Origin of the sequence: Streptomyces sp. AJS327, from assembly GCF_013450295.1 — a bacterium.
GTDB lineage: Bacteria > Actinomycetota > Actinomycetes > Streptomycetales > Streptomycetaceae > Streptomyces.
Genome location: NZ_SKBR01000003.1, coordinates 403,701 through 461,371 on the forward strand (window position 1 = coordinate 403,701; position 57,671 = coordinate 461,371).

Genomic DNA, 57,671 nt, shown 5'->3' on the forward strand with positions numbered 1-57,671 from the left:
TCCCATCTTCTCCCAGTAAACCCCCAGGAGCCCCATGATTTCCGTGGACGGTATCTCCGCCGACGATTTCGACGCCGCGCTGCCCGGCCCGCTCCCGGCACTTCCCGAGCACGACCTGCTCACCCTCGCCGGAGACTGGCTCGGCGAGCTGGCGCCCTGGCGGAACACCGCCGCCCTCGACACCATCGCCGCGTCCCTCGCCGCGCCCACCCCGGTCGGTGCGGCGGCCCCGCCCGCGCCGGAACCGGGCGCCGCCACCCCGGGCGAGCCCTCCCCGGCGGCGCTCTCGACGCTCGCCGCGCTGTTCGTGCTGGGGCGCGCCGTCCCCGAGGAGGCCGCCCGCGAGCAGGTGCCGGAAGCGCTCCTGAACCTGCTGCTGCGCGCCAAGGTGCTCTCCCGCGAGTCCGGCGCGCTCACCGCCGAGTACTGCCTGGTGCGCGGGGACGGCCTGGCGCTGCTCGCCGCCTGGCGGGCCGCCGGACGCGACTACGGCTCCTACGCTCCCTGGGTCGGCACCGACTCCGTGACGCTCTCCCGCCTCATCTCCTCGCGCGGACACCCGCGTTCGGCGCTGGACCTGGGCTGCGGCACCGGCGTCCTGGGGCTGTCCGCCGCCCGGAACGGCGCGCGCACGCTGGCGGTGGACGTCAACCCCGAGTGCACCGCGGCGGCCACCGTCAACGCCCGGCTCAACGGGCTCGGTGACCGGCTGCGCACCGCTGAGGGCGACATCATGTCGCTCGACCTGGACGAGCGCTTCGACCTGGTGGTCTCCAACCCGCCCTGTCTGCCCCTGCGTCGGGGCGCCCTGGGCTGGCTGGCGGGTGAGGCGGGCCTGGACGGACTGGAGTTCTTCTGGGAGCTGCTGGACCGAGTGCCCGGCCTGCTCACCGACCGTGGGGAGGCGCTGCTCCAGGCGGCCGCCTACGGGGACGAGAACGGACCGTTCTTCGTCACCGAACTCGTAGACCGTGTACGTCAGTTGGGGGTGTCGGGCACCCTGTTGCTGCGCCCGTCGACCCCACCGAGGTGGCCCGCCTTCGCTCCGCGCGACGCACGAGGCCAGCTCCTCGGGCCTCTCGGGGACGAGGTGAGCGCCTACGTGCGCAGCATCGGCGCCACCCACTACTACGGCTTCGTGCTCTCGCTGCGGACCACCGGACCGGCCGGCGCGCTCCGCGTCGGCCGATTCCAGTAGCCCCGTCGCACGGATCAACAACCGTGCGAACAGCAGATGTTGGTGCCTGACGTGCACGACGAGGGCCCGTTCCGTCCACCGGGACGGAACGGGCCCTCCGGGCTGTCCGGGCGCTCACCCCACCCGGGGCGCGGTCACCCCGGGCCCGCCGCCCGCCCGGCGTCCTCCGCCGCCCCGGATGGGGCGGGCACCGTGGCGCCGGGCGTCGCCGCCCCGCCGGGGGCGGGGGCCTCCGCCCGGGCCGTCGCGCCGTCCGGCAGCACCCAACCGGGCCCCAACTGGCCCCGCTCCGCGGCCACCACGGCGTCCGCGACCTCCGTCGCGGACAGCGCCGAGGTGTCGATCTCGCGCACGCCCGGCACTCCGGGGACCTCCGCGTCCAGGAACGACTCGGCGAGCCGCCCCTCCACGTAGTGCTCGCTGCCCGCGTCCCGCCGGATCCGCGCGGCCAGCGCGTCCGGGGTGGCGCGCAGCCCGTAGCAGACCCAGTCGGCGCCGAGTTCCTCGAAGACCGCGCGCAGTGGCTCCAACGCCCGCCCCGCCAGCACCACTCCGCTGATCACGATGACGCGGGAGCCCCAGTCCCGGTAGACCGGTATCGAGGCTCTGAGCGTGTCGGCCATCAGCGCGTACAGACTCTCGGTGCTCTGCCAGGGGTAGACGACCGGATCGCAGTCGATCGCCGCGGCCGGAACCGCGTACCGCGCCACCAACTGGTGCGCCAGCCGCGTCTTGCCCACCCCGGGGGCTCCGGTCACCACCACCACGCGTAAGCCCGCGGGCGGGCTGGTGCGGTCCGTGCTCTCTGTCTCCATGCGCGTCCCTCGCTCGTCCTCGCCTCGCCACTCGCACACCGGTGGGCGCCACGCCCCACCGGAGACCCACGGCCCTCTCCCCCCGCGCCCCGCCCCGCACGGCGGTACCGGGGCAGTCGCGTGGGCCCGCCCTCACCAACTCCCCGGCGCCGCCGTGGTGCTCCCCCGGAGCCGCCCGAACATCCATCGGTGGGGCAACCGTTGACGACCTCGGAGCACCGGAACGGACGAGCGTGAGAAGCCCGAACGCCGGTGTGAGCGCGGGGCGTCGGGGGCGGGAGGGTACCGGCTCCCGGCGGCCGCCGGGGCCGGACCGGCGGATCAGCCGCCGCCGGTACCGCCCGTGGCGCCGGTACCGTCCGTGGCGGCGTCCGTACCGGCGTCCGCCTCCCGCACGGTGCCGACCAGCCGGAAGCCCAGGTGCGGAACCTTGAGGATCTTCGCGCCGGAGTCGATGTCCTCCAGCTTCTGCTTCAGCACCGACGACACCCTGTTGATGTTGTCCTCACCGGTGGCTCGCTCCAACTCCCCGCGCGCCACGATCTGTCCGGGCCGGTCCGCGAGGGTCCGCAGCATCTGCGCCTCCCCGTGGCTGACCTCGGCGTCCCGGGGACCGGAGCTGAGCCGTAACCGGCCCTCCACGGGGGGCCCGAGGAGGGTGAGCACCTGCGTGGACTCGGGCGGGGTGACGCTCTTCAGATAGCCCAGCGTCTCCACCACCCGCTCCCGGCGCAGCGGGCTGGCCAGCGTGAAGCTGAACCCGTCGGTGACGGCGCGCAGGACGTCGGTCGCCGCCACCTCGTCCAGCACCGCGATGGGGTAGCCGCCGCGCCCCTTCACCTGGGCGGGGGTGAGCCCGTCGGCGGCCGAGACGCGGTGGAAGGAGGCGAGGAGCACGTCCGGGAAGTCCCGCTCCTCCTCCGGGTCCGCGTCGTGCAGCGCGAGTCCGGTCTCGGAGCACGCCTCCCCGAGGACGTGCAGATCGGCGGGCGCGACGGACTGGGCCAGTACGTACATGGGCGAATCCCTTCACGAAGTGGAGCCCTGAGCCTCAACCGAGGGGTGTTCTCACCGTTTCCGTTTGCCGGGACCGATCCGGGAACCGGGTCCACAGCCTTTCCGCCGCCACCGCGCCCGACGCTCCCCCGGCCCCGTCAGCCCGGCGCGGACGCCCCAACTCCGGGGCATACAGGGGCTGTTCGGTGTCCGGCGATGTGGTTCCGCGCCGTGCGGCCGGTACCACCGGCCCGGTGGCGTCGCTCAACTCCCGGGCCAGCGCCCGGTCGTGGCGTCCGATGCGGCGGACGATGCCCTGCCGCACCTGGATGCGGTACGCCCGCAGCGCCTCCTGCTTGGCGAACCTCGCCCGCTCGTCCATCGGCTGCGACTCGGCCCGCAACCCCCCGAGCCCCAGCCGCCGCAGCCGGTCCGAGAGCCCGGCGGCCACCTCTCCGGCGCCGGCGAAGAGCGCGTACGGCTGGTCCTCGTAGAAGGAGACCCGGGCGGCGTCCAGGGTGCCGCGCTCCAGCAGCGCGATGACCGCCTCCCGGCAGGCCACATGGTCGATATGGCCACCGACCGCCAGCGGGGCGCAGACCCAGCGGGCCCCCGCCAGTTCCTCGGCCAGCCGTACCGTCATCTCGCGGAAGAGCGCGGGCTCCTCGGCGGCGAAGGAGTCGCTGAGCGGGTCGTCGGCGAAGAACCGGTCGCGCTGGGCCTCGCGGTCGGCCGCGTCGACGAAGCCCAGCCCCGTGGACTCCGCGCCCAGCACCCGGGCCGCCGCCCCCTCCTCCTCCAGCAGCAACCGCGAGGTCAGCCAGGGGCGTTCGGCGTAGTACGGCTCCTTCGTCCAGGTCTCCTCGCTGAAGACGTTCAGCACCCGGCCGGAGTGCCGGAAGACGGTCCCACCGAGGGCGAGACTCGCGTCGTCCGGATGGGGCGAGACGACGTACGGCCGCCGGGCCGGTGGCTCCGGATCGCAGCCCGGCGCCGCCCCGTTGACCCCGGAACCCCGCGACGGACGGCGGGACGCACCGGCCGCCGCATCCGAACGGCGGGGCGGTGCAGGGTCGTTGGGGCCGGACGTGGCGGCGCCGGCCGAGCCGACGGTCCGGGGGTCAGCCGCCTCCAGCGGGCGGGCGAGCAGCACCACGCCCAGCTCGCGCAGCGCCAGCGCCGCGGCGCGCTCCCGTGCGGACAGTGCCCCGAGCGGGCGGCTGCCGTCCCAACGAGGCAGCGCGCACCGGGGGTTGGGGACGGGCGTCGCCTCCCCGCCCTCCCCTCCCGGCTCGCCGCGCTCCGGCGGGTCCGGCGGAATCGGCTGTACACCGCCGTCCGGCGGCTCGGTCCGGCCAGCCGGTGCGCCGCCGTCGTCCAGCGGCGTCCCGTAACCGGGGTGGGTGAGGGGAGGGAGCGGGCTGAGGTCGAGGGGACGGCCCAGGAAACGGTGGCTACCGTCGGCGGCCGTCTCCAGATGCGGAAGGGTGAGCGGGCACCAGTGGTCGGGAATCTCCGGCAGGCTGGACTCCACCGCTCGGACTATACAGAGCACGGCGCTGTTGCCACAGGGTGCCAACTTCGCGCTCCGCACGCCCTGTTGAAGCCCCCGACCGCCCCCGCCCCCGCTGTTTCGGCCCCCGGCCCAACCCGACGCGGAGCCGTTCACGAGCCTCGTCGTCCACGCCACCGTGGCCGCTCCCGGCGACCCGGCGGCTCCCGGCACCCCGGCCGGATCCGGCGCCCGGCCCGACGCCGGTGGCTGGTCCGGTGCCGGTGCCGGTGCCAGTCAGTGCCATTGCCGTCGCCTCCGCCGCTGCTGGGGCGCTGGGCGCGTACGGCCGTTCCGGGCAGGGGGCGCCGCTCCGGCGAGGAGGTCTGCCGCTCCGGAGGGGCGCCGCGCGCGGGGCGGGCGGCGCCGCGCCGGGCGGGTGGGCGCGCCGCCCGACGTCCGGGCGAGCACGGCACGCACCGTCGACGACCGACCAACCACCCTGGGAATGAGCGGAGTTGGGTTCAGGTCGCGACGGAGCGGACGTTCTCGGCGACGAGTTCGCGAGTGCGGTCCGGGCTGAGGTACGCGTCCGTGTACTCGAAGTCGTCCAGTCCGGTGCGCCGCATCAGGAAGCCGGTGCGCAGGAAGTCGTCACCGGTGGCCGCGTTCAGCAGCCAGTTGGCGACGGTGCGGAACTTGGCGGTGCCGGACCGGAGTTCCATCAGGTGGTACCCGCGCGCCACCGCCTGTGCCGGGAGGCCCGACAGCTCCACCCCCAGCGGGTTGGCGACCGCGTCCGTGCCACCCAGGTCCACCACCAGCCCCAGGTCCCGGTGCCGGTAGGGCACCGTGGGCCCCCCGCGCAGCGTGGCCACGATGTTCCGCGCCGCGTGCCTCCCCTGCCGGGCGGCGTGCTGCGCGGTCGGCGGGCACACCGCGTCGCTGCCGGAGGACAGGTCCGGGACGGCGGCGGCGTCGCCCAGCCCGAACACGCCGGGCAGCCCGGGCACCGTCAGGTCCGCGTTGACCGCCAGCCGCCCCCGTACGGTCTCCGCCTCCAGGGTGGACACCAGCGGGCTCGCGGCCACCCCGGCCGTCCAGATCAGCGTGTGGCTGTTCAGCACCGTGCCGTTGGTGAGCCGGATGTACCCGTCACCGACCTCCGCGACGGACACCCCGAGGGTGACGTCCGTGCCGCGCCGGGTCAGGATCTCCAGCGCCTTCTGCCCCAGCCGCTCGCCCAGCTCCGGCATCAACCGGGGCGCCACGTCCAGCAGATGCCAGGTGATCAGTGACGGGTCGAGCCCCGGGTAGCGCGAGGCGGCGCTGTTGGTGAGGCGCTGGAGGCAGGCGACCGTCTCGGTGCCCGCGTAGCCGCCGCCCACCACCACGAACTGGAGACGCGCGGCCCGTTCCGCTGGATCGGTCGTGGCCGCCGCGAGGTCGAGCTGCGCGATCACGTGATCGCGGATGTACGCCGCCTCCGCGAGGGTCTTCACCCCGCTCGCGTGCCGGGTCAGCCCGGGGATGTCGAACCGCCGGGTCACGCTGCCCGGGGTGAACACCAGGTAGTCGTAGTGCCGCAGCACCACCTCGTCGGTGATCAGCCGGACCACACAGGCCCGTTCGGCGGTGTCCACCCCGATCACCCCGCCGGGCACGATCGTCGTCCGCCGCAGCACCCGGCGCAGCGGCGAGGCCACCGACTGCGGGGTCAGCACGCCCGAGGTGACCTGCGGCAGCAGCGGCAGGTACAGCTGGTAGCTGAACGGGGTGATCAGCGTCAGCTCCGCCTCCCGCACGCCGAGCCGGTGCTCCAGGACCCGCGCGCACTCCACCCCGGCGAATCCGCCGCCCACGATGAGGATCCTCGGTCGTTCCATGGTGGTCACTCGCCTCGCTGGTACGCGGTCTGCCGCACACCACAGTCAGGGGACACATCGTGCGAAAACCCACGAAAAGGCTCGCATGGTGTACCGGCCCCCGCCACTCCGCCCGCACCACTCCCCCCGATGACGCCCGGTGGGGGCGTTCGGCGGCTGGCCCCGCCGGTGACGCGAGCCGGTGAGGTGGGCCGGTCTCGTGGGCCCGGTGAGGTGGCCGGTGGTGCGGGCCGCTGGTGTGCGGCGGCCGCGGGCCCCGACGTACGCGCCCGGGCGGACGGCGTCGATCCGTGGCGCGGGCCGGGCGGACGGGGCCGGACTACGGGGTGGCGGACGAGGGCACGTCCAGCGCCCGGACCCACAGGTCGATCACCGCGTCGAGCGAGGGCGGGGGGATCGTCGACGCGGCGCTCGCCGTCTCGGCGGCGGGCCGCTCGGCGGCGGACGTCGCGGTGCGCCCGTCGGGTGCGGCGCGTCCGTCCGCCGCGTCCCCGTCCCCGGCGGCCGGATCCCGTGGGGGTGGGTCGAGGACGGCGCCGTGCAGTTGGGCCTCGATGCCCTGGACGGCGAGCAGCGCCAGGCCCTCGGGGTCGGAGCCGCCGAGGCCCAGACGGCGCAGGTGACCGCCGAGCGCGACGGCGATCTCGCGCTCGAAGGCGCGTAGTTCGGCGACGAGGGCGGGCACCCGCGGGGTCTGGTCGAACAGCAGCCGGTGCGCGCCGGGCCGCTCGCCGTGCGGGGCGGCGGCGGTGGCGACCAGCCCCGCGACGAGGGGGCGCAGGCCGAGCCGCCGTTCGGCCGCGACGTCGAGGAACCGCCGCAGCTCCTCCCCGGCGGCCCGCAGATGCCGCTGCGCCAGTGCCGTCAGCAGGGCGTCCTTGTTCGGGACGTACTGGTACAGCGAGCCGATGGACACCCCGGCCCGCTCGGCGACCTTGTTGGTGGTGGTGGCCGCGTAGCCGTGCCGCTGGAAAAGCTGAGCCGCCGCCTCCAGGATCGCCTCCCAGGTCTCCCGGGACCGCTGCTGACGTGGGGATTTACGGGGGACTGCCATCGGGCTCCCATGCGAGTACCAAAAGCCGAAGATTACTCGCATTATGGCGGGGGCGCCGTTCGGCGTCTTCCACCCAGTCCTTTTCCTCGCGGAGGCCGTGTGCCCGCCGTCCAGCTCGTCTCGCCCATCTCCCCCGTCTCGTCGGTCTCCCCCGTCTCGTCCGGGGATCCCCTCGCGTCCGTCGCGCCTGATCTGCCGCTGCTGCTGGACTACGCCGCCCGGGTCCTGCCCGGGCTGGTCCTCGTCGCCGGATGCTTCCTGCTCGCCGGGCCGTTACGCGACCCGCTCGCCCGGATCGCGCTGCTGATCGGCGGCTTCGTGCTGGTGCGGGACGCGATGACGCCGGTGGGGCTCTGGCGCGTCGGCACCACGGAATCCGTGCCCTGGCTGCGGATGCTCGCCGACCCCGCGCTGCTTCTGGCGCTGGGCGGCGGAACGCTCGCCGCCACCTGGGCCGTGCTGCGCGCGGACCGGAGACTGTCCGCGCTGGTCGTCTGGGGCCGGGCGGACCTGCCCACCGTCGCCTGCGGACTGGGCGGCGGACTGCTGGCCGCCGCACCGGTGCTGGCCCTGTCCGCCACGGTTCCCCAGGGGGAGCGGGGCGGCGCGGTGGCCGCGAGCATCCTCCCCGTCCTGGCGTTCTTCACACTGACCGGCAACCTCGCGGAGGAGGTGCTCTTCCGTGGACTCTTGCAGGGCCGCCTGGCGACGGAGATGAGCGGCGCCCAGGCCGCCGTCTGCTCGGCGCTGGCCTTCGCGGCCTGCCACGCCTTCTTGGCGTCCACCGTCACCGACGCGGGCTGGCCGCTGCTGGTCTTCACCCTCTACGAGGGGCTGATCTGCGCGTTCCTGCGTCTTCGACGGGGAGTGCTCGCCGCCGCCCTGGCCCATGGCTCCGCCATCTTCCTGCTGGCCGCGGCGCTGTTCTGAGCCCCCTCCCGCGCGCGCCCCGTCCAGCCTGGGTCCAGCGTGGGCCAGCCTGGGTCCGGATGGGTCCGGATGGGTCCGGGCGGGTCCGGGCGGTCAGTGGGGTCAGTGGGCGGACGTGGGCGGGTGCGTGGGGGTGGCGGTTCTGCGGGCCAGCACCCGGTACGCGTTGCTCCCCCGGGTACGCCGCACCACGGGGCGCAGCGCCGCGTCCAGCCCGGAGGCCACCGCCAGCGCGGGCGCGCCCAGCAGCCAGACCGCGGAGCGCCGCAGCCGCCGCCAGCGGGTGGGTTCGACGGAGAGCCACGGCAGCCGCGGGTCGGGCCCGAGCGAACTCAAGGCGAGGGCGAGCCCGTACAGCAGGTCCCAGCCCTGGTGGGCCGCGCCGCGCTGGACGGCGACCGGTTCGAAGCCGCGCTCGGTCAGGGCGTCGAGCAGGTTGCGCGGCGGGATGAGGTGCTGGTGCTGCGGTTGCAGCCACGGAACCCACCAGCGGCCGAGGAGACGGCCGAAGAACGACTCCGGGTCGGGCAGTTCGATGAGCAGGTGACCGTCGGTCGGGACGACCGCCGCGGCGGTGTCGAGTTCGCGGAAGGGATCCCGGGTGTGCTCCAGGTAGTGGTGCATGCTGACCACGTCGTACCGGCCCGCCAGGCCGGGCGCCAGCTCGGTGAACTCGCCCCGGTGGCAGCCGTCGAGCCAGCCGCGCCGGTGCCCCTCCTCGACGCTGACGCCCTGGTCGAGACCGTCGAAGACGGTGTCCGGCCAGAGGCGTCGCGCGCTGCGGCAGAAGTGGCCGTACCCGGTGCCGACGTCCAGCCAGGAGCGGGGTGTGGTGTACGGGCGGACGAGTTCGGCCCGGCCCCGGTAGGACTGCTCCCGCCGGTCGAAGAGCCGCTGGGCGAGGCCCTCGCCCAGGCCGTCGTAGAAGTCGCGGTAGTAGAAGTCCAGCCCGGCGGGCGTCAGTCGGGGGTTCTGGAAGATGTGCCGGCAGTCGCCGCAGCGCTCCAGGACGAAGTGGCCCGGCTTGTGCTGGATGAGGTCGGGCGTCCGCAGCCGCACGGACAGCCGGGCCGAGCCGCACCAGGGACAGGTGTCCCGCCGGGGTTCGAGGAACCGCTCGACGCCGTGGGCCAACTCGGCCTGGTACGCGGCACGGTGGGCGCTGAGATCGCCGGTGATGTCGCCGGTGATGTCGCCGGTGATGTCGGTGGTGATGTCGGTGGGGGGATCGGTGGAGGGGACGGCGGACGGGGCGGTGGAGGGGTCAGTGGAGGGGTCGGTGTTCATAGGAGTCGCTCCAGGTGCTGCGCGGCGGCGGAGGCCCCGCCCGCGCTGTGGAAGGCCTGCTGGATACCGCTCGCCGCCTGGCGGAACGAGGGATCGTCGAGTACCGCGCTGACGGCGGTGGCCACCGCGTCCGGGGTGGCGCGGGCGAAGGGGACCCGCAGGGCCGCCCCCGCGGCGACGACCTGCTCGGCCACGACCGGCTGGTCGTCCCGGATGGGCGCGACCACCAACGGCAGCCCGGCCGCGAGGGTTTCGCACACCGTGTTGTGCCCGGCGTGGCAGAGGACGGCGTCCACCCGCTCCAGCAGCTCCAACTGCGGGAGGAACGGGGCTGTCAGGAGACCGCGCGGAGGGCCGGGCAGCGCTCCCGCCGGATCGGCCACGATGAACTGGACGCGCTCCGCGAGCAGTTCGGACACCCGGGCGATGGTGCGCAGGAAACGGGTCCCGGCGCTTCCGGAGAGGGTGCCCAGCGAGACCAGCACCCGGGAGCGGTGCGCGTCGAGCCGGTGCCACGGGAAGTCGCTGACCGGCGGGCGGGGGGTGATCGCCGGGCCGACGAGGGCGTAGTGCGGGGGAAAGTCACCCCGGCCGACCAGCTCCGGCACGCTGTAGACGAGCGTGAGGTGCTCGGAGAACCGCAGGTCGGAGCGGTGGGTGTCGGCGTCCGCGATCCCGCCGCGCTGTTGCAGCTCCGTCAGCAGCCCCCTGATCCAGCCGTCGACCCTGGGTAACTGGTGGACGGAGTTGGTGAGTTCGGCGGAGCTGGACGCGGAGGTCGCCCAGGTCAGGCCGCGCCTGCGACCGACCACCGCCCCGGCCAGCGCCTGCTGGTCGGCGACGAGGACCGTGGGCCGGAACCGTTCCACGGCCTCCTCCACGGTGGGCACCATGGTCTCGGCCAGCGGGATCAGCGCGTCCTGCCAGAGCGACCGCAGGGCGGCGAACCCGCGCTGGGTACCGGGCCGTTGGGGCGGTACCGCGTGCGGCTCGGACCGCTGGACGGGGAAGAGGGTGGCCCCGGGCGGCAGCATCCCCCGCAGCGGATCCGGGAAGCCGACCCAGGCCGTCTCGTGGTCCCGCTGGCCGAGGGCCCGGGCCACGGCCACGGCCGGGTTGATGTGTCCGACGAACGGTGGCATCACGAAGAGGAACCGGCTCATGGGGTCCCCCCGGAACGCCGGGCGCCCACCGTCGTGCCAGCGGGACCAGCGGGACCAGCGGGACCAGCGGGACCAGCCGGATCAGCCGGACCGGCGGGACCAGTGGGAACTGCCGGGCCGGTGGGAACTGCCGGGCCAGTGGGAACTGCCGGGCTGGTTGGTTCAGTTGGGGCCGCCCCCACCCCTGTTCCCACTCCGGCGGGCGCGGACACGGGCCCGGGCGCGGGGCCGGGGGCCGATGGGGGTGCCGATCCCGACGCGGACGGGGACGCCGAGACGGGTGCGGACGCTGGGCCGGGCACCGGGCCGGGCGGGGGCGCCTGCCGAGGAGTCGCCCAAGCGCGGTCCGCCGCCGGTGGTTGGGGGCGGGGCGACGGTTCGGGGCGCGGGGGCGAGGGGCTGCCGGACGGCGCCGGGGGGTTCGCCCGTGGTGGCTGGGCGGAGCATGCGGGTGGGAGGTGCCGGGTCGGGGGCGGGGGCCGCCGGGCCAGCCAGGCCACGAGCTGGGCGGCGAGCCGGGGTCCGCCCTCGGCCACCACGAAGTGCCCGTGGTGCGGGAGCACCACCACCTCGCCGTCGGGGACCAGCCGTTCGAGGTGCGCGGCGCGGTCCACGAGGTCGGAGTCGCCGCCGTACACCGCGAGGATCGGGCAGCGGAGTCCGCTCAGCCGTTCGGGACCGCCTCGGGGGGCCGGAGGGTTCCGGTGTTCGGCGCCGAGCGTGGTCTCCCGCAGCAGCGCCTCGATCTGCCGTTCCGGCAGTCGCCCGTCCGGCCGGGTGCGCTCCCGGCCGAGCATCGCCTCCGGACCGGCCGTCCGCGCCAAGTCCAGGTCAGACACGGGGAGTTCGGCGTCGAGCAGAGCCAGTCCCGCCACGCGTCCGGGGTGCCGCAGCGCGAACTCCAGGGCGATGGTGCCGCCGAAGCTGTGGCCCACCAGCTGGACGGGGTAGGCGAGCCCCAGCGCGTCGAGCAGCGCGCGCAGGTCGGTGACCATGTCGTCGAGGGCGTACCCGGTGGGGGGACGGGAGCTGCGGCCGTGGCCCCGCAGGTCGTACAGGACCGCCTCGTGTCCGGCGCGGGCCACCGGATCGGCCAGGCTGAAGTAGAGGCTCGCCAGGTTGTCGACCAGCAGTCCATGCAGGAACACCACGGTGTGCGAGGAGCGTTGGGCGCCCGGCGCGGGCGGCAGCCGCCGGACGTGGAAGTCGACCCCGTTGGCCGTGACCCGTGCCATCTCAGGCGTCCTCGTCCACCGTGCGGACGACGACGCCCACCAGGTCGCCGACGGTCAGTTCGATGAGCTGGTCGAGGTCGAGCGCCGCGAAGTACCCGGCGAAGTCCACCCGTTGCCCGTACCGCTCACGGAGGCTGGCGACGAGCGCCACCACGTCGACGCTCTCCAGCGCCAGGTCCTCGCTGACCGAGGTGTCCATACCGATGTCCAGGAGGGCCGACTGCTCCGGCCCGAGCAGGGCGGTCAACTCCTCGACCACCACGGCGAGTACCCCGGCGGATCGCTCGTCCACGACCGATCGCTGTGTCACGGTGCCTTCCCTTCCTCGTGCTCCGTCCACGCCACCGCGTAGTCCCCGCCGTCGTGGGTGAGGAGCGTCGTCCACACCCGGTGGACGAGGCCGCTGGCGGTGGCGCGTACCAGCAGCAGCCCGTCCTCCTCGGTCGCCACGACGGTGAACTGCCGTGGGGCGCCGCGCAGTCCGGTGCCCTGGGCCTTCGCGACGGCCTCCTTGGCGGCCCAGAAACGGGTGAACGCGGTGCGCCGATCCGTGTCGAGCCGGTCGAGCAGCGCCCGTTCGGGCGGGGTGGTGGCCGTGCCCTCCAGGCCCCGGGGGCGTTCGGTGACCCGCTCCACGTCGATGCCGACCGCGGTACCCGGTGGGCGGGCGGCGGCCACCGCCAGCGTCCCGGTGTGCGCGAGGGACACCGTGGGGGCTTCGCCGTGTGGCACGGTCACCCACGGCCGTCCCGACCGGTCGTTGCCGACCCGGATCTCGGCGGGGAACACCGGCCCGTGCCCGCGGTCCCACAGCCAGCGCCGCACGGCGTCCTTCACCGCGACCCGGCCCAGGAACCGCGCCCGGCGTGCCCGTGCCGGACCGGCGAGCAGGGCGTCTCGTTCGCCCGCCGGCAGGTAGCGGCGGGTGGCCATGTCGGTGGAGAGGGTGTCCCGCCAGCGCTCGCGAGCCAGGAACCAGTCGCCGGGCTGCTGTTCGGCCAGCGGCTCCCGTTCGGGGAACAGGCCGTTCCGCCAGAGGACTTCGTCGTCCGGGAGGCGCTGGTTGCCCCAGCCGGTGATCCGGCACCACAACCGCCCGTCCGGACCGGTGAGTTCGAGGTCGGCGAGGAGGGAACGGGCGCCGATCTCCCGGACCCGCACGACACAGGAGAGGCGCGTCCCGGGCCGGGGGTGCGGGCCGAAGTAGGCCACCTCCCGGACGCGCGCGGGCACCGACACCCGGTCGCGCGGCTGGGTGGCCATCGCCCAGTAGCCCAGGAGCTGACCGGCGCCGTCCAGCAGGCTGCCCGGGGCGGGCAGCGCCTCCAGCACGCCGGTGACGCCGTCGTCCGCGAGGTCCTCCAGGCGGCGCACGCCACGGTACGCCGGGCCGTGGAACATCAGGCGCTCGGCGTAGAGCCCGGCGGCCGAGACGGGCGAGGGACGCCGGGCGGTGAGGGCTTCACCGGACGGTGGCGGCGGTGCCGGGTGGCCGTCGGCGAGCAGCACGGTGCCCCGGGCGTAGCCGTCCAGCACCACCCTCACCCGGCCGTCGGGCAGCGGCGTCGCCGTGACGGTGACCTGGCTCGGCGGGGCGACGGTGAGGAAGCGGGTCGCCCGGACGTCCTCAAGTCCGGTGACGACGCGGCCCGGTGCCACCGCACGGGCGGCGTCCGCCATCACCTCGAACAGGGCGGTCATGGGGACGACGGGGAAGCGGTCGGACGCGTCCGGCCAGTCCGCGGACTGGCGCACCCAGCAGTGGTCGAGCAGTTCGGGCATGAGCCGGAGGGAGAACTCCCGGCGGGTGCGGTGGGACGGCGCCGGAACCGTGGACCGCCGCTCCCCGGCGGGCGGTTCGCCTCCGGTGGCCGGTGGGCGGGCGCGCCAGGCGGTGACGACGTCCTCGGCTCCGGCGGTCGCTTCGGCCAGTACGGCGGAGAAGGCGCGGAGTACCGGATGGCCTTCATCCGGGGTGCCGTCCGCCCCGGTGTCGCCCTCCGCCCCGACGTCGTACTCCGTCGCGTTGTCGTACTCCGTCGCGGGGGAGGTGCGCCGCACGGGCCCGGGTCGGTCGGCCTGGCCGCGCCGCTCGGACCAGGACGGCCCCCGCCGGGCCCGTCCGAACTCGGAGTCCCCGCCCGGGGGTTGGCCGGGCGGGTGGCCGGTTCCGGCGTGCGCGGTTCCTTGGTGCGCGACGTCGGGGTGCTCGATGCCGGGAGGCGCGATGCCGGGATGCGGGGTTTCGGCTCGCGCGGACCGGGGCTGCCCGGAGTTGGACCGTGCCGTCCCGGGCCGCCCAGGTTCGGTGGGGTCGATGTGCCGGATGTGCTCGGTGAGTCCGGCCGGTCCAGTGAGTCCGGTGGGGGCGGCGAGGGGGCGCCCGGGTTCGGAGGACCCGGTGGTCGGGTGGGGGCGGGACCGGGGCTGGCCGGGTTCCGGAGATCCGGTGAACTCGATTGGCGGGCCCGGGGGTTGGGCGGACGTGACGGACCCGGCTGCCCCGTGCGGGGTGGTCGCCCGCCCGCCGGTCCCGGGCCCGGACGGTCCGTCTCCGGCGGACCCGTGCCCGGCGGTTTCGTGTCCCGCGGTTTCGTGTCCGGGGGAACGACGCTTGACGGTTCCGTCTCCGGCGGACCCGGAACCGCCGCCGGTCGCCGGGCCGGGGGGCGCGGACGGCGAGGGTGGGGCGGGCGGCACGGACAGTGTGGCGAGGGAGGGCGGAGGGGACGGCGGTGTGGACGGCGGGGGCGGGAAGGGCGGGAGCGGGGGCGCCGTGGGGGCGGCGGTGCTGGGCGACGGATCGGTGGACGGAGGGGTGGAGGAGCCGGTCGCGGGGGTGGTGGACGTGGTGGTGGCCTGAGCCGGTGAGGGGAGGGCACCGGTGTCGGGGGCGGGCAGCAGGTCGAAGCGCGGAGTGTGCCCTTCCACCCAGAGCGCGGCGGCCACCCGCAGGAGTTGCCCGAGCCCGGTCCTGCGCGGGCTGTTGGCGGTCACGGCGAGGTGGTCCCGTTCGCGCAGCGTGTCTCCGATGAAGCCCGACAGGCTGCCCGGCCCCGCCTCCACGAAGCTCCTGATCCCCGAGGCGTACATACGGTCGACCAGTTGCCGGAAGCGCACCGGCTCGATCAGGTGCCGCACCATCAACTCCCGGACGCGCGACAGGGATTCGGGATACGGCTCGACGGTGGTGGCCGACCACACCGGGACTTCGGGGCGCCGCAGGGGCAGTTCCCGCACCAGCTTCCGGAACGGCGCCAGCAGCGGCGCGAGCATGGGGGTGTGGTACCCCGAGCGGAAAGGCATCGTCCGGCACGGCACGCCCGTCCGCTCCAGGCGGTGCCCGGCCACCGCCACGCTCTCCGCACGGCCGCAGAGGACCGCCTGGTGTGGACAGTTGTCGTGGGAGATGACGATCTCGTCGAGCCCGGACAGCGCCGCCGCGGCCTGTTCGGCGCCGCAGCCGACGGCCAGGAACTGGGTGTCGGCGAAGCGGAAGACGTCCGGGCCGAACAGCTCGGGACGCTGGGTGACCCGCTCGGGATACATTCCGGCGGCGACCATCGCCGTCCACTCCCCGACGCTGTGCCCGGCGAGCGCGTCCGGCACGACGTCCAGCTGCCGCAGTGCCGTGTGCAGCAGCCGCCCGACCGTGAGGGCGGTCAGCGCGCGGTCGAAGAGCTGGTCGCCATCCGGAAGTTGGGGCGGGGCGAGGCGGAAGTGCGCCGCGATGTCCGTCACCTGGGGCGTGAAGTCCGGTTCCAGACCGGGGAAGACGACCGCCACCGGACCACCCGGCGGCGCGGGGTGGAACCAGACGTCGTGCCGACCGCGCCAGGCGCGCCCCGCCTCGACCACGCGGCGGGCCAGCGCGAACTTTCTCGGGGAGGCGGCGACCACGGCGAGCCGGAACGGACCGGAGCTGGGCAGCGGGCCCGGGGGAAGGCCCTCCACCACCCGGTCGAGCTGGCTGAGGAGTTCGGCCGGGCCGTCGCCGGTCAGCAGCAGGACGCCCTCGGCCGGTGGCGTCACGGTCACCGTCGGCGTGGGCGGAGCCGGGTGCTCGGCGGTGGGGACGCCGCTCATGACCGGGTCTCCGGCTCGCCGGTGAACGCCTCGGCCGCGCCGCACAGGTACATCACCTGGGCGCCCGAGCCGTACGCCAACTCCCCCAGCAGACAGCGCACTCCGTCGTCGGGCTGGATGAGTCCGACCCCACCGGCCGCGTAGCGCTGTTCGAGGGCCGGGGTGACCATGCCGCCTGAACGGGCGGCCCAGGGACCCCAGTCCACCGTGACCACGCGGCCTGGGAGGTGGCCGCTCCACAGGTGGGCCAGGGCGTCCAGCGCGTCGTTCGCGGCGGCGTAGTCGACCTGCCCGGGGTTGCCGAACACCCCGGAGACCGAGCCGAACATGGCGAGGAAGCGGGGACGGTGCGGCGCCACCGCCTCGGCGAGCGCCCGTGCCCCGTCGACCTTGGCGGAGTAGACCCGCGCGAAGGACTCCGGCGCCTTGTCGCGGATCAGCCGGTCCTCCACGGCTCCGGCGCCGTGCACCACCCCGTCGATCCGGCCGTGGTGGCGGTGGACGTCCCGGACCAGCTCCGTGACCTCGTCCGCGCGGCGGACGTCGACCGCGTGGTAGCGCACCCCGGCGGAGAGGGTGGACAGCTCCCGCAGGACCGCGCGGACCTCCCGTTCGGCGAGCAACCGCCGTACCTCCGCGTCGAGTTCGACGGGGGTGCGGCCGCCGTCCGCGGCCAGCAGCCGACGGAGGGCGACCTCGTCGGGGGCGTCCGTGGTGCGGGGGTCCTCGGCCGCCGCCGGCGGGGGTGTCCGCCCGGCCAGCTCCAGGTGGCAGCCGGAGGCCCGGGCCAGCTCGACGGCGACCCGGCCGGTGATCCCGCGCGCCCCGCCGGTCAGCAGCACCACGGACTCCGGCGACAGCCCCAGCGCCGCGGCCGCCTCGGTCGGCTCCACCGTCTCGTGTACCGGCTCCACCGCCACCGGGGACCAGGCGGTGCGTGTGCCGTCCGGGTAGCCGACGACCGGTGGGCCGTCCGGCGCGCCGAGTTCGGCGAGCAGCCAGCGGGCGAGCGTGCCGGGGGCCGTCTTCGGGTCGACGTCCACCAACCGGACGGCGGTGTCGGGGTATTCGCGGGCCATGGTGCGGACGGCTCCGGCGAGGCCGACGCCGGAGAGGAGTTCGGCGCCGCCGGTGGTCCGGCCGTGTCGTCCACCGAGGCCGGTGACCACCAGGACCCGGCGGTATCCGGCCAGCAGCGCGGAGCGGAGCGGGGCGTACGCCCTGGGGAGCGCGGGTTCGCCCGGGGTGAGCGCGGCCAGGTAGACCAGGGTGTCCGCGCCGCCGCCCGTCCAGGCGTCCAGGGAGGTGGCGGGGGCGATCCGGACGGCGGAGGCGCCCAGGGCCTCCAGCCCGTCGGCCAGCGCCCGGCCGACCTCCAGGGAGTCGTCCACGACCACACACCGGGCGCCGTGCAGCGCCGCCTGGTCAGGCGCCGTGGCGGGCGGGTCCAGCGGGGTCTCCTGAAGCAGGAACCGCCGTGGTGGGACGCTGACCGACGGCCTCGGACCGGAGTCCGCGCGGTGGTCGGAGTCCGCCGGGTGGTCGGGGCTGCTGGAGGGGACGGGGCCGGTGACGTGGTCCGGTGGCGTGCGGTGTGGGGGTGTCGTGGGGTCGTGTTCGGGGAGGGAGCCCGCCGGCGGGCCGGACGTGGGGCCGAAGCCGGAGGCGGGCGCGGCCGGGTGGCCGGAACGGGGGCCCGGGGCGCCGCCGGGCGCCGGGACCGGTACGGGGGCGGGGTCGGCGGTGGGAGGGGCGGCACCGGTCGCCGCGGCGCACCACTCCGCGATCGACCGCACCGTCTTGAGGCGGGACAGCTCCTCCAGATCGGTGTCGTCTCCCGACAGCCGCAGCCGCTGGGCGAGTTCCCCGACGATCTCGGTGCGCTTGATGGAGTCGATGGAGAGGTCGGCCTCCAGGTCGATGTCGGAGCCGAGCAACTCCCGGGGATAGCCCGTGCGTTCGCTCACGATGCCCAGCACCCGCTCCGCGGCCTCCTCGGCGGAGAGCGCGGCGCCCTGGCTTTCCATGGGGGCGGGCCGCGGGGAGCCGCCGACGCCGGACGGGGGCCCCTCGGGCGGTCCCGCCTGCTCGGGCAGCGTGGCCCGGACGGTGGTCGCCACGACGGGCGGGTGTGCCGTCGGCTCCGGCGGCCCGGCGGGCGAACCGGCCGCCGGGGAAGGCGCCGCACCCAGGTAGGACATGAGCACGTCCCGTTGGGCGGTGACGAGTTCCCTGGTGCCCCGGAGGTACTCGACGAGCGCGGCCTCCCGGGGCCCTGGCTGTCCTCCCTCCGCCGCCGGGTGGCCGCCGAGCGTCACGGCGTGCTCGGTGGCGGGGAGCAGCCCGCCGGGGACCGGCCTGCCGCTCGCGTCGCGCACCAGCTGTCCGTCGACGGTCCACCGGACGGGCGGCGGCGCCGCCCCCGCGGTGACCGTGACCGCGTCGCGGCCCTCGAACAGCGCCGCACAGTCGAGCGGGACCCCGGCCACGGCGAGCCGGGCGAGGCTGTGCAGCACGGTGTTCAGACCGGGCTCGCCCGGAACGTCGCAACTGACCGCGGTGTGTGGCCGATCGCCCAGCACCGCGCCGACCAGCCCGGTGAGGGTCCGGCCGGGGCCCGCCTCCACGAAGATCCGCGCCCCGTCGCGGTACATCGCCTCGATCTGCTCGGCGAACCGGACGGGCCGGGCGACCTGTTCGGTGAGCGTGGCCCGGATGCCACCGGGGTCGTGGGGATAGGGGCGGGCGTCGGTGTTCGACCAGACGGGGACCCGGGGCGGGGCGATCTCGGTCGCCTCCAGGGCCGACGCCAGGGGCGCGCGCGCCCCGGCCACCGTGGGGCTGTGGAAGGCGCAGGCCACCGGCACCTCGGCGACCGGGAGTCCGGCTCGCCGCAGGGGCTCGGCCGCTGAGGCCAGGGCCCCGGCCGGTCCGGCGAGGACCGTCTGCCGGGGGGCGTTGTGGTTGGCCAGCACGACATCCGGATGCGCCGCGCCGAGGAGCGCGGTGACCTCCTCCGGCGTGGCCGTGACCGCGAGCATGGCGCCCGGTTCCGCGCCCGCCGCCTCCAGCACCGCCTCGGCCCGGACCTGGGAGAGGCGCAGCAGCTCCTCCGCCCCGAACGCGCCCGCGGCCGACAGCGCCACCAGCTCGCCGTAGCTGTGCCCGCCCACGAGGTCGGGGACGACGCCGAGCCGCCCCAGCAGGCGGTGGACCGCCAGTCCGGCCACCCCCAGCACCGGCTGAGCCACCCGGGTGTCGGTGATCGCGGCCCGCTGGGCCGACCGCCGCTCCTGGTCGAACGTGGCCGGGGGGAACAGGAACTCGGCCCAGGGGGAGCCGGGGGGCAGCAGCTCCCGCAGCGCGGGGAAGGTGACGAAGAGGTCGGTCAGCATGCCCGGCCGCTGGCTCCCCTGCCCGGGGAAGAGGAACGCCACCTTCCCCGGAGCGTCCGGTGCTCCCGGAGTGTTCGGGGTATTCGGGGCGTGCGGCGTGCTCGGGGTATCCGGCGTGTTCGTGGCCCCCGGAGCGTCCGGGGCCGTGGGGTCGGCCGGTGTGGCGGGCTCCTCCGGTGGCCCGGCGGCGTACACGCCGCCTGCCGGGTCGTCCGGCAGCGTGCGGGCGCTGTGCAGCCGGTCACCGAGTTCGTCGAGATCGGAGGCGACCAGCGCCAGCCGGACGGGGAGTTCGGGGGCCCACGCGGTGCTGACCGTCCGGGCGAGGTCGCGGAGCCGCCAGGGGCGCCCGGCCCGGTCGTTCTCCTCCAGCAGCGCGGCCAGTTCCCCGGCACGCCGCAGCGCCTCCGCCCGGTCGGCGCCGCGCAGGCAGAACAGCTCGGCCGGCCACTGGTCGGCGGCGGCCGTGGGTTCCGGCGCGCCGTCGTAACCGGAGACCACCACATGGAAGTTGGTGCCGCCGAAGCCGAACGCGCTGACGCCCGCGTGTCGTTCGGCGGGACGCTCCAGCCACGGACGGGGACGGGTGTCGAAGCGGAACGGGCTGGTATCGGCGGACCACGCCGGGTTGGGGCGCCTCAGCTGCGCCGTCGGAGGCAGCACCCCGGAGTAGATCGCGCGGGTCGCCTTGATCAACCCGGCCATACCGGCCGCGCACTTGGTGTGCCCGATCATCGACTTGACCGAACCGAGCGTGACCGAGCCAGCCGCCGCGCCCTCCTCGTCGCACAGCTCGGTGAGGACGTCGAGTTCGGTACGGTCGCCGACCACGGTGCCCGTGCCGTGCGCCTCGATCAGGCCGAGCCGGGAGATGGGCAGACCGGCCTGTTCGTAGGCGCGGCGCAGCGCCCGCCGCTGGCCCTCGGGGCGCGGCGCGGTCAGGCCCAGGGAGCGGCCGTCGCTCGACCCGCCGACGCCCCGCACCACGGCGTAGATCCGGTCGCCGTCCCGTTCGGCGTCGGCGAGGCGTTTGAGGGCCAGGCAGGCCACCCCCTCGCCCAGCGCGATGCCGTCCGCCCCGGCGTCGAAGGAGCGGCAGCGGCCGGTGGGCGAGAGCGCGCCGACGGAGGAGAACAGCAGGTAGTCCTTGGCGCCGTTGTGCAGGTCGACAGCGCCGCACAGCACCAGGTCGCTGGTGTGCGAGAGGAGTTCCTTACGGGCCGCGTCGAGCGCGGCGAAGGAGGAGGCGCAGGCCGCCTCGACGGTGAAGTTCACCCCGCCGAAGTCGAGCCGGTTGGCGATCCGCCCGGCGATCACGTTGGACAGCACCCCGGCGAAGGAGTCCCCGGTGAGCCCCGGGAGCACGGACGCCAGCTCGGGCGGGAGTTCACCGAGGTACGAGGGGAGCGTCATACGCAGTGCCTGGGCCCCGGCCAGATCGCTGCCGTGCTCGGCGCCGAAGATCACCGAGGTGCGTTCGCGGGAGAACGGGCGGTGTGTGTAGCCCGCGTCGGCCAGGGTCTCCTCGGCGCAGCGCAGCGCGAGGAGCTGGGCGGGGTCGATCTGGCCCAGCGCGGCGGGCGGCAGGCCGTACCGCAGGGGGTCGAAGGGCACCGGGGGGAGGAAGCCGCCCCATTTGGAGACGGTGGTCTCCGCCCCGGACTCGCCGTCCGCGTGCGGCCGGTGGTAGATCCGCGGGTCCCAGCGGCCCGGGTCGACCTCCCGCACGGCGTCGGTTCCCGCCAGGATGTTGGCCCAGAAGCCCGCGGCGTCCGGCGCGTCGGGGTAGACGCAGGACATGCCCACGATGGCGATGTCCGTGTCGGCGCGTTCGGCGCGTTCGCCGCGTGGCTGGGCCGTCTCGGTGGGAGTGGCCGGGCGGCGCAGCTCCGCCGCCCGGGCCGCCAGCAGCCGGGCGCCGCCCTCGCTGACCGACTCGTGCAACTCCCGGACGGTGGTGGGTTCGTGGCGCAGCGCGGCCACCTCGCCCACCATGAACATGCCTTCCTCGGCCTGGGTGTGCTCGTCCACCTCGCGGAGTACGGCTCCCTCGCGGCGCCGGCCCTTGGCGGCCAGGCGCAGCCTGCCGAGGTTGAGACGCTCCAGCTCGGCCCACATCGCCTCACGGGGGGTGCCCGCGGTCCGGTGGGCGTGGGCGGCGGCCGCGTGTTCCCGGACGTACGGCGTCTCCACGCAGCGGGTGGCGTGTCCGGGGGCGGTCTCCAGCAGGGTGGTGCGGTCGCAGTCGAGGACGGTGCGCTGGTAGCCGGGCCGGATCGCGCCGTGCCGCACCGCCTCCTCGGTGAGGAGATAGCCGGTCCCCATCAACACCCCGACCGCCGCGCCGCGTTCGGCCAGGGGCGCGGCCAGCGTCGCCACCATCGCGGCGCTCCGCGCGTCGTGTACGCCGCCGGCGAAGCAGATCCGCAGCTCGGTGGCGGCGTTGCCCGGCTGGTCGGTGAAGTCGAGCAGCCGGGTCAGCTGCGCCTCCCAGAGCGGGAAGCTGCCCAGCGGGCCCACGTGGCCCCCGCACTCCCGGCCCTCGAACACGAAGGAGCGCGCTCCGGCGCGCAGGAACTGGTCCAGCAGGCCGGGGGTGGGGACGTGCAGGAAGGTGCGGGTGCCGGACCGCTCCAGGGCCGCGGCCTGGTCCGGGCGGCCCCCGGCGAGCAGCGCGAACGGTGGCCGGACCTCCCGGATCGCGGTGAGTTGGGCCTCGCGGACCTCCCGGGGCGCGAAGCCCAGGATGCCGGCTCCCCAGGGGCGGTCGCCGAGGGCGGCGGAGGTCTCGCTCAGCAGTGTGTGGGTCTCCTCGCCGCCCAGCAGCGCCAGCGCCAGGAAGGGGAGCCCGCCCTCCTCCGCGACGGACCGGGCGAACGCCGCCCGGTCGGAGACTCGGGTCATCGGGCCCTGGAGCAGGGGCCGTTCGAGGCCCGTGGCGTGGGCGAAGGCCGAGCCGGGTGCCAGCGGGGCGGTGCTGACGGCCGACTCCACCTGGGTGGTGATCGCCGCCTGGAACGCCTGGACCACGCCGCCCGCCGTGCGGTGGCGGTCGGCCAGCGGGGCGGCGAAGGCGCCGTCCTGGCCGACGGGCAGCAGGGCGTCACGGAGACGGCAGGCCAGGGCGGCGGTGACGGTCTCGTACGGGGCGTCGGTGAACGGGCCGAGATCGAGACCGGGGCGGGTGTAGACGCGGTGCCCGGCGAGGACGGTGGTCTCGGTGCCGTCCATCGCGCGGACCGCCGCCGCGACCTCCTCCGGCAGCCGGGGCGCGGACTCGGCCACCAGCGCCAGCTGGCTGTCCAGCACGACGCCGTCGGCGCCCCCGGCGACGGCCGCCGCCGCGGTGTGCGGGCCCAGGCCCCCGGCCGCGAGGACCGGCACCCCCAGGTCGGCGGCGAGCACCTGTTGCAGCAGGACGAAGCCGCCGACGGTGCCGATCCGGCCGCCGGACTCGCAGCCCCTGACCACCAGGGTGTCCGCGCCGAGCCGCACCGCCTCCCGGGCCTCGTCGAGGGAGACGACCTCGACGAGGGTGCGCCGCCCGTGGGTCGCGGGGTCGGTCCACTTGGGGTCGGGTCGGCCGAGGAGCACGGTGCGCACCTGTTCCGGCAGCCGCTCGGGGGACCACGGGGCGCCGGGTGGCACGCGCACTCCGAACGGCGCGCGGACCCGGCGGCACACCTCGGCCAGCTCCGCTTCGGCGCGGGCCGGGTCGCGGCCGAGGTCCAGCACGCCCAGGCCACCCGCGCGGGTCACCCCGCACACCAGTCGCGCGTTGGGCTCCGCGAACGGCGTGACGCCGACGATCTCGATGCGGAAACGGGGTGTGTTCTCCACGACTCTCCATAAGCGGGCTGTTCCGACGCGGAGCGACGGCGAGCGACAGCGTTTCGGCGCGTATCGCGCCGGTCCGTTGGGATAACGGACTCGCTGGATCGCCAGCGTCCTTGTCGACGACCACCGAGTCAAAGTCCACGGACCGTCCCGGTACCGAGATCCAGAACGCGTTGACGCCCGGACTCCCGGTGTTCTCCGGTGGTGTGCCGACTCCGGGTCGCGCTCCGGTCATCCCGCGTTCACCTGCGGCGATGCGGGGCGGGGCGAGGCGGGCGAGGCGCCGCTCCGGGAGAGCGGAACGGCTTCTCCTGGGCCGTGGTGACGGCCGGGCCGATCACCGGATCGAGGGAACGAGAATCGAACAGACGCGAGACGTGGAGCGCGTTTCCCGCCCTTCCCATTCCCGGCCCATTTCCCAGCCGCTTCCCTCGGCGTCTTCTCCGGGATTCGCGGGCTTTCCCGTGTCATTCCCGTGGGTTGTCAACCAGGGGCCGTCCGGGTTCTCCGGTCGCTCACCTCTCTTCCCGTTGATCGCTTTCCCGTGGTGCGCGGGATATCGCCGCCGGGCGGCACGGTGGGGGGGGTGGGGAGGAGGGCGAGCGGGAGGGCGGGGAGGGGATCGGGGAGGGAGCGGCGGGTTCCGGCACGAGTCCGAGAGGCCCGAGGGGTCCGAGGGGGCCGGGGCGGGGCATGGCCGGGCGCGGTGGGATCGAATACTCCGCCGGAGGGGGACACCGTCAACTCGCGCTTGACGGCGGGTGGTTGCGGCGCCAGGCGGTGGGACGGCGGCGCGGGCGAGCGCGGCTGCCCCGGGCCGGTTCGCTGCCGCCGCCCACGGTCCGTTCGCTGCCGCGCCTGTGGTCCGGTTCGCTGCCGCGCCCGCGGTGCGGTGTGCCGTCGCCCGGTGCGTCCCTCTCGGCCTCAGGAGCGAGGTGCGGTGCGGGGGGTGGGGGTGGTGAGGAAGGCGAGGACGGCGGGGTCGAAGAGTTCGGGCCGCCGCTCGTGGACGTAGTGGCCCGCGTCGATGGCCAGCAGCCGGGCGCACGGCACCCGTTCGGCCACCTCGGCCAGCAACGCGCGCGGCACCGGGCTGTCGAGCCCGCCGCTCACCACCAGGGTCTCCGCGGTGACTCGGGACAGCGCACGCCACCATCCCGGGTCGGCGTACCGCAGCTCGTCGATGATCGGGCGGACGGCACCGCCGTCCAGCTGACCGGAGTCCCGCAGCGCGCCGAACTCCCGTACCACACCGAGGAGGTTGGCGGAGTGGCGGCGGCCGGTGCGCAGCGCGCGTTCGGCCGCCGTGTCCTTCGGCGGTGGCGGGGTGTCCTCGATCACCAGCCTGCGGACCCGGTCTGGTTGGCGCTGGGCGATCAGCCAGCAGACGTGCCCGCCCATCGAGTGGCCGACCAGATCGGCTCCGCGCGGGGCGGCCGTGTCGAGCAGCGCGGTCAGGTCCGCGTACAGGGCGCCGAAGGAGTAGTCGCCGGGTTGCGAACTGCCGCCGTGGCCCCGCTGGTCGGGGACGATGACGCGGCGGCCGCGCGCGCAGAGCGCGGCGGCCAGCCGGTCCCAGGTCGCCCCGGTGTTCCCCAGCGCGTGCGCGAGGAGCACCGGGGCGCCCGACGGGTCACCCGCGACCGTGTAGCGCAGCGTCACCCCGTCGTCGAGCGGGAGCCACCGCCACTGGCGGTGTTCCCAACTCCCGGTGTCGACAGGATGGTTCGGATCCTCAGCTGGGTCGCGGTTCTGGAGCATGTCCCTCCTTCGGGTGTTCTCAGAGCCCGGTGTGCCCCGCTTCCGTGGTGCCCTCCGTCGGCCCGGACGAGGTGCCGCCGGACGTGTCGCCGGACGTTTCGGAGGAGGGCGGGTCCGTGGGCGTGCCGCCGGACGTGCCCTGGGCCGGGGAGCCGGTCTCCGGCGGGTCGTTGGCGGCGGTACCGGCGAGGTGGTCGACGATGGCGGCGACGGTCTGCCGGTGCCACACCAGGTTGGCCGGGAGCTTCAGTGCCAGCCGCTGTTCCAGCTTCCGGCGGATGACGATGGCCAGCACCGAGTCCAGACCCACGGAGTTCAGGGAGAGTTCGGGCGCGAGTTCCCCGGGGTCGAGCTTCATCTCGGCCGCGACGCAGCGGGTCGTCTCGTCGAGCAGCCGCGCGCGCAGCTCCTCGCCGTCGAGCGCCCAGATCTCCGTGGCGTCGACGCCCGGTTCGCCGGACTGCCCCTGGGATCCGGTGAGTTCGAGACCGTCGGCCTCGGCGTCCGAGGCGGCGTCGGTGTCCAGCGCGTCCAGCAGTGGCGAGCGGCGGCCCCCCGCGTCCAGCGGTACTGGGCGCAGGACGGCCAGGTGGGAGGTGTCCAGGGTGCTGGCGCGCTCCCAGGCGGCGAACGCCTCCGCCGGGCTGACGTCGGCCACGCCGTGCGCGCTCAACTCGGCGTCCACAGCGGCGTTGGCGCCCATCCCGAGACCGCTCCAGGAGGTCCAGCCGAGGCTGAGCGCTCCCGGATCGCCCTCGGCCGCGCGGTGCCGCGCGAGGGCGTCGAGGAAGGCGTTGGCCGCCGCGTAGCTGGTCTGCCCCGGCAGGCCCATCAGTTGGCCGCAGGAGGAGAAGTGCACCAGGAAGTCGACGCTGCCGGGCGGATAGAGCCGGTGCAGGGTGAGCGCGCCGAGCGCCTTCGGCCGGAGCACGGCGCGCAGCGACGCCGGGTCCACCCGGTCGAGCAGTCGGTCGTCCAGTACTCCGGCGGCGTGCACCACCCCGCGCACCGGGGGCAGTTCGAGCGTATCCGGGTCGAGCGCCGCGCGGGCGGCCTCCGGGTCCGCGATGTCGAGGGGCACGACGCGCACCGTGGCGCCCAGGGCCTCCAGACGGCGAACGGTGGTGATGGCCGCCCGAGTTGCCGCGTCCCGCCCCGCGTCGTCCGTCCCGGTGGCGGGGGCGTCCCAGGTGGAGCGGGGCGGCAGCGCGCGCCGGGAGACCAGGAGGAGGCGGCGGGCGCCGCGTTCGACGAGCCAGCGGGCGATCTCCCCGCCGAGCGCGCCGAGTCCGCCGGTGATCAGGTAGGTGCCGTCCGGACGGCAGGTCAACGGCTGGCGCACGGCGCCGATTTCGGGCGTGCCGTTGTGTGGCGAACGCTCGGGTGTGGCGCTGACGCCGGGGGCCTCGGCGTTGGACGTCCCGGTGTCGGAGGTGTCGGCGGTGCCGGTGGGCGCCGGGAGGGCGCGCCGCAGCCGGGCGCCGAGCGGCCGTCCGTCCCGGATCGCCAGGACGTCCTCCCCGGTGGCGTGCGGCAGCGTGGCGAGGACCGCGTCGAGGTCGGCGTCGGTGGGGTGCGGTTCCAGATCGAGGGTGCCGCCCCAGATCTCCGGGTGTTCCCCGGCGACGATCCGGCCGACGCCCCAACGGGTGCTGTCCGACACCGAGTTCATAATGGCGGCGGAGCGTACGCCCCGGGTGAGGGACCAGATCCGGCTGCCGTCGTCCGGCCGCCCGGCTAGCGTCTGGGCGGCGTGGGCCAGCCCCCAGGCCGCCGCGTGAGCCAACTCGCCCGCGTCGGCGGAGCGTTCGGGCTCGCCTGTCGGGAGCAGCAGCACGGTGGCGGGGCCCTCGGACGTGTCGAGCAGCGCGGTGAGGGCCGTGGTGTCCGTCGGGTCCGGGAGGACGCGGCAGCCGTGTCCGGCGGCCCCGGCCCGGGCGCGGAGCCGTTCCGCCAGGTCCCTGTCGCCGCCGAGAAGCACCAACAGCTGGTTGTTGTGGGCGGGTTCGGCGCTCGGGGGCTGCCAGGGCAGCCAGTCCGTCTGGTAGAGCAGTCGTTCCGGTGGTGCGGTGCGGCGGGGTCCGCCGTCCTCGGTGGCGTACCGCACGCCGTCGAACCGCGCGGCCAACTTGCCGTCGGGGGTGTGGACACGGACGTCCACGGTGTCGCGTTCGGTGACGCGGGCCTCGATGTGGGCGGTGGCCGGGGCCTCGCCCGCCGTCCACAGTCGGTCGACGCCGGAGGCCACGCGCAGCCGGGCCGGGCCCGGGTGGGCGGCGGGGGCGAGGGAGAGCGCGGCGTCGAACAGTGCGGTCCACGGGCGGGGTTCGGGTTCGCCGATCGGGGCACCGCGCTCCGGCCGCTCGCCGTCCGCCGGTTGCCGGACGCCGGTTCCGGCCGGGGCGGGCGGTTCGGGGCCGGTCACCGTCACTTCGGCGCGCAGCCCGTCGGGGAGGCGCAGCAGCCGGTCGACGCGCCAGCCGAAGGCCATGCTGGGGACGCCGACCGAGGCCAGTGCCTGGACGACGTGGTCGGTGGGGAGTTCCTCCGCCCCCGCCGGGCGGGTTCCGTCCGCCGGGCTGGGTCGGTCCGCCGGGTCGGTTCCGTCCGTCGGGTCCGCCGCCTCGGTCGCGGCCGTCGCGGGGTGGGTGCCGGGGCCCGGGCCGTGGTGCGGAGCCGGTGCGGCGGGTGTCGTGGTGCCGGTGGCGCAGAGCAGCCACCGTTCGTCGCCGCCGGGGCTGGCCGGACGGGCGAGCAGCCGCACCACCCCGTCCTGCGCGAGTACGTCGACCTCGCGCGGGCCGTCCAGGGTGACCGGGGCGCTGAGCGTCACGTCGCGCAGGGTCCGGGCGGCACCGGCACCGTCGGGCGGGACGGGGTTGCCGTCCCCCGGGGCCGCCGGGGCTGACGCGGGGACCGGGGCAGCGGCGTCCAGGAGGGTCTGGAGCAGCACGGCGGCCGGTACCACCTCCACGCCCTGGATGGAGTGGCTGCCCGGGTAGGGGCGGGTGGCCAGGTCGACCTGGGTGCGCCAGAGCCGGAGCGGCGTCGCCCCGGCGAGGGTGCTGGGCGCGCCGAGCAGGGTGCGGCTCGCGGGCCGGTGGCGTCCGCGCTCCGCGCGCCGGGGCGTGCGCTCCCGCCAGTACCGCTGGCGTCGCCAGGAGCGGGTCGGCAGGGGTGCGAGGGTGCCGCCGGGGTGCAGCGCGGGCCAGTCGAGGGTGGCGCCGTGGCAGTGCAGGGCGGCGGCGTTGAGGAGCAGTTGCTCCCGTTCGGGCTGGTTGCGGCGGAGCGAGCCGAGGACCCGCCGGTCCGGCACCCCGACGTGGGTCAGTGTCTCCTCGACGGAGTGGGTGACGACGGGGTGGCCGGAGATCTCCAGGAAGGCGCGGTGGCCGTCCTCGGCGGCCGCGATGACCGCGTCGGCGAAGCGCACCGGCTGGCGCAGGTTCGCCGCCCAGTAGGCGCCGTCGCGTGGGGCCGGGTCGCGCGGGTCGCTCAACGCCGTGCCGTAGAGCGGGATGACGGGTTCGTGGATCTCCAAGTCGTCTGCCGCCGCGCTGAGTTCGTCAACGAGGGGGTCCATGTGCGGGCTGTGGAAGGCCACGTCGCTGGCGACCCGGCGGACGACGAGGTTCTCGTCCGAGCCGAGCTTGCGTGCCGTGGCCTCGATCTCGGCGGCGTCCCCGGCGAGCACGGTGGAGGACGGCGAGGCGAGGACGGCCGGGACCAGCGGGGCCGGTGAGGCCAGCCGGGCCAGCGCCTCCTCGGGCGGCAGGCCGACCATCAGCATGCCGCCCGCTCCGGCGACCCGGCGCAGCAGCAGACTGCGGCGGCACACCAGCCGGGCGCCGTCCGCGGGGGAGAGCACCCCGGCGGTCACCGCGGCGGCGATCTCCCCGACGGAGTGGCCGAAGACCGCGGAGGGCTGCGCGCCCATCGCCCGCCACTCAGCGGCCAGTCCCAACTGGACGGCGTACAGGAGAGGCTGGACCAGATCGACGCGGCTGTCCTCGCCGTCCTCGATGAGCTGCCGGGGGGTGGTGCCCAGCTCCCGCTCGAAGACGGGCCCCAACTCGTCGATGACCGAGGCGAAGACGGAACCCGTACCGTCCGGGCCGCGCTCGGCGAGCAACCCGCGGCCCATACCGGCCCACTGGGCGCCGTGCCCCGCGAACACCCAGACCGCGCCCTCCGGGTCAGCGGCCGACGCACCGGCGACCGCCGAACCGCCGGGGGCGCGCGGTTCCGGTGGGGGCGGCGTGCTGGCGGAGACGGCCGGCCGGGCGGTGGCGACGCCCAGCGTGCTGCCGTAGGGATCGCCGCCCGCCGCGAACCCGTGGAGTTTAACGGCGAGTTCACCCCGGTCGGCGGCGACGACGGCCAGCCGGTGCCGGAGTTGGGTACGGCGCACCGCCAGGGTGTGGCCCACGGACGCCAGCGGGGTGCGGGAACCCGCGCCGTCCAGCCAGACGGCCAGCCGCCCGGCGTCGGCGCGCAACGCCTCCTCGGAACCGGCGGAGAGCGGGAAGAGCCGTGGGGACCGGGTCCCGTCCTCCGGCGGGGCCGCCCCGGGCGCGGGCGCCTCCTCCAGGATGACGTGCGCGATGGTGCCGCCGTAGCCGAAGCTGGAGACCCCGGCCCGGCGGACGCGCGGCCCGCGCGGCCAGGGCACCTCCTCGGTGGTGAGGCGCAGTCCGTGGTCGGCCCAGGGGATACGCGGGTTGGGGCCGTCGACCCCGGGGGTCGGCGGGATCCGCTCGCGGTCCAGCGCGAGAACCGCCTTGACCATCCCGGCGATGCCCGAACCGGCCTCCAGATGGCCGATGTTGGCCTTCACCGAACCGACCAGGCAGGGCCGCTCCTTGGGGCGTCCGGCGCCGAGCACCGCGCCGAGCGCGCCCGCCTCCAGCGGGTCCCCGGCCAGCGTGCCGGTGCCGTGCGCCTCCACGTAGTCCACGTCGGCGGGGTCGACGCCGGACGCCGCGTACACCCGGCGCAGCAGTTCGGCCTGCGCCTCCTGGCTGGGCGCCATGATGCCCTCGGTGCGGCCGTCCTGGCTGACGCCGCTGCCGCGCAGCACCGCCAGCACCCGGTCGCCGTCCCGCCGGGCCTCGCCGAGCCGTTTGAGGACCAGCACGCCCGCGCCCTCGCCCCGCCCGTAGCCGTCGGCGGCGGCGTCGAAGGACTTGCTGCGCCCGTCGGGGGCGATCGCCCCGGCGCGGTCCAGCGTCACCGACAGCCCTGGACCGGCGATCAGGTTGACGCCCGCGGCCAGCGCGAGGGTGCACTCGCCACCGCGCAGGGCCCGGGCCGCCAGGTCGACGGCGACGAGCGAGGAGGAGCAGGCCGTGTCCACCGCGAGGCTCGGCCCGCGCAGGTCGAGGCTGTGCGAGACGCGGTTGGCGGTGGCGCAGAGCGCCGCGCCGATGCCCGTCCACGGCTCGATGCCGGGCAGGTCCTCCAGTAACTGGCGCCCGTAGTCGTCCGATCCGACGCCGACGAAGACGCCGCAGCCGCCGCCCGCCAGCGTCGCCGGGACGACCCCGGCGTGCTCCAGCGCCTCCCAGGCCAGTTCCAGCAGTAACCGCTGCTGTGGGTCCATGAGTTCGGCCTCGCGGCGGGAGATGCCGAAGAACTCCGGGTCGAATCCGGCGATGTCGGGGAGGAAACCGCCCCGGCTCGTGGTGGATTCGACCACCGCCTCGAAGTCCGGCCCCGCCTCGGCGGCTTGGGCGAAGCGTTCCGCCCCGTCGCGGATGCCGTGGCCGCCGCGCTGGAGCAACCGCCAGAAGGCGTCGGGGGATTCGGCGTCCCCCGGGAAGCGGCAGCTGAGCCCGATGACGGCCAGCGGCTCGGCGGGCGCTGCCGCGCCGTAGGCGCCGTACGCCACAGGCGCTGCCGCCTCCGCGGTGGCGTCCTGACCCGAACGGCCTTCGGTAGCAGGGCGGTTCTGACCGGTGGTGGCGGCCGGGCGCGCGGCCCCGGCGGCGCTCACGCCTCCCCCTCGGCGCCCGGGGTGTGCGCGGAGTGCGGGGCCAGGTCGCCCGGGGGCGGTGCGCCGGGTGGGGTGTCCAGCACCTCCACCACCGCCGCCGTCACCATGATTCCGGGACCGGCGCTGAGCATCAACAGGTGGTCGCCCGCGCCGAGTTCGCCGGAGGTGACCAGGTGGTCGAGGTGCAGCCCGACGTCGGTGGCGCCCGCGTGCCCGATGTCCCGGAAGAACGGCACCCCGCCCAGGCCCGGGTCCAGGCCCATCGGCTGGAAGTGACTGGCGAGGAACTCCTCGCTGCCAGCGGCGAGATGCAGCACCCGCGAGATGTCGGGAAGCGCCACCCCCGCCTCCGAGGTGACGCGCTCGATCAGCTTGGCGCTGGCCGTGCCGTAGTCCTCGGTGATCCGGCCGGCGTCCTCGCCCAGCTCCTCGACCATGGCCTCCAGGTGCTCGTTCATGTCCAGCCGCCTGCCGACGGTGACGGCGGGCGGGAACAGCGGCGCGTGGCCCCGGTTGAGGATCTCGAAGTCGGGCAGCGAGACCGAGTCGATGGCCGCCAGCCGTGCCCAGCTGGGGCGCTTCGTCAGGATCAGCGCCGCGCCCGCGTCCGCCAGGACCGCGTCCCGGTCGGCGTGCCACCGATCCACCGACGGCGGGCCGAAGTTGTCGGCGCTGCTGACCACGGCGCCGCTACGGGTGGGGGAGACCAGCAGGTAGCTGGCGGCCATCTCGACCCCGGCGAGGAGCGCGTTGCAGCCCTGCTCGACGGTGAGCGCGGGGACCGGCAGCCCGAGGGACTCGCGCAGGACGTAGTGCGGTGCGGACCAGCCGTCCGGCCCCTGGTGGTAGGCGTGGGTGTGGACGAGCAGGTGGATGTCCTCGGGGCGTAACCCGGAGCGCTGGTACGCCTGCCGGACGGCGCTGACCGCCATGTCCGGGGCGGAGACGCCGTCGGAGATGGCGATGTTCCGCCATCCGCACGAGGCGATCAGTTCGGGTTCGTACCAGCCGTTGCTGGCCGCCTCCCGGGTGCTGGTCCGGGGAGGGATGTGGGCGCCGGTGGCGGCGAGGTAAATGCCATCGATCTTCACGGTGGTTCTCCGCGCGTTGCTGTCTGAGCTGTCTGAAACGGTCGTTCTGATGCCGGACGGGACGGGAGGAGCGGTGCGGATCGGACGGAGGGACGCGGTGGGACGGACCCCGCCGGACGCGTGGTCCGCCGGGGCGGGCACCGGCCACCGTGTGGGCGGCCCCGGGACGGCCGGAGCGCGACGGCACCGGAACCGGACGGCGGGGAGAGGACGGCGAGGGGCGGGCGGGGACGGGCGAACGGCGGGCGGAGGAAGGGAGGTTGACGAAGCGAGCGGGTGCGGGGAGGCCGGAAACTGGTGAGCGCGGACGGTGACGACACGCGCGGTACCGGACGGCGCGGGCCCGCTGGATGCCCGCGAGGCCGAACGCGCGGCGCCCGGGGGCTCGCCCCGGGCGCGCGGATCACTGCCCGCTGGGATTCCGGATGACCTTGCCGGTCTCCGTTGTCGGAAGACTGTTCACGGCTGTGAAGTGGTGTGGCAGGTGCGTGGCGGACAGCCGCTCCCGGCAGAACCGCTCCAGCGCGCCGAGGTCGACCGTCTCGGGGGTGACGGTCGCGCGTACCCGCTGCCCCAGCACCGGGTCGTCCACCCCGGTGACGAGGCAGGCGGCCACCGCCGGGAAGGCGAGCAGAACCGCCTCCACCTCCTCCGGACTGACCTTGACCCCGGCGACGTTCACGCACGTCGACAGGCGTCCCGCCAGCACGAGCCCCCCTTCCTCCCAGCGGCCGAGGTCCCCGGTGGCGAACCCGCCGCGCACCGGCTCCCAGGGGGCCGTGCCGCTGCCCGCTCCGGAGCCCGGCTCCGTGTCCCCACCGCCCGCACCGCCGCCGTCGGCGTATCCGAGCATCATGGAGGGAGACTCTACGGTCACCAGTCCCGTTCCGAAGCCGAACTGTGCACCTTCGGCCTGAACTTCGCGCAGGGTGACCTTGACCCCGGGAAGCGGCTCACCGGGCCACCGCGTCTCCGCCGACCACGGCCGGGGCGCCCGCACACAGATCGGCCCCGTCTCCGTCGTCCCGTACACCTGCCCTATGTGGCCGTTCAGGGTGCCCGCCACCGACTCGGCGGTGTGCGCGTCCAGCGGCATCCCCGCCGAGAGGAAACCGACCGGCTCCCCGCCCAGCGGCTCCCGCGCCGCCTTCGCCAGCATCCGCAACGCGGGCGGCACCCCCACGAACAGCCGCACCGCACCCGAGCCCAACTCCCGTAGCAACACGCGCGGCCGGTCCGCCGGCAGGTACCGCACCGGCGCCCCCGCCAGCGGCGCCGCCAGCGCGCAGAGCCCGAACCCGTAGGCGTGGTGCAGCGGTACGGGACAGCCCAGCGTCACCTCCGGGCGGAGGCCCAGCGCCGTACGGTAGTTCTCCGCCTCCACGAACAGCGCCGCCGCCGAACGCAGCGCCATCCGGGGCCTGCCCGTCGTCCCCGAGGTCACCTGCGCGCTCGCCACCTCCGGCGGCAGCGGCCCGGTCGTCGGCACCCCGCCCGGCCCCGCCACGGGCGCGCGCAGCTCCCGGTCCCCCACGACCCCCCGCACCGGCCCGAGTGTCAGCGCGCTGTCCCGCCCCACCACCACCCCGGCCAGCGGCGCCAGCGACCCGATCCGTCCCAACTCCCAGTCCGTGACGCCGACAGCGAGTGGCGCCACCACCCCGCCCACCGCTAGCACCGCGAACAGATCGCTGACGAACTCCGCCGGCGGCCCCGCCAACAGGCCCACCACAGCCCCCGGTTCGAGCCCGGCCGCGCGGATGGCCGCGGCCTTCGCGTCGATCCGCTCCCGGACCTGGCGCGCGGACCACGTCCCCGTCCCGTCGACGACCAGCGGCGCCTCACCCCACCCGGCCAGCCGCGCGTCCAGCAGCGCGGCCAACTCCGGTCCCGTCGTGGGCCCTTCGGCGCCCGCGCCCGCCGCCCCGGCGCCGCCGCCCCCGGCGGCCCGCGCGAAGGCCGCCGCCCGCGCGATCCCGTCGGCGAACGTCCCCTCCGGGGCGTCCGGCCCGCCCGCCGTCACGGGAGACTGACCAGGGCGCGGCGCAGCGCCGCGACCGCCTTGTCGAGGTGCTCCCGGGTGTGTGCGGTGCTCAGGAACCACGGCTCCAGCGCGTTGGGGTGGAAGTAGACACCCTCCGCCTGGGCCAGCGTCTGGAACCTGCGGTGCGCCGGGAAGTCGATGGCGCCCGCGATGTCCCGCAGCGAGGCGTTGTCCCGCACCGGCCGCCGCAGCAGGGAGACCGACATCAGCGAGCCGACCCGGCTGATCCGCACCTGCCGCCCGTCCTCCGCGAACAGCTCGCGCAGCGCGGCCTCCGCGTATCCGCCCAGCTCCTCCAGTTCCTCGTAGACCCGCGGGTTCGCCCGGATCTTGGACAGCATCGCGACCACCGCGCGCAGTGCCGTGTGGTTGCCCGCGTACACGCCCGCGTGGTGCGCCTCGTTGGCCGCGAGCATCCGCATCGCCCGCCGCCCCCCACCGAAGGCGGCCACCGGGATGCCCCCGGCGAGCACCTTGGAGACCACCGTGAGGTCCGGGGTGACCCCCCACCGCTCCTGTGTCCCGCCCCGGGCCACCCGGAAGCCGGTGATCACCTCGTCGAAGATCAGCATCGCGCCGGAGCGCTCGGTGAGTTCCCGCAGCAGCTCCAGGAAGCCGGGGGCGGGCGGCAGCACGCAGGCGTTGGCCAGCACCGGTTCGAGGATCACCCCGGCGATCCGGTCGCCGTCCCGGTCGAACAGCTCCCGCACCGCCGCCGTGTCGTTCCAGGGCAGCTGCACGGTGTGTGAGAGCGCCTCCGGGATCATTCCGGGCGCCCCAGGGACCACGTCCGTCGGGTCCGGGCCCTGGAGGTGCAGGGTGTTCTTCCCGGCGCGCAGGATCGTCTCGCTCCAGCCGTGGTAGTGGCCCTCGAAGGTGACGACGAGATCCCGGCCGGTGGTGGCCCGCGCCAGCCGCAGCGTCGAAGCGACGGCCTCCGTACCCGAGTTGGCGAACCTGACCTGCTCCACGCTCGGCACCAGTTCGCATATCAGCTCCGCCGCGCGGGAGTCGAGCATGTGCGGCAGCCCGGTCATCGCGCCGTCCCGCAACTGCTCCGCGACCTCGTCCAGCACCTCGCGGTCGGCGTAGCCGAACAGGTGCGGCCCGTACCCCATGTTGACGTCGATGATCTCCTTGCCCTCGACGTCCCAGACCGTGCACCCACGGGCACGCTGGATGACGAGGGGAGTGGGGACGGCAGCGGCACGCATGCTGCTGCTCACACCGCCCGCGACGACCCGTTTGATCCGCGCTAAGTGACCGGAATTTGTCAGGCGTTCAGGCTCCGAAGCTCCCATCGCACACCTCCATGCTCGCCGGAGCCGCCACGGGCCGACCTGGGGCCGTCCCTGGTAAGCGGCCCGGAATCGTCCCCGGACGCGGTGCACTGTGCTCATTTGTGCCGAACTCAGTGTGACGTGCCCCCGAAGGTGGGCAGAAGTGAGCGATCCATGAATGGCTGGAACCCATGGTTGGGCCACGCACCCTTCCCGGGGCCGCCCACCACCCGGGCCACCGTGCCACCGAACCCCGGTCGCGTCCCCGGCGGTCGGCCCGGCACCAGCGCGGCCGCGCCCGGTCGGCGGCCCGGGGATCCGGACACCTGCTGCCGGTCGGCGCGGACCCCGGCGGGCACGGCGGCGCCCCGTCGCACACCCCGGCGAACGCGCGGAGCGCGCGTGACACCCGACCGCTCGTACGGGTGACCCAGGGCGCTCGGCACAGCGGTTCCCTAATCCAACGAGCCCCACCAACCGGTGAATTCGACTCTCGGAACCACCGATCACCACATAACTCGTGTCACCATCGGCCCTGTTGACAGCCACGGATATCCGGGCACGATCGGTGGGTCCTCCGATTCCCCGGATTCCCGTACGCGGAAGGCCCTTGTCGACGGCTTGTCGTCGGCTTGAAGTCGGCTGAGGTCGCCGTGAGGTCGCCTTGAGGTCGGCGTACGCGGAAGTGGGACGGGGGAACACGGAAGGCGGCATCCGCCAGCGGGTGGAAATCAGCCACGCCGCCCTGTGGACCGCCGTAGCGAAAGACCGGACGACGAGAGGGGGTTCGCGTGGATCGTCCCGTGGCCGTGGTGACGGGAGCGGGCTCGGGTCTGGGCGCGGCCATCGCGCTCCGGCTGGCCACCCGGCACGACCTGGTCCTCACCCACCTCGCGGCGGACGCCGAACTCGACGCCACCGTCGACCGAGTACGCGCGGCGGGCGCCCAGGTCGCACCGCCGGTGCTCGGTGACCTGACCAGTGCGGACACCGTCGAGCGGCTCAACGAGACGCTGGCCGGGGCCGGGCACCGGCTGCGCACGCTGGTCTGCAACGCGGGCGCCTACTCCTACGTTCCCTGGGCGGAACTCGGTGGCGCGGAGATCCGGCGCGCGCTGGAGGTGAACCTGCTGGCGCACATCGACTGTGTGCGCGCCACCGTCCCGCACCTCACCGCGCGTGGCGGCGGGCGGATCATCGCCATCTCCTCGGTGATGACACAACTCGGCCGGGCCGAACTCGTTCCGTACATCGCCGCGAAAGGCGGACTGGAAGCGCTCGTCCGGGCGTTGGCACGCGAACTCGGCCCGCACGGCATTACGGTGAACGCGATTCGCCCCGGTTCCATAGAACTGAGTACGGAGCAGCGCGACCACCCGGATTATCCCGCCTGGAGGGAACGTGAATTCGCGAGGCAATGCGTCAAAAGGCACGGAACCCCGGAGGACGTGGCGGCGGCCGTGGCCTTTCTGGCCTCCGACGAAGCCGGGTTCGTCACCGGACAGCACCTGACGGTGGACGGCGGCTGGCATCTCAGCTGACTCCACCCCATCGGACCGCCCGCCCCGCGCTCTCGCCCCGCACCCTCCCGGCGGCGGACGGACGCCCCGACCGCACCGCCCCGTCGGTTCGCGCGGTCCCTTCCGCCCGGCCGTCCCGAACACCATCTCCCCTTCCCCGTCCGTTCGTTGGGCGTCTCCCGCCCACTGCCCCCGAACCCGCCTCCCCGTACGCACCATCCGGCCCCCCGTCACACCGTCGCCGCGCGCCCGTTCCACCGATCCGGCTCCGGCGCCCCGTCCGGTTCCCGGTCGGACGCCGGTTCTCCGCGCGTCAACACCGTCTCCGTGCCGCGTACTACGCGCGTCACCCACGCCAACCGCCCGCCGCGCGCGGTCGGTTCGCCCGTCCGGTCCGCCCCGACCGGTCGGACGAGCCGCCCGCCCACCCGCCAGCGGTGCCCAACAAGCCTCCCGTAGCAGGCAGTTGACGCGACGCTCCGGCGTCACCCAGCGCCACCCAGACCCACCCCCCGCACCAACCGCACGCGTACCTACCAGCACAGAACGAGGACGTTCATGAGCCACACCAGTACGTCAGCCCACGCCCCCTCGGCCGGACAGGCCCCGCCCACCGGGCCCTCCAGACTCACCGGCTCCGCCGCACCGTCGGCCGAGGCCACCACCGAGCACGGCGAGATCCGCCTGCTGGTGGTGCGGCACGGTGAGTCCCGGGCGAGCGCGGCCGGGGTGATGAGCGGGGTTCGCACCTGCGCCGGACTGACCGACCTGGGCCGGGAGCAGGCCCACCGCCTGGCGGAGTCGCTGACCCGCGAGGAGGATCCGCCCGACGCGATCGTCGCCAGCCCGGTGCCCCGCGCACGGGAGACCGCCGGTCTCCTCGCCACCGGACTCGGCCTGGACCTCCCGCTGTTCGACGGCGGCGTCCGGGAGATGGACTTCGGCGCGGCGGACGGTCTCACCGTCCGGCAGTACGCCGTGCGCTACGGCGCGTTCGACCTCCAGGGGCAGCCGGACCGCCCTTTCGCGCCGGGTGGGGAGAGCTGGAACCAGCTGTGTGCCCGGGTGCGGGAGACGCTGGAGCGGATCGCGGCCCACCCGCCCGGCCGCCGCGTGCTGGTGGTCTGCCACGCCGGGGTCGTCGTGGCCGCCTCCGCCGTGCTGACGGACAGCGCGCCCCCCGAGGTCTTCAGCGACGACTCCCCAGCCCCCACCTCGGTCACCGAGTTCGCGCGGGGCACCGGGGCGGACGCCCCCGCCCCCTGGCGGCTCCTCCGCTACGACGATCACCGGCACCTCGCGGAGACCGCCCCCGAGAGCGTTCCCGCCCCCTGAGCCACGCCCCTCGGCCCGGCGCCCGCCGCCCCGACCGGCCCACCAGGGCCGCGTTGACCACGGCCGCGCGGACCAGACCAGGGACCGACCCGGAACGCACGGGCCCCACGACGGATGGGATGAGCCCCACGAAGAGCGGTCCGCGACCGGTGCGCCGTGACCGGCCCGTGGTGGCGGGCCAGCCGTGACCGGCACATGCTGACTGGCGAGAGCTGTGACCGGCACGTGCCGATCGGCGTTCTGTGAACGGCTCGCGGGGACCGGCGGATGACAACCGGCCCGCGGGCACTGGCCGGTGCCGAGCGTCACCAGACGCCAACCGCACCCGCCCCGCCCCGCGTTGTGCCGTATCGGCCGCGTGTGGGCGGGGCGTTCGTGCGTTCGCCCCGCTCTGCCGGACCCCGCATCGCCGTGCCGTCCCGCCGATGCCCCGTGCTCCGCCCCGTCGTGTCCGCGTGCCCAGCCGGGCGGTCCGGAGCCGCCGTATGGCCCGTACCGAGCCGCCGTATCCCCTGCCGAGCCGACCCGTCACGATTTTCCGCCCATCACGTGTAAGTGGTGTACATCACCTCTCCGAACGCCATACAACCCTCCCCCTCGTTCGGGTGTCTAAGGGGCGTAACGGGTTGACCGTTCGTCGCGCCGGGGCCTGGCGCCGGGCCCCGCTGTGGCGCGACGGCGGTCATGAGCGGAGGACCACATCCACATACTTGCAATCTACAACTACCGTGCCGGCGCACTCCGCGCAGCCCGGCGGAGGCACGGCGAGGACCCGCACCACTTCCCACGTCAGAAAGCCTTCCATGAGCCTCGTGCAGCAGCCGGGCACGCCCCGGATCAGTCTCGTCATCCCCGTGTACCGGGTGCAGGGTTACCTGCGGGAGTGCCTGGACTCGGTACTCGCCCAGTCCTTCGGTGATGTCGAGATCGTCGCCGTCAACGACCACTCGCCGGACGCCTGTGGGCGGATCCTGGACGAGTACGCCGCGCGTGACGCCCGGGTGCGACCGATCCACCTCAGCGCGAACCGGGGCATCGGCAAGGCCCGCGACCTGGGAGCCGCCCACGCCACCGGCGACTACCTGCTCTTCCTGGACAGCGACGACACCCTGGCCGATGGGGCGCTCCAGGCCGTCGCCGACCGCCTGGACGAGACCGCGGAACCGGACATCCTGCTGGTCAACCACGTCCGGACGTACTGGACGGGGCGGGTGCAGGCCAGCGCCGCCGGGGAACTCCTGGCCGCCGCGGGCGACGACGTGTTCACCGCGCTCGAACGACCCGCGTACCTGGGTCTGTTCGCGGTCGTCTGGAACCGGGTGTACCGACGGGAGTTCTACGCGGGTCACGGGTTCACCTTCACCGACGGCCTCTACGAGGACGCGCTGATGGTCTACCGGACCATGCTCACCGCCGAGACCATCGCCTGCCTGGAACACGTCTGTGTGGAGTACCGGCAGCGGCGGCAGGGCAACTCCATGCGCACACCGGGCCGGAAGCACTTCGTGATCTTCGAGCAGTACGCCCGGCTCTTCGACTTCCTCAACGAACGCCCCCAACTGGAGCCGGTACGGGGTCTGTTGTTCGAGCGGATGGTCAGCCACTTCCTGTTCACCCTCGTCCGCGAGGACCGCATACCGCCAGCGGACCGCTCCGAGTTCTTCGCGCGCGCCTCCGCGCAGTACGCCCGTTTCAAGCCCGCGCACTTCACCAGGCCGGAGGGCGCGACCGGGGTGCGGTTCGAACTCCTGGAGCGCGGCTCCTACCCGGTCTACGCGGCCGCTGAGTTGGCGGGTTCCGCCCGTACGAAGCTGCGCCGGCGGGCGGCGCGCGCCAAGACCGCGCTGGGCAGGCGGGCCTACGACCGGCTGTACCACATGCACCTGCGCCGCCCGATCGACGAGAACCTCGCGGTGTACAGCGCCTACTGGAACCGGGGCGTCGCCTGCAACCCGGCCGCGATCTACCACAAGGCCCGCGAACTCGCCCCGCACGTCCACGGGGTGTGGATCGTCCGGCCCGAGGACGAGCACACCGTGCCCGCCGGGGTCGACTACGTCCTCCCCCGCTCCCCCCGGTACTGGGAGGTCATGGCCCGGGCCAAGTACCTCGTGAACAACGTGAACTTCCCCAACGAGGTGGTCAAACGACCCGGGCAGATCCACCTCCAGACCCACCACGGCACCCCGCTCAAGCAGATGGGCATCGACCAACAGCGGTTCCCCGCCGCCGCGAAGGGCATGAGCTTCCACAAGCTCCTTGAGCGGGTGGACCGTTGGGACTACAGCCTCTCCTCCAACCAGCACTCGACGGAGATCTGGGAACGCGTCTACCCGTGCGCCTTCGAGTCGGTCGACTCCGGATACCCGCGGAACGACGTGTACTTCCACGCCACCGCCGACGACGTCACCCGCGCCCGCGCCGAACTCGGCATCAAGAGCGGGCAGACCGCGGTGCTGTACTGCCCCACCGTGCGCGACTACCAGAAGGGCTTCGTGCCCCGGCTGGACCTGGAGCGGCTCTGCCGCGAACTCGGCCCGGACCACGTCGTGTTGGTGCGCGCGCACTACTTCTACGGCGCCGACCCGCGGCTGCGCGCGCTGGAGGAACGCGGACTGATCGTGGACGTCTCCCGGCACCCGGTGGTGGAGGACCTCTGCCTGGCCGCGGACGTCCTCGTCACCGACTACTCGTCCATCATGTTCGACTTCGCCTGCCTCGACCGGCCCATCGTGTCGTACGTGGACGACTGGGAGGTCTATCGCAAGGCCCGCGGCGTCTACTTCGACCTGCTCTCCCAGAAGCCGGGCGAGACTCCCGGCGCCACCGCGGTCAGCGAGGACGAACTCGTCGAGGTCTTCCGCACCGGTGCCTGGATGGGCCCGCGGGCCACCGCGCTGCGCGCCGCCTTCCGCGAGCGCTTCGTGCAGTACGACGACGGTCACGCGGCCGAGCGCGTCGTCCGGCAGATCTTCCTCGGCGCACGGGCGACGCCCCCGGTGATCCCGCTCGACCAGCGCACCCCAGCGCCCGCCCCGCGCGACAGCGACGCGATGACGGGATGCCCGCCCCCGCCCACGGGAGGCGTCGACCGGGTCCCCGCCTGACCCGCACAGTCGCGCTCCGCGCGCCACGCGACCGCCCCTGGGAAGGGGCGGTCGCGGCTCAGCTCGGCGGTATTCCGCTCAACTGAGCATGAGAGGGCACGGATGGAAAACTGTAGGGAACCGCAAGGCGACCGCCGTCGCGTGGTGCGAAGCGGGCAAGCCTCTACCCGGTGGTAGTGCGGAGGATGAATCCACGCACGACAACCGGCAGGAGGTGAAGTACCGCCCATGAGCGCGGAGTTCTGGCGGACGGTCCAGCACGCCATCGAGAGGGACACCTGGACCGCCCGCCTCATCGCGATATCCCTCACGATGGGGGCCTTAGCTCTCTCGGCTTACGTGGTGGTGAGCCAGTAGGCGCGGAGAGCCGTGACCGGGTGGCGGACTGTGCCAGCAGTCCGCCACCCCGTAACTCTAGGCCCGGCACCCCACCTCCCGCGCCGGTCACGCCCGCCGTCCACGCGTCGGCACCGCCGGACTGTGGGGAGTTGGGCTGGGACTGGGGCGCTGCGGGGCACCGGTGGCCGTCGGGCGGGCGCGGCGGTTCAGAGGTAGAGCTGGCGGCCGCAGGTGCCGCAGTGGGTCTTGCCGTCGCGGACGACGGTGGTGGGGTGGTCGCAGCGCGTCGTGCAACGCCGCTCACAGAGCCGGTTCATGGCACCTCCCGGGGCACCACAGCGGAGCGGTCGGCCGACGTCGAATCCACACCTCGTCCGGTGGAGAGACCAACGCACCGCTTCCGGGGGTCAGTTCGGGTGTTGTCCCGTTCTGGTCCGATGGATCGCTCGTCGTGGTCGTCGACGGCGGGTGCGATGGGGGTGATTGGGGTTGGGCGCTGATGGGGGTGCGGAAGGGGGCGGTGAGTTGGCGGGTGCCGGCTCGCTCCAGGTCGATCAGCCGACGTAGGCAGGGGACGCAGCCGAACAGGGCCGTCCGGCCCCAGGGCATCGTGACCGTCCGGAACGCGGTCACCCGAACCTCCTCGCGTTCGCAGTACAGGCCACAGCGGCCCGTGAACCACACCCCGTACCCCTGCGGCACGAACCCCTCCGCCGAGCCCGGCTCCCGCCCCGCACCCTGCCCGGTCGACGCGTCCGAGGCGGCGGAGTGGCGCACGCACCACAGGTGGATGGCCGCCAGCGCGAGGACCGCCGCCGCGTAACTGACCCAGCCCGCCCAGCCGTTCACCGTCGCCCCCACACCAGCAGCCACCCCGCCACCCACATCCGGGCCAGCACCCGGTACACACTCACCGCTCCCACCCCCGCGCCGCGTACGCGCGCAACACCACCGTCAACTCCCGCGCCACCGCCAGATTGCACCGCCCCAGATCCACCAACGGACGCGGCACCGGCCCCGTACACGACAACGGATCCAACCCCAACGACGGCAACTCCAACCCGACCTCCGCCAGCGCCTCGCCCAGATCCCTACGCACCGCCTCCGCCTCAGTGACTGAACCGCTCGCCGCCTGCTCATGCGTCTGTGCCACTGCTCACTCCAAACGTGTCTCGGTGGTCGCGAACGTGTGTCACGCTCTGTGGTGACCACAACACAGGAAGCTCTACGGCGGCTTCACTTGACCGTGAGTGTGCAAGTTGAGGTCTTGATCGATTCCAACTCCCAGATCGTGTAGGAGCTGGTCAGGAGTGACGAGGAAGCGGTTGAACGACGCCAGATTGAATGGCGGAGCACCTCCCTCATTCGGGGAGGACGTGAAGCGAGTGCGACTCGCGCGCGGTATGAAACAGAGGCACCTGGGTAGCGCCACGGGCTACAGCGAGGGCTACGTGAGCAAGGTGGAGAAGGGCACGGTCATCCCGTCCCCCAGATTCGCCGAGGGGTGCGACAAGGCGTTCGGTACCGGGGACCTGTTCGCGCAACAGCTTCGCCGCATCACCGAGGGGGAACACCCATCCTGGTTCGCCCCCTTCCTGGACGCGGAGCGCGAGGCCGAAGTTATCGAGGACTATTCGACGATCTTCGTGTTCGGAATGCTCCAGACGCCGGAGTACGCTCGCGCCGCACTGAACGGGGCCACCCCCGGGGCGGATCCGCGAGACATCGACGCGTCAGTGTTCGGCCGTATGCGGCGTCGGGAGATCATGGAACGTGAGAACCCGCCGCATGTTTGGGTGATTCTGCATGAAGCATCTCTACAGGCGACGGTCGGGACACCAGATGTGATGGTTGGCCAACTGCACTACTGTCAGAGGTCATGCGGCGGTTCCCAACGCTGACCCTCCAGGTACTGCCGCTCGTGAACTCCGCTGCGGCGCGGGCAACTCCCTTCACTCTGCTCACGTCACAAAGGCAAACCTCGGTGCATGTTGAGGGACCGCAGGGCGGGCGACCGTACAGCGACAGTACGGCTGTTGGTGCTTCGCGCGGTGTCTACGATTATCTGAGAGCATGCGCCCTCAGTCCGCATGCCTCATTGGACTTCATCGATAGCGCAAGGGAATCTCATGAGCGACAAGCACGGGTGGATCAAGTCCAGCTACAGCGACGGCGGGGGCGGCAACTGCGTCGAGTGGGCCCCGGCTCTCGCGTCCGCCGGAAGCGTCCCCGTGCGGGACAGTAAGGACGTTCGCCGGACCCCGCTCGCGTTCTCCCCCGACGCCTGGGGCTCCTTCGTCGCCACGGCCAGGAGCGGGGCGTTCGACGCCTGAGACCGTGGCCCGTCCCCGCGTGGGCGGCCTTCGCCGTGCCACCGGCTGCTGAGCCCCGTACGACCTCCAAGGACCCTGGCGGCTCTGCCTGTTGGTCGAACCGCACAGTGAACGGCGCTCGCCGCCGGGGTCCGTGAGGACGGTTTCGGCCTCGGTGTGGACGTCAGGGGGTAGTGGGGTTGCGGCTGACCGGAGGGGGCCACACCGCCTCGTCGCGAAAAGCACTCGCGCGCGTACGGGGAGTCACGGTCTCGGAGTCCGGACAGAGCCCGGGCGGACAGAACCCGGGCACGGTCCGGACACATCGAAGGGCCCCAGGAGAACCTGGGGCCCTTCGATTGTGGTGCGCGAGGGGGGAGTTGAACCCCCACGTCCTTTCGGACACTGGAACCTGAATCCAGCGCGTCTGCCTATTCCGCCACCCGCGCCTAGGGTGTTTGCCCGCTGACCCCGTGGGCCTGCCGACATCCAGAAGATTAGCACGCCGAGGCGGGTGTCCTCACACCCGTTTGCGTGCCCCCGCTCACAGCGGCGAGTGACCGGGGGCACGTCCCGGCGTTCCCCGTATCCGCGCAGGTCCCGGCGGCTCCCCGAGGCTCGTGGCACACCCCGTCGGCTCCGGCGGACGGGCCCGCGGTGCCCGCCGAAGGGCCCGCCCCCGGCGTCCCCTCCCTCCGGTTCCCTCCGGTTCTCCGCGGTCCCTCTCCGGTCGCTCCCCGGTCTGTTCCTCTCCCGGTCCTGTGGTCCGTGCCCCCTCCGCGACGCGTGTCTCGATCCCTCCGCCTCCCGTGGACGCCGAGCGGACCCTCCCTGCGGCCGCACCGGGCGTCCGTAGGGACGGTCCGCCGGTCCGGTCTCCCGTCCGTCCGCGGGTGCCGCCTCCGTCCGCGGGTGCCGCCGCCCGAGGCTCCGCCCGCCTCGCCCCCCCGTACGGTCCGGCGGCCCCTCGCTCGCCTCCGCCGTCCCTCCGGCCCGAACCGGGGGTTCCGTTTGGTTCCGGACGACCCGGGCCGGACGACCCGGTCCGTCCGGTCCAGCCGCCCGGTTTGGTCCGCCCGCTTGGCTGGCCCGTCCGGCCCGGTGGTCAGCCTGGCTCGCTGGCGCTGTGGGAGGGATGGGAGGGGCCCGGATCGGGGTGGTGGCCGCACGGCGGAGAGGGCGGAGGGGGCGGAGAGGGGGCGAGGGGGAGGGGCGCGGAGGGGGTGCGGAGGGTGTGGGGAGGCGCGGCGGGGGTCGGGCTACGGCGGGTGACGGAGGGCGGTGTGGCGGTGGTGGGGAGGCGCGGGGTGGTCGGCGGGCGGGGGCGGAGGGCTGGCCGACCGCGGGATGGCGCCGCTGCGGGAGACTGTGCACGGGGCGTCTACGATCCATGCGACGCTGTGAACGGTGTGCGGGTGTGAGAGCCGACACTCGGGCGCCGCGGCGCGAAGGGGAACCACCCGATTTCCTGACGCGTGGATACGATCAGTAAGCAGTACCGCGGCCACAAGTCCGCGCGCGCCCGGGGGACAATGGAGGCGCACTAGAGCCGAGGACATCTGGGAAGGAGGTGCACCGTGGGAGTTCTGAAGCGCTTCGAGCAGCGACTCGAAGGTCTCGTCAACGGCACCTTCGCGAAGGTGTTCAAGTCCGAGGTACAGCCCGTCGAGATCGCGGGCGCCCTCCAGCGCGAATGCGACAACAACGCGACCATCTGGAACCGCGAGCGGACCGTCGTTCCCAACGACTTCATCGTCGAACTGAGCACGCCGGACTACGACCGGCTCAGCCCGTACTCCCAGCAGCTGGGCGACGAGCTGTCCGGCATGGTGCGCGACTACGCCAAGCAGCAGCGCTACACCTTCATGGGCCCGATCAAGGTCCATCTGGAGAAGGCGGAGGACCTCGACACGGGCCTGTACCGGGTCCGGAGCCGCACCCTCGCGTCGAGCACGTCACAGCAGTCGCCGGAAGGCGGTCCCACGCAGGCGTCCGGCGGCCTGTCTCCGGGCGGGGGCGTTCCCCCGCGACCGGGCTCGCCCCCACCCATGCCCTCGGCGGCACCATCCTTCGCGGCGGGCGGTCAGGGACCGCCCAGCGGACCCATGCCGCGCGCCGAGACCCGCCGCTGGATCGAGATCAACGGAAACCGCCACCAGATCTCCCGGCCCACGATGGTGCTGGGCCGCAGCACCGAGGCGGACGTGCGGATCGACGACCCCGGAGTCTCCCGGCGGCACTGCGAGATCCGGGTCGGAACCCCGACCTCGATCGCGGACCTGGGCTCGACCAACGGCATCGTGGTAGACGGACAGCACACCACTCGCGCTACGCTCCGCGACGGCTCACGCGTTGTCGTGGGCAGTACCACGATCATTTACCGGCAAGCCGAAGGGTGAAGCGGGGGCAATGTCAGAGCTGACCCTCACGGTCATGCGGTTGGGCTTTCTCGCCGTACTGTGGCTGTTCGTCATCGTGGCCGTACAGGTCATCAGGAGCGACCTCTTCGGCACCCGTGTGACGCGGCGCACCGCGCGCCGTTCCGAAGGCCAGCGCCAGCCGCAGCAGCCCCAGCGCCAGCAGAGCGCGTCGCGCAGGGGACGGGGGGGTGGCCGGAACGCGCCCACCAAGCTGGTGGTCTCCGAGGGGTCGCTGACGGGCACCACCGTCGCGCTCCAGGGGCAGACCATCTCCCTCGGCAGGGCGCACGACTCCACGATCGTGCTGGACGACGACTACGCGTCCAGCCGGCACGCCCGGATCTACCCGGACCGGGACGGTCAGTGGATCGTCGAGGACCTCGGGTCCACGAACGGCACGTATCTCGACCGGACACGGCTGACGACACCGACGCCGATCCCGCCCGGAGCGCCGATCCGCATCGGCAAGACGGTCATCGAGCTGCGGAAGTAGTGACAGACATGACGACCGGAGGGTGGGCACCGTGCGGATGTATCCGGAGCCGACGGGTGAGGTGCGCATGAGTCTGTCCCTGCGCTTCGCGGCCGGTTCACACGACGGCATGATCCGCGAGCACAACGAGGACTCCGGCTACGCCGGGCCCCGGCTGCTCGCGGTCGCCGACGGTATGGGTGGTCAGGCCGCGGGGGAGGTCGCCTCCTCCGAAGTCATCTCCACGATGGTCCAGTTGGACGAGGACATCCCCGGTTCCGACATCCTCACGTCGCTCGGTACGGCCGTGCAGCGCGCCAACGACCAGCTCCGGCTGATGGTTGAGGAGGACCCGCAGCTGGAGGGCATGGGCACCACGCTCACCGCCCTGCTGTGGACCGGGCAGCGCCTCGGGCTGGTACACGTCGGTGACTCCCGCGCGTACCTGCTGCGCGGCGGCCAGTTGACGCAGATCACCCAGGACCACACCTGGGTGCAGCGACTGGTCGACGAGGGCCGGATCACCGAGGAGGAAGCCACCACCCACCCGCAACGCTCGCTGCTGATGCGGGCGTTGGGCAGCGGCGACCACGTGGAGCCGGACCTGTCCATCCGCGAGGTGCGTGCCGGTGACCGCTACCTGCTGTGCTCCGACGGGCTGTCCGGCGTCGTCTCGCACCAGACGCTGGAGGACACCCTCGCCAGCTACCAGGGACCGCAGGAGACCGTGCAGGAGCTGATCCAGCTCGCGCTGCGCGGCGGCGGCCCGGACAACATCACCGTCATCATCGCCGACGTGCTGGACGTCGACGACAACGACACCGTCGCCGGGCAGTTGAACGACACTCCGGTGATCGTCGGGGCCGTGGCGGAGAACCAGACGCCGCTCGGCAGTGACGCGGGCACGCTGCGTACCCCGGCCGCCCGCGCAGCCCAACTCGGCCGTGGCGGACGGGAGTCGGATGGGCACGGCGGTGCGCAGCCCGGCGGCGCGGAGGGATTCGGTGCCCCGGAAGGGGAGGTTGGCCAAGTCGCCGCCCCCTCGGGCACGTTCGGCCCGTACGACGACGACCAGATGGAGAAGGGCGGCGGCTCCCGCAAGGGGCTGAGGCGTTCGCTGTGGGCGGGTCTCGCGGTGCTGGTCGTCGGCGGTGGCCTCTACGGCGGCTACCAGTGGACGCAGACGCAGTACTACGTCGGCGCGAAGGGCGAGCACGTCGCGCTCTACCGCGGGCTCGACCAGGAGCTGGCCGGTTTCTCGCTGAACGACGTCCACGACGACCGTCCCGAGATCGAACTCAAGTACCTCCCGCAGTTCGAGCGCGAGGAGGTGCGGAGCACCATCGCGCTGAAGAGCCTCAGTTCGGCCAAGGCCAAGATCAAGGAGCTGGGCGAGCGCGCGGAGGTCTGCAAACTCGTCGCGGAGCAGCGGGAGAAGCCCAGCACCCCGCCCAAGAAGTCCGGGGAGAAGAAGGGCGACGGGCAGCGCACGGAACAGCGCGCCCAGCACGAGGACCAGCAGCGCACGGAGGATCCGAAGCCCGGCGCGGACAAGCCGACCGACAGGGACAGCAGCAGCCCGGGCGCCGACAAGCCCTCCGACGAGCCGAAGTTCACGGAGAGGCAGCAGAAGCTCGCGGCCGAGTGCACCACGCCGTAGGGAGCCTCAGACAGCCATGAGCGATATCAACGCGACCGGTAGCAACACCACGGTCTCCTCCGGCGGGTTGCCCAGCCGTCGCAACACCGAACTGGCCCTGCTGGTCTTCGCGGTGCTGATCCCCGTCTTCGCCTACGCCAACGTGGGCCTGGCCATGAACGACGAGATGCCCTCCGGCATGCTCGGCTACGGACTGGGCCTGGGCCTGATGGCGGCGGTGGGGCACCTGTGCGTGCGCCGCTGGGCGCCGTACGCCGATCCGCTGCTGCTGCCGCTGGTGACCCTGCTGAACGGTTTCGGCCTGGTGCTGATCTGGCGGCTGGACCAGTCGCCGCGGCTGATCCGGCGCGCGGAGGACCTGTTCGGGGCGTTCACCGCGGACGCGCCGAAGCAGCTGATGTACTCGGCGATCGGCCTGGCGCTGTTCATCGGCATCCTGGTGCTGCTCAAGGACCACCGGGTGCTCCAGCGCTACACCTACATCTCGATGGCCGTGGCGCTGGTGCTGCTGGTCATGCCGATGTTCTTCGCGCCCGTGAACGGCGCGCGGATCTGGGTGAACCTGGGCGCCTTCTCCATCCAGCCGGGCGAGTTCGCCAAGATCGTCATCGCGATCTTCTTCGCCGGGTACCTGATGGTCAAACGGGACGCGCTGGCGCTGGCCAGCCGCCGCTTCATGGGGCTGTACCTGCCACGCGGCCGTGACCTCGGGCCGATCCTGGCGATCTGGGTGCTCAGCCTGATGATCCTCGTCTTCGAGACGGACCTCGGCACCTCGCTGCTCTTCTTCGGCCTGTTCGTGATCATGCTCTACGTGGCGACCGAGCGGACCAGCTGGATCGTCTTCGGTCTGCTGATGTCCGCGGGCGGCGCCGCCGCCGTCGCCACCTTCGAGCCGCACGTGCAGGACCGGGTCCAGGCCTGGCTGCACCCCTTCTCCGAGGAGACGATGGCGCAGAGCGACCAGATCGCCCAGTCGCTCTGGGCGTTCGGCTCCGGCGGCACCCTGGGCTCGGGGCTCGGTCAGGGCAACTCCGACCTGATCGGCTTCGCCGCCAACTCCGACTTCATCCTCGCCACCGTCGGCGAGGAGCTGGGGCTGACCGGGATGATGGCGCTGCTGCTGGTCTACGGACTGGTCGTGGAGCGCGGTATCCGGATCTCGCTGGCCGCGCGCGACCCGTTCGGCAAGCTGCTCGCGGTGGGGCTCTCCGGCGCATTCGGCCTCCAGGTGTTCGTCGTCGCCGGTGGCGTGATGGGGCTCATCCCGCTGACCGGTATGACGATGCCGTTCCTCGCGGCCGGTGGCTCCTCGGTGCTCGCCAACTGGGCGCTCGTCGCCATCCTGCTGCGGATCAGCGACACCGCCCGCCGCCCCGCCCCCGCCCCCACGCCTTCGCCCGACGCCGAGATGACTCAGGTGGTCCGACCATGAACAAGCCGCTCCGCAATATCGCGATCTTCTGCGGGCTGCTCATCGTCGCGCTGCTGATTCGGGATAACTGGCTCCAGTTCGTCCGTGCCGACGAGCTGAAGACCGACCCGGACAACCGCAGGGTCGCGATAGCGCGCTACGCCCAGCCGCGCGGGAACATCATCGTGGACGGTAAGCCGATCACCGGGTCCACCGAGTCCCCGGGCCAGGACTTCAAGTACAAGCGGACGTACAAGGACGGGGACCTGTGGTCGCCGGTGACCGGTTACGCCTCCCAGGCGTTCGGCGCCAACCACCTGGAGTCGCTCTACGACCCGATCCTGACCGGCGATGACGACCGGCTGTTCTTCAACCGCACCATCGACATGCTCACCGGCAAGCCGCAGAAGGGCGGCAACGTCGTCACCACGCTGGACGCCAAGGCGCAGAAGGCCGCCTACGACGGGCTGGGCGACGCGAAGGGCGCGGTCGCCGCGATCGACCCGAGTACCGGCGCGATCCTGGCGCTGGTCAACAAGCCGTCCTACGACCCGAGCGCCTTCGCCGGGATGAGCAAGTCGGACTCCCAGGCCTGGAGCAAGCTCCAGAAGAAGAACGACCCGGACGACCCGATGCTCAACCGGGCGCTCCGCCAGACCTACCCGCCCGGCTCCACCTTCAAGGTCGTCACCGCGGCGGCGGGGCTGGAGAGCGGCAAGTACGACATCGACAAGCGCACCACCACCGACGACCCGTACAAGCTGCCCGACACCGCGGGCCGGGAGCTGGGTAACGACGGCAACCACCCCTGCGAGAACGCCACTCCCAAGGTCGCGCTCCAGTGGTCCTGCAACACCGTCTTCGCCGACATGAGTGACAAGCTCGGCAACGAGAAGATGATCGAGATGGCCGAGAAGTTCGGCTTCAACGACAAGAAGCTGGACACCCCGGTGCGCGCCGCGGAGAGCGTCTACCCGGAGGACAACCGTCCGCAGAACGCGATGGCGGGCATCGGCCAGGCCTCGAACCGCGCCACGACGCTCCAGATGGCCATGGTCGCCGCCGCCGTCGCCAACGACGGCAAGCTGATGAAGCCGTACACGGTGGACAAGCTGGTGGCGCCGAACCTGGACACCGTCTGGCAGCACCAGCCGGACGAGATGAGCCAGCCGGTCAGCTCGGAGAACGCGCAGAAGCTCCAGGACATGATGGAGGAGGTCGTGGAGAACGGGACCGGTACCACCGCCCAGATCCCCGACGTCACCGTCGGCGGGAAGACCGGAACCGCGCAGCACGGCGAGGACAACAAGGACAACCCCTACGCCTGGTTCATCTCCTACGCGAAGACCGACGACGGCTCTCCGGTCGCCGTCGCCGCCGTGGTGGAGAGTTCCGACACACTCCGGGACGACATCGCGGGCAGCAAGCTGGCCGCCCCGATCGCCAAGAGCGTGATGCAGGCGGTGCTCGCGGACAAGAAGTCCTGACACCCCCCGTATCCGAAGACGACACGTGACGTACTCCCCGTGGGGCGGGTGACACCGGTCACCACGGGTAGGTCCCGGCAGCCGGGTACCGTATGCCGAGCAGCACACCGCCGTGCCCCCGGCCGGAACCACGGCCGGACGGCACGGACGACCGGAGAGGGCTGGAGACTATGGAAGAGCCGCGTCGCCTCGGCGGCCGGTACGAGCTGGGCTCGGTGCTCGGCCGCGGGGGCATGGCCGAGGTCTACCTGGCCCACGACACTCGCCTTGGCCGCACGGTCGCGGTGAAGACGCTCCGCGTCGATCTGGCCCGAGACCCGTCGTTCCAGGCCCGTTTCCGCCGTGAGGCCCAGTCGGCCGCCTCGCTGAACCATCCCGCGATCGTCGCCGTCTACGACACCGGCGAGGACATGGTGCCGGACGGCACCCCGGGGGCCGGGGGCGGCGTCTCCATCCCGTACATCGTCATGGAGTACGTGGACGGCTCCACGCTGCGGGAACTGCTCCACTCCGGCCGGAAGCTGCTCCCCGAGCGGTCGATGGAGATGTGCGTCGGCATCCTCCAGGCGCTGGAGTACTCCCACCGCAACGGCATCGTCCACCGGGACATCAAGCCCGCCAACGTGATGCTGACCCGCACCGGTCAGGTCAAGGTGATGGACTTCGGTATCGCCCGCGCCATGGGCGACTCCGGGATGACGATGACGCAGACCGCCGCCGTCATCGGCACCGCCCAGTACCTCTCCCCGGAGCAGGCCAAGGGCGAGACCGTCGACTCCCGCTCCGACCTCTACTCCACCGGCTGCCTGCTCTACGAACTCCTCACCGTCCGGCCGCCGTTCGTCGGTGACTCCCCGGTCGCCGTGGCCTACCAGCACGTCCGCGAGGAGCCGCAGCCGCCCAGCGCCTTCGATCCGGAGATCTCCCCGGAGACGGACGCGATCGTGATGCGGGCCCTGGTCAAGGACCCGGACTACCGCTACCAGTCGGCGGACGAGATGCGCGCCGACATCGAGGCCTGCCTGGACGGTCAGCCGGTGGCGGCCACCGCCGCGCTCGGCGCCGTCCCCTACGGCTACCCGGACGAGCAGCCCACCACGTCGCTGCGCCCGCAGAACCCGCAGACCTCGATGATGGCCCCGGTCGGGGACGACGGATACGACGACGGCCGCGGGCGGCGCAGGCCGCCCCGCAAGAGCCCCACCTCCACCATCCTGCTGATCCTCGCGGCGCTGCTGGTGCTGGTCGGCGCGGTCTTCGTGGGCAAGGCGCTGTTCGGCGGCACCCCCTCGGACAACGTCACCGTCCCGGCGCTGGAGGGCCTGAGCCTCAACGAGGCGAAGAAACAGGCCAGCAACGGCGGCTTCGAGGTGACCGAGGGCACGGCGAAGTACTGCGCGCAGCCCAAGGACCGCGTCTGCTCCACCGACCCGGCCGAGGGCGCGGAGATCTCCCGCGGCGACTCGGTGACCCTCGTCATGTCGAAGGGCGCCAAGCCGGTGGACGTCCCGGACGTGGACGGCCTGATGTACGAGGAGGCCAAGGGCCAGCTGGAGGACGCGGGCTTCAAGGTCAAGCGGAAGCCGGTGGAGTCCGGGGAGCCGGAGAACACCGTCATCGACCAGAACCCGGACGGCAACCAGAAGGCGCAGAAGAACTCCACGGTGACGCTGACCGTCGCCGTCGCGCAGAAGGTCACCGTGCCCAACGTGGTCGGCAAGAGCTACACGGAGGCCGAGGAGCAGCTGAAGGCCCTCGGCTTCGACGTGGCGCGGAAGGACGAGGAGACCGAGGACAAGCCGGCCGACGAGGTCATCTCGCAGAACCCGGCCGGTTCGCTCCAGCACCCCAAGGGCACCCAGGTCACCCTGACCGTCGCCAAGGCGCCGGACGACGCCCCGGCCACCGTCCCGGACGTCACCAACAAGCCGCTGGGCGAGGCCAAGAAGGCGCTCCAGGAGGCCGGGTTCACCGTAGGTGCCATCCGCGGCCCGAAGGAGGACGACGCCCTGGTCGTCGGGACCAACCCGCCCGCCAACCACGAGGGCAAGAAGGGCGACAAGGTCAACATCCTGACCCGCCCGAAGGACGACGGCGAGGCCGGGGGCGGCGGTGTCGACCCGCCGCCGACGCTCGTGCCCTACCTGCGTCAGGACGACTGACGGGCCGGTCGGACTCCGGCCCCGCGCACCCCCGGTGCCCCGAGCGGAACCCCCAGGGTTCCGTCTCGGGGCACCGTCGTCGTCTGGCGCCCCCGGATGGGGAGTTGGGGCCGAACAACGCGGACGGACGGGCCCGGGCGGGCCGTTGGGGCTCCACTCCGTACGGCCGCTCCCCGCCGGGACGGGGGCCGACTCCGGAGCGGAGCGTCGCCGGGAGCGTGCCGACTCGGGGACGGGGCGTCGTCCGCTCGTGCCGACTCCGGTGCGGGGCGGGGGTGTTCGCCGCACACGGCTGGCGTGCGTCCGTGGGCGTCTGCCTGGGGACGTGTGTCCGTGGGCGTGTGTCCGTCCGCGTGTGTCCGTTCGCTGACGTGTGCCCGGCTGTGGGGCTAGCGCAGTTCCCTGGGCGGGGTACGGTCGGCGTCCACCTTCTCGGTGCGCTCCAACTCGCCCCAGACGACGTACCGGTGGCGGGAGGTGTAGACGGGGGTGCAGGTCGTCAGCGTGATGTACCGCCCGGCCCGCTTCCGCCCGGACTCCTTCGGCACCGGATCCAGCACGTCCACGTTGTACTTCGAGGTCTCCGGCAGGGTCTTGTAGACCGTGTAGACGTACCAGGTGTCCTTCGACTCGAAGACGACCGGATCGCCCTTCTCGATCTTGTCGATCCGGTGGAACTTCGCCCCGTGGCCGTCCCGGTGGGCCGCCAGGGAGAAGTTGCCCTTGGCGTCCTGCGGCAGGGCCGACTTCACCGGCTTCGTGTAGTAGCCCGCGATCCCCTGGTTGAGCTTCTTCGGGTCGGTGCCCTTCTTGACCAGGATCTCGCCCTCGTGCATCGAGGGGACGTGCAGGAACCCGATCCCGTCCTTGGTGTCCAGCGCCCCCGGGCCCTCCTGCGCCCAGTGGTCCCGCACCCGCTCACCCTCCCGCTCGGCCTCCCGGTTGGCCAGCACGTTGGTCCACCAGAGCGAGTAGACGACGAACAGCGCGAGGATCACCCCCGCCGTGATCAGCAACTCCCCGAAGACGCTGATCACCACCGCCCACCGACGCCCACCCCGCCCCCGCGCCCCGCTCCCCGCCCCGGCTCCGGACTGCGCGTCGCCCGGCTTGGTGTCGCCTGACCTCGCGTCGGCCTCGTTCTCGGGGTCGGTACCGACCTTGCTCTCGGCCTCGGTATCGGCCTCGTTCTCGGGGTCGGACTTCGTCCGCGCCTCGGACGCGGGCTCGGGTTCGTCCGTGGTCTCGTCGTCGGACCCGGGCTGTTCCGTTCTCCCCTCGCCCGCCCCGTCGTTGGTCGTGGCGGTCGTGGCGGTCGTGCCGGGCTCGTCCGTGTCCGTGTTCGCGATCGTGTCCGCCGAACTGTCCCTGGCCGTGGCCCTGTCCCGGGCTGTGGAGGCGAGTTGGGCTCTCTTCCCGTTCCCGGTCGGGCCCTCGTCGGACTCGTCGGGCTCGGCCTCGGGCTCCTCGGACTCCTCGGGCGCCTGCCCGGGCTGGGAGGGGGACGCGGAGGTGGGCTCGGTGGGGGCGTCGTCCGGGCTCGTGCGGGTGTCGGAGGCGCTTCCGCAGGCGGGCTCCGCCGTACCGTCCTCGCCGGGTGTGAGATCCGCCACCGCCTACCGCCCGCCTTCGCCGCCGTGTGTCTGCCCGTTCCGTCCGGCACCGACTCCGCCGTGACGAACCGGTCAGCTGTCGAGAACGTCCGGCCGACCCTCGCCGCGCGGGCGTTCGTCGACCATTTTGCCCCAGACGATGAGACGGTACTTCGAGGTGAACTCCGGGGTACAGGTGGTCAGCGTGATGTATCGCCCGGGGGCGGTGAAGCCGGAGCGGGCCGGGACGGGGCCGATCACCTCGGTGTTCGAGGGTGAGGTCGAGGGCAGTCGGCTCCTGACCTCGTACGTGTAGTAGGTGTCGGAGGTCTCCACCACGAGGTTGTCGCCCTCGACCAGCCGGTTGATGTAACGGAAGGGCTCGCCGTGGGTGTTGCGGTGTCCGGCGAGCGCGAAGTTGCCCTTCTTCTCCCAGGGCATCGCGGACTTCGTCGGCTTGCCGCTGTAGTGACCGACCATCCCCTTGTCGAGCACGCCCCGCTTGGAGACGCCCTCGGCGACGGGCGCGGTCAGTTCGATCGAGGGGGCGTGCAGCAGCGCGAACTCCTCGCCGGGGGCGAACGAGGCGGTCCTCGCCGCGTGTTCGCCGCTGTCGTTCTTGACGGCGGCGGCCTGCTTCGGATTCTCCCACTGCTCCAGGAGGCTCTTCTCCGCCTTGCCCGCCTCGCGGTCGGCTCGCCAGTTCGTCCACCACAGCTGGTAGATGACGAAGAGCAGCATCAACACACCGCAGGTGATAAGGACTTCGCCGAGGAAGCGGCTCGCGACGATCGCGGGCCCGGGCCGCTGCGCGCGTTCCGCCCGGCGGGCCTCCAGCCGGGAACTGGGCGTCGCGGTCGCCGGGTTGCCGTCGCCCGATCCCGAGTGGGTGGTCAACCCGCGCTCGGAGCGGCGCAGTTCGGCCTGGCCGATGAGTTCGCCCGCCTCGGGACGCCGCAGGCCGACGGTGTGCTGGTCGCCGGGACCGTTCGCGTTTCCCGCTCCGGGGCCGTCCAACAGGGCGACGTCCGCCAGTAGTTGATCGTCGGCCGCACGGCCGTCCGGGCGGGAGTGCTCGGGGCGCGGTTCCGGCAGCCCAACGGTCGTACCGGGCGCGGGTGTTCCCGATGTGCCCGGCGTTCCGGGCCCCGGGGCGACGGGTGTTCCGGACGGGAGCGCCCCGGCGGATGGTGCCTTTCCGGTGGGTGCCGCCGCGTTCCGGGGGTACTGGGGCGCCGGGGCGCCCGGGTGGCCCGCCGCGGGCGTGCGCACGCCCGGCACCGCGCCACGCGGGGTGGGCCGGGGCGCGGGACCGGAAGTGGCGCCGGAGGCGGGGCTGTTGGGGGCGGTGGGCCCTGTCCCGGAGCCGGAGGTGGTGCCGCCGCCTGGACGCTGGGGAAGCTCCGGGCCCCGGCCCGGGGGGAGTTGGGCGTTCCGTCCCCGGGTCTGCTCCGGGGGGCCTTCCGGGGCCCGTGGGGAGGCCGGTGGGCCGGGCAGCGGATCGGTGAGCGGGTCGGCGAGTCCGCTGGCGTCGGGGGCCCAGTCGCCTGGCTGGGGCGCGCGGCGCGGGCGGAACCAGGGAGAGCCCTGCTGGCCGTCGCCGGGCTCGTCCTCGTCGTCCATCGAGGTGCGCCAGCCACGGTGGGCCGGGCGCGGGTTCGTGGAGGGGTCCGGAGCGCCGGGCGGCGCCGACGGTCCGGGCGTGGGGCGGGAGCCCGCGTTCGGCGGGCTGGCCGCCCCGTCCGGGCCGCTTCCCGGGCCGGGACGGGCTTGCGGTCCACGGGGCCGGGAGTCGGTCAGCGGGTCGGTCAGGGGATCGGTGCGGGGGGTGCTCAGCGGATCGGCGGGGAGCGGGTCGTTGAGCGGGTCCGCGAGCGCGTCGACCGCCGCCGCGTAGTCCCGCCGCCCCCCGGAACCGCTGTGGCCGCCGGAACCGCCGTACGGGCCCGGGGTGTTGGTGCCGGGGCTGTTGGCGAGGGAGCCGTCCCGCGCCGCCGGGGAGCCGTGCGTCTCCGGCGTGCCGGACCCGTACGCCCCGGTGGCGCCGCGGGGGGCCGCGTGCGCTTCGGGAGCGGCGTCGGCGCTGGGGGCGCCGTGTCGCCGGCGTGTGCCCGTCCCGCCGCCGTCCGGACGGGGTTGCTCGGTGGTGGCCGGCCGACGGCGGCGACCGCCGCCCGGCCGTACGCCGCCCTCCGGGGGCCGTGTTCCGCCGCCGGACGGGTCCTGGGGCGCGGGCTCCGTGGACTGGCCGACGGGGGACGCCGGGGTGACCCGGGCGGCGGACGGGTCCGCCGGGTAGCCGGCGG

Annotated in this window: 34 protein-coding genes, 1 tRNA gene and 1 pseudogene (2 of these 36 cut by a window edge); 15 read left to right on the forward strand and 21 right to left on the reverse strand. The window is 73.7% G+C overall.

What is annotated here, in order from left to right; genetic code table 11:
• Together E0L36_RS19065 and E0L36_RS19070 are read left to right on the forward strand one after the other, a co-directional pair.
• Positions 1–19: the 3' portion of a radical SAM protein gene (locus E0L36_RS19065; protein ID WP_258016333.1), read on the forward strand. 1,109 nt of this gene lie to the left of the window's left edge; 19 of the gene's 1,128 nt are visible here — the last part of the coding sequence; its start codon lies off the left edge, out of view; the stop codon is at positions 17–19.
• A gap of 15 nt (positions 20–34) precedes the next feature.
• Complete coding sequence (locus E0L36_RS19070; protein WP_180930341.1) at positions 35–1,198, forward strand: methyltransferase; 1,164 nt, start codon at positions 35–37, stop codon at positions 1,196–1,198.
• A gap of 134 nt (positions 1,199–1,332) precedes the next feature.
• Here the strand turns inward: E0L36_RS19070 and E0L36_RS19075 are convergent, their stop codons facing one another.
• The 5 genes from E0L36_RS19075 to E0L36_RS19095 all read right to left on the reverse strand — a co-directional run bounded on the left by E0L36_RS19075 (position 1,333) and on the right by E0L36_RS19095 (position 7,441).
• Entirely contained in the window at positions 1,333–2,013 is a 681-nt protein-coding gene (locus E0L36_RS19075; protein WP_180930342.1) for a hypothetical protein, read from the reverse strand.
• A 321-nt stretch (positions 2,014–2,334) separates the two neighbouring features.
• Complete coding sequence (locus E0L36_RS19080) at positions 2,335–3,030, reverse strand: helix-turn-helix domain-containing protein (protein WP_180930343.1); 696 nt, start codon at positions 3,028–3,030, stop codon at positions 2,335–2,337.
• 34 nt (positions 3,031–3,064) lie between these two features.
• Entirely contained in the window at positions 3,065–4,543 is a 1,479-nt protein-coding gene (locus E0L36_RS19085; RefSeq protein WP_180930344.1) for a PIG-L deacetylase family protein, read from the reverse strand.
• A 482-nt stretch (positions 4,544–5,025) separates the two neighbouring features.
• On the reverse strand, positions 5,026–6,387 hold the full coding sequence (locus E0L36_RS19090; RefSeq protein ID WP_180930345.1) for an NAD(P)/FAD-dependent oxidoreductase: 1,362 nt from the start codon (positions 6,385–6,387) through the stop codon (positions 5,026–5,028).
• Positions 6,388–6,706: 319 nt separating this feature from the next.
• Positions 6,707–7,441: a TetR/AcrR family transcriptional regulator gene (locus tag E0L36_RS19095; RefSeq protein WP_180930346.1), complete on the reverse strand. Its 735-nt coding sequence runs from the start codon at positions 7,439–7,441 to the stop codon at positions 6,707–6,709.
• A gap of 99 nt (positions 7,442–7,540) precedes the next feature.
• On the opposite strand from E0L36_RS19095, the gene E0L36_RS19100 reads away from it, so the two are divergent.
• A complete protein-coding gene (locus tag E0L36_RS19100) occupies positions 7,541–8,371 on the forward strand; it encodes a CPBP family intramembrane glutamic endopeptidase (RefSeq protein WP_308416834.1) in 831 nt (276 codons plus the stop codon).
• A gap of 102 nt (positions 8,372–8,473) precedes the next feature.
• On the opposite strand, the gene E0L36_RS19105 is transcribed toward E0L36_RS19100, so the two are convergent.
• The 11 genes from E0L36_RS19105 to E0L36_RS19155 form a co-directional block, all read right to left on the reverse strand.
• Positions 8,474–9,658: a class I SAM-dependent methyltransferase gene (locus E0L36_RS19105; RefSeq protein WP_180930348.1), complete on the reverse strand. Its 1,185-nt coding sequence runs from the start codon at positions 9,656–9,658 to the stop codon at positions 8,474–8,476.
• Entirely contained in the window at positions 9,655–10,821 is a 1,167-nt protein-coding gene (locus E0L36_RS19110; RefSeq protein ID WP_180930349.1) for a glycosyltransferase, read from the reverse strand. The genes E0L36_RS19105 and E0L36_RS19110 overlap by 4 nt, the downstream gene beginning before the upstream one ends.
• Positions 10,818–12,056 carry an alpha/beta fold hydrolase gene (locus E0L36_RS19115; RefSeq protein ID WP_180930350.1) on the reverse strand — a complete coding sequence of 413 codons (1,239 nt, stop codon included), beginning with the start codon at positions 12,054–12,056 and terminating at the stop codon, positions 10,818–10,820. Before E0L36_RS19115 ends, E0L36_RS19110 begins: the two co-directional genes overlap by 4 nt.
• Position 12,057: 1 nt before the next feature.
• The gene (locus E0L36_RS19120) at positions 12,058–12,366 is read right to left on the reverse strand and encodes an acyl carrier protein (protein WP_180930351.1); all 309 of its coding nucleotides are present in this window, start codon (positions 12,364–12,366) and stop codon (positions 12,058–12,060) included.
• The gene (locus E0L36_RS19125; RefSeq protein WP_180930352.1) at positions 12,363–16,142 is read right to left on the reverse strand and encodes a 4'-phosphopantetheinyl transferase superfamily protein; all 3,780 of its coding nucleotides are present in this window, start codon (positions 16,140–16,142) and stop codon (positions 12,363–12,365) included. The genes E0L36_RS19120 and E0L36_RS19125 overlap by 4 nt, the downstream gene beginning before the upstream one ends.
• On the reverse strand, positions 16,139–23,377 hold the full coding sequence (locus tag E0L36_RS19130) for an SDR family NAD(P)-dependent oxidoreductase (RefSeq protein ID WP_308416835.1): 7,239 nt from the start codon (positions 23,375–23,377) through the stop codon (positions 16,139–16,141). Before E0L36_RS19130 ends, E0L36_RS19125 begins: the two co-directional genes overlap by 4 nt.
• Before the next feature lie 921 nt (positions 23,378–24,298).
• Positions 24,299–25,135: an alpha/beta fold hydrolase gene (locus E0L36_RS19135; protein WP_180930353.1), complete on the reverse strand. Its 837-nt coding sequence runs from the start codon at positions 25,133–25,135 to the stop codon at positions 24,299–24,301.
• Between the two features lie 19 nt (positions 25,136–25,154).
• Positions 25,155–31,130: a type I polyketide synthase gene (locus E0L36_RS19140; protein WP_180930354.1), complete on the reverse strand. Its 5,976-nt coding sequence runs from the start codon at positions 31,128–31,130 to the stop codon at positions 25,155–25,157.
• Positions 31,127–32,221 carry a ketoacyl-ACP synthase III family protein gene (locus E0L36_RS28295; RefSeq protein ID WP_180930355.1) on the reverse strand — a complete coding sequence of 365 codons (1,095 nt, stop codon included), beginning with the start codon at positions 32,219–32,221 and terminating at the stop codon, positions 31,127–31,129. Before E0L36_RS28295 ends, E0L36_RS19140 begins: the two co-directional genes overlap by 4 nt.
• 403 nt (positions 32,222–32,624) lie before the next feature.
• A complete protein-coding gene (locus E0L36_RS19150) occupies positions 32,625–34,244 on the reverse strand; it encodes a class I adenylate-forming enzyme family protein (RefSeq protein WP_180930356.1) in 1,620 nt (539 codons plus the stop codon).
• The gene (locus E0L36_RS19155) at positions 34,241–35,479 is read right to left on the reverse strand and encodes an aspartate aminotransferase family protein (RefSeq protein WP_180930357.1); all 1,239 of its coding nucleotides are present in this window, start codon (positions 35,477–35,479) and stop codon (positions 34,241–34,243) included. Before E0L36_RS19155 ends, E0L36_RS19150 begins: the two co-directional genes overlap by 4 nt.
• Before the next feature lie 857 nt (positions 35,480–36,336).
• Here E0L36_RS19155 and E0L36_RS19160 point away from each other — a divergent pair.
• From E0L36_RS19160 to E0L36_RS27810, 4 genes are all read left to right on the forward strand, one after another.
• Entirely contained in the window at positions 36,337–37,086 is a 750-nt protein-coding gene (locus E0L36_RS19160; protein ID WP_180930358.1) for an SDR family NAD(P)-dependent oxidoreductase, read from the forward strand.
• Between the two features lie 537 nt (positions 37,087–37,623).
• The gene (locus E0L36_RS19165) at positions 37,624–38,400 is read left to right on the forward strand and encodes a histidine phosphatase family protein (RefSeq protein WP_180930359.1); all 777 of its coding nucleotides are present in this window, start codon (positions 37,624–37,626) and stop codon (positions 38,398–38,400) included.
• An 803-nt stretch (positions 38,401–39,203) separates the two neighbouring features.
• Entirely contained in the window at positions 39,204–41,507 is a 2,304-nt protein-coding gene (locus tag E0L36_RS19170; RefSeq protein WP_180930360.1) for a bifunctional glycosyltransferase family 2 protein/CDP-glycerol:glycerophosphate glycerophosphotransferase, read from the forward strand.
• A 228-nt stretch (positions 41,508–41,735) separates the two neighbouring features.
• On the forward strand, positions 41,736–41,864 hold the full coding sequence (locus E0L36_RS27810) for a hypothetical protein (RefSeq protein WP_258016335.1): 129 nt from the start codon (positions 41,736–41,738) through the stop codon (positions 41,862–41,864).
• Positions 41,865–42,146: 282 nt separating this feature from the next.
• On the opposite strand, the gene E0L36_RS19175 is transcribed toward E0L36_RS27810, so the two are convergent.
• The gene (locus E0L36_RS19175; protein WP_180930361.1) at positions 42,147–42,719 is read right to left on the reverse strand and encodes a hypothetical protein; all 573 of its coding nucleotides are present in this window, start codon (positions 42,717–42,719) and stop codon (positions 42,147–42,149) included.
• A gap of 37 nt (positions 42,720–42,756) precedes the next feature.
• The gene (locus E0L36_RS19180) at positions 42,757–42,945 is read right to left on the reverse strand and encodes a hypothetical protein (RefSeq protein ID WP_219636987.1); all 189 of its coding nucleotides are present in this window, start codon (positions 42,943–42,945) and stop codon (positions 42,757–42,759) included.
• Positions 42,946–43,249: 304 nt separating this feature from the next.
• Between E0L36_RS19180 and E0L36_RS19185 the strand changes: the two are divergent.
• Positions 43,250–43,899, forward strand: a pseudogene (locus tag E0L36_RS19185) (helix-turn-helix transcriptional regulator); the annotation flags it as partial.
• A 76-nt stretch (positions 43,900–43,975) separates the two neighbouring features.
• Positions 43,976–44,179 carry a DUF397 domain-containing protein gene (locus E0L36_RS27815; RefSeq protein ID WP_258016336.1) on the forward strand — a complete coding sequence of 68 codons (204 nt, stop codon included), beginning with the start codon at positions 43,976–43,978 and terminating at the stop codon, positions 44,177–44,179.
• A 341-nt stretch (positions 44,180–44,520) separates the two neighbouring features.
• On the opposite strand, the gene E0L36_RS19195 is transcribed toward E0L36_RS27815, so the two are convergent.
• Positions 44,521–44,607 (reverse strand) — tRNA-Leu (locus E0L36_RS19195).
• A gap of 1,128 nt (positions 44,608–45,735) precedes the next feature.
• Between E0L36_RS19195 and E0L36_RS19200 the strand changes: the two genes are divergently transcribed.
• From E0L36_RS19200 to pknB, 6 genes are all read left to right on the forward strand, one after another.
• Entirely contained in the window at positions 45,736–46,557 is an 822-nt protein-coding gene (locus tag E0L36_RS19200) for a DUF3662 and FHA domain-containing protein (RefSeq protein ID WP_180930364.1), read from the forward strand.
• 10 nt (positions 46,558–46,567) lie between these two features.
• Positions 46,568–47,071 (forward strand): FHA domain-containing protein, encoded by a 504-nt coding sequence (locus tag E0L36_RS19205; protein WP_180930365.1) that lies wholly within the window; start codon positions 46,568–46,570, stop codon positions 47,069–47,071.
• Positions 47,072–47,093: 22 nt separating this feature from the next.
• Positions 47,094–48,710 (forward strand): Stp1/IreP family PP2C-type Ser/Thr phosphatase, encoded by a 1,617-nt coding sequence (locus E0L36_RS19210; protein WP_308416836.1) that lies wholly within the window; start codon positions 47,094–47,096, stop codon positions 48,708–48,710.
• Positions 48,711–48,726: 16 nt separating this feature from the next.
• The gene (locus tag E0L36_RS19215) at positions 48,727–50,145 is read left to right on the forward strand and encodes an FtsW/RodA/SpoVE family cell cycle protein (RefSeq protein ID WP_180930366.1); all 1,419 of its coding nucleotides are present in this window, start codon (positions 48,727–48,729) and stop codon (positions 50,143–50,145) included.
• Entirely contained in the window at positions 50,142–51,611 is a 1,470-nt protein-coding gene (locus E0L36_RS19220) for a penicillin-binding protein 2 (protein WP_180930367.1), read from the forward strand. The genes E0L36_RS19215 and E0L36_RS19220 overlap by 4 nt, the downstream gene beginning before the upstream one ends.
• Positions 51,612–51,781: 170 nt before the next feature.
• The gene (gene pknB, locus E0L36_RS19225; RefSeq protein WP_180930368.1) at positions 51,782–53,773 is read left to right on the forward strand and encodes a Stk1 family PASTA domain-containing Ser/Thr kinase; all 1,992 of its coding nucleotides are present in this window, start codon (positions 51,782–51,784) and stop codon (positions 53,771–53,773) included.
• 389 nt (positions 53,774–54,162) lie between these two features.
• Here pknB and E0L36_RS19230 read toward each other — a convergent pair whose 3' ends face one another.
• Both E0L36_RS19230 and E0L36_RS19235 read right to left on the reverse strand, forming a co-directional pair.
• Positions 54,163–54,813 carry a class E sortase gene (locus tag E0L36_RS19230; protein WP_180930805.1) on the reverse strand — a complete coding sequence of 217 codons (651 nt, stop codon included), beginning with the start codon at positions 54,811–54,813 and terminating at the stop codon, positions 54,163–54,165.
• A gap of 645 nt (positions 54,814–55,458) precedes the next feature.
• On the reverse strand, positions 55,459–57,671 hold the 3' portion of the coding sequence (locus E0L36_RS19235; RefSeq protein ID WP_180930369.1) for a class E sortase. Its footprint extends 202 nt past the window's final position; the window shows 2,213 of its 2,415 coding nt (coding positions 203–2,415); its start codon lies off the right edge, out of view; it ends in the stop codon at positions 55,459–55,461.

Coding starts and splice junctions, on each gene's coding strand:
- E0L36_RS19135 (WP_180930353.1), bottom strand. CDS start 25,135: ATGCTCCAGAACCGCGACCCAGCTGAGGATCCGAACCATCCTGTCGAC.
- E0L36_RS19075 (WP_180930342.1), bottom strand. CDS start 2,013: ATGGAGACAGAGAGCACGGACCGCACCAGCCCGCCCGCGGGCTTACGC.
- E0L36_RS19170 (WP_180930360.1), top strand. CDS start 39,204: ATGAGCCTCGTGCAGCAGCCGGGCACGCCCCGGATCAGTCTCGTCATC.
- E0L36_RS19115 (WP_180930350.1), bottom strand. CDS start 12,056: ATGGCACGGGTCACGGCCAACGGGGTCGACTTCCACGTCCGGCGGCTG.
- E0L36_RS19215 (WP_180930366.1), top strand. CDS start 48,727: ATGAGCGATATCAACGCGACCGGTAGCAACACCACGGTCTCCTCCGGC.
- E0L36_RS19105 (WP_180930348.1), bottom strand. CDS start 9,658: ATGAACACCGACCCCTCCACTGACCCCTCCACCGCCCCGTCCGCCGTC.
- E0L36_RS19155 (WP_180930357.1), bottom strand. CDS start 35,479: ATGCGTGCCGCTGCCGTCCCCACTCCCCTCGTCATCCAGCGTGCCCGT.
- E0L36_RS19205 (WP_180930365.1), top strand. CDS start 46,568: ATGTCAGAGCTGACCCTCACGGTCATGCGGTTGGGCTTTCTCGCCGTA.
- E0L36_RS27815 (WP_258016336.1), top strand. CDS start 43,976: ATGAGCGACAAGCACGGGTGGATCAAGTCCAGCTACAGCGACGGCGGG.
- E0L36_RS19090 (WP_180930345.1), bottom strand. CDS start 6,387: ATGGAACGACCGAGGATCCTCATCGTGGGCGGCGGATTCGCCGGGGTG.
- E0L36_RS19110 (WP_180930349.1), bottom strand. CDS start 10,821: ATGAGCCGGTTCCTCTTCGTGATGCCACCGTTCGTCGGACACATCAAC.
- E0L36_RS27810 (WP_258016335.1), top strand. CDS start 41,736: ATGAGCGCGGAGTTCTGGCGGACGGTCCAGCACGCCATCGAGAGGGAC.
- E0L36_RS19125 (WP_180930352.1), bottom strand. CDS start 16,142: ATGAGCGGCGTCCCCACCGCCGAGCACCCGGCTCCGCCCACGCCGACG.
- E0L36_RS19095 (WP_180930346.1), bottom strand. CDS start 7,441: ATGGCAGTCCCCCGTAAATCCCCACGTCAGCAGCGGTCCCGGGAGACC.
- E0L36_RS19165 (WP_180930359.1), top strand. CDS start 37,624: ATGAGCCACACCAGTACGTCAGCCCACGCCCCCTCGGCCGGACAGGCC.
- E0L36_RS19070 (WP_180930341.1), top strand. CDS start 35: ATGATTTCCGTGGACGGTATCTCCGCCGACGATTTCGACGCCGCGCTG.
- pknB (WP_180930368.1), top strand. CDS start 51,782: ATGGAAGAGCCGCGTCGCCTCGGCGGCCGGTACGAGCTGGGCTCGGTG.
- E0L36_RS19220 (WP_180930367.1), top strand. CDS start 50,142: ATGAACAAGCCGCTCCGCAATATCGCGATCTTCTGCGGGCTGCTCATC.
- E0L36_RS19080 (WP_180930343.1), bottom strand. CDS start 3,030: ATGTACGTACTGGCCCAGTCCGTCGCGCCCGCCGATCTGCACGTCCTC.